33 protein-coding genes (1 of these 33 only partly in view) are annotated in these 47,825 nt (G+C 63.2%); 7 read left to right on the forward strand and 26 right to left on the reverse strand.

Features of this window, described 5'->3' with window-relative positions:
- Positions 1-1,619, forward strand: partial view of a monovalent cation:proton antiporter-2 (CPA2) family protein gene (locus tag AD670_RS30045; protein WP_053140730.1) — the 3' portion only. 190 nt of this gene lie to the left of the window's left edge; 1,619 of the gene's 1,809 nt are visible here — the last part of the coding sequence; its start codon lies off the left edge, out of view; the stop codon is at positions 1,617-1,619.
- A 72-nt stretch (positions 1,620-1,691) separates the two neighbouring features.
- Entirely contained in the window at positions 1,692-2,246 is a 555-nt protein-coding gene (locus AD670_RS30050; RefSeq protein WP_053140733.1) for a hypothetical protein, read from the forward strand.
- Positions 2,247-2,481: 235 nt separating this feature from the next.
- On the opposite strand, the gene AD670_RS30055 is transcribed toward AD670_RS30050, so the two are convergent.
- Genes AD670_RS30055 through AD670_RS30065 form a run of 3 tightly spaced genes read right to left on the reverse strand, consistent with a single transcriptional unit; the run spans position 2,482 to position 4,568 of the window.
- On the reverse strand, positions 2,482-3,201 hold the full coding sequence (locus AD670_RS30055) for an alpha/beta hydrolase (RefSeq protein WP_053140735.1): 720 nt from the start codon (positions 3,199-3,201) through the stop codon (positions 2,482-2,484).
- Positions 3,202-3,212: 11 nt separating this feature from the next.
- The gene (gene cobF, locus AD670_RS30060; protein WP_053140738.1) at positions 3,213-3,968 is read right to left on the reverse strand and encodes a precorrin-6A synthase (deacetylating); all 756 of its coding nucleotides are present in this window, start codon (positions 3,966-3,968) and stop codon (positions 3,213-3,215) included.
- 45 nt (positions 3,969-4,013) lie between these two features.
- The gene (locus AD670_RS30065; protein WP_053140741.1) at positions 4,014-4,568 is read right to left on the reverse strand and encodes a histidine phosphatase family protein; all 555 of its coding nucleotides are present in this window, start codon (positions 4,566-4,568) and stop codon (positions 4,014-4,016) included.
- A gap of 158 nt (positions 4,569-4,726) precedes the next feature.
- On the opposite strand from AD670_RS30065, the gene AD670_RS30070 reads away from it, so the two are divergent.
- Positions 4,727-9,343, forward strand: a complete 4,617-nt coding sequence (locus tag AD670_RS30070) for a dermonecrotic toxin domain-containing protein (RefSeq protein WP_053140743.1) — start codon at positions 4,727-4,729, stop codon at positions 9,341-9,343.
- A 26-nt stretch (positions 9,344-9,369) separates the two neighbouring features.
- Here AD670_RS30070 and AD670_RS30075 read toward each other — a convergent pair whose 3' ends face one another.
- The 19 genes from AD670_RS30075 to gspG form a co-directional block, all read right to left on the reverse strand.
- Complete coding sequence (locus tag AD670_RS30075; RefSeq protein ID WP_053140746.1) at positions 9,370-10,347, reverse strand: LysR family transcriptional regulator; 978 nt, start codon at positions 10,345-10,347, stop codon at positions 9,370-9,372.
- A gap of 51 nt (positions 10,348-10,398) precedes the next feature.
- A complete protein-coding gene (locus AD670_RS30080; protein WP_053140749.1) occupies positions 10,399-11,340 on the reverse strand; it encodes a peptidylprolyl isomerase in 942 nt (313 codons plus the stop codon).
- The gene (locus AD670_RS30085; protein ID WP_053140753.1) at positions 11,337-11,798 is read right to left on the reverse strand and encodes a YbjN domain-containing protein; all 462 of its coding nucleotides are present in this window, start codon (positions 11,796-11,798) and stop codon (positions 11,337-11,339) included. The genes AD670_RS30080 and AD670_RS30085 overlap by 4 nt, the downstream gene beginning before the upstream one ends.
- A 20-nt stretch (positions 11,799-11,818) precedes the next feature.
- The gene (locus tag AD670_RS30090) at positions 11,819-12,445 is read right to left on the reverse strand and encodes a hypothetical protein (protein WP_053140756.1); all 627 of its coding nucleotides are present in this window, start codon (positions 12,443-12,445) and stop codon (positions 11,819-11,821) included.
- An 18-nt stretch (positions 12,446-12,463) separates the two neighbouring features.
- Entirely contained in the window at positions 12,464-14,164 is a 1,701-nt protein-coding gene (locus AD670_RS30095; protein ID WP_053140758.1) for a putative porin, read from the reverse strand.
- 46 nt (positions 14,165-14,210) lie between these two features.
- Entirely contained in the window at positions 14,211-14,915 is a 705-nt protein-coding gene (locus AD670_RS30100) for an energy transducer TonB (protein WP_053140761.1), read from the reverse strand.
- A 3-nt stretch (positions 14,916-14,918) separates the two neighbouring features.
- Positions 14,919-15,344, reverse strand: a complete 426-nt coding sequence (locus AD670_RS30105; protein WP_010211136.1) for a biopolymer transporter ExbD — start codon at positions 15,342-15,344, stop codon at positions 14,919-14,921.
- Between the two features lie 11 nt (positions 15,345-15,355).
- The gene (locus AD670_RS30110; RefSeq protein ID WP_053140764.1) at positions 15,356-17,155 is read right to left on the reverse strand and encodes a DUF2341 domain-containing protein; all 1,800 of its coding nucleotides are present in this window, start codon (positions 17,153-17,155) and stop codon (positions 15,356-15,358) included.
- 24 nt (positions 17,156-17,179) lie between these two features.
- Positions 17,180-18,769 (reverse strand): ShlB/FhaC/HecB family hemolysin secretion/activation protein, encoded by a 1,590-nt coding sequence (locus AD670_RS30115; RefSeq protein ID WP_053140767.1) that lies wholly within the window; start codon positions 18,767-18,769, stop codon positions 17,180-17,182.
- Between the two features lie 59 nt (positions 18,770-18,828).
- Positions 18,829-19,422 carry a transposase gene (locus AD670_RS32435; RefSeq protein ID WP_053140770.1) on the reverse strand — a complete coding sequence of 198 codons (594 nt, stop codon included), beginning with the start codon at positions 19,420-19,422 and terminating at the stop codon, positions 18,829-18,831.
- Between the two features lie 866 nt (positions 19,423-20,288).
- A complete protein-coding gene (locus AD670_RS30125; RefSeq protein ID WP_053140773.1) occupies positions 20,289-32,780 on the reverse strand; it encodes a filamentous hemagglutinin family protein in 12,492 nt (4,163 codons plus the stop codon).
- 186 nt (positions 32,781-32,966) lie between these two features.
- Entirely contained in the window at positions 32,967-34,169 is a 1,203-nt protein-coding gene (locus AD670_RS30130; RefSeq protein ID WP_053140777.1) for a substrate-binding domain-containing protein, read from the reverse strand.
- Positions 34,170-34,576: 407 nt separating this feature from the next.
- Complete coding sequence (gene gspF, locus AD670_RS30140) at positions 34,577-35,788, reverse strand: type II secretion system inner membrane protein GspF (protein ID WP_027607539.1); 1,212 nt, start codon at positions 35,786-35,788, stop codon at positions 34,577-34,579.
- Positions 35,788-37,206 (reverse strand): type II secretion system ATPase GspE, encoded by a 1,419-nt coding sequence (gene gspE / locus AD670_RS30145; RefSeq protein ID WP_053140782.1) that lies wholly within the window; start codon positions 37,204-37,206, stop codon positions 35,788-35,790. The genes gspF and gspE overlap by 1 nt, the downstream gene beginning before the upstream one ends.
- A gap of 352 nt (positions 37,207-37,558) precedes the next feature.
- Entirely contained in the window at positions 37,559-39,880 is a 2,322-nt protein-coding gene (gspD, locus tag AD670_RS30150; protein ID WP_053140785.1) for a type II secretion system secretin GspD, read from the reverse strand.
- A complete protein-coding gene (gene gspM / locus AD670_RS30155; RefSeq protein WP_053140788.1) occupies positions 39,877-40,389 on the reverse strand; it encodes a type II secretion system protein GspM in 513 nt (170 codons plus the stop codon). The genes gspD and gspM overlap by 4 nt, the downstream gene beginning before the upstream one ends.
- Positions 40,382-41,452 (reverse strand): type II secretion system protein GspL, encoded by a 1,071-nt coding sequence (gspL, locus tag AD670_RS30160; RefSeq protein ID WP_053140792.1) that lies wholly within the window; start codon positions 41,450-41,452, stop codon positions 40,382-40,384. Before gspL ends, gspM begins: the two co-directional genes overlap by 8 nt.
- Positions 41,449-42,327, reverse strand: coding sequence for a type II secretion system minor pseudopilin GspK (gspK, locus tag AD670_RS30165; RefSeq protein ID WP_156338355.1), 879 nt, complete (start codon positions 42,325-42,327; stop codon positions 41,449-41,451). The genes gspL and gspK overlap by 4 nt, the downstream gene beginning before the upstream one ends.
- A gap of 8 nt (positions 42,328-42,335) precedes the next feature.
- The gene (gspG, locus tag AD670_RS30170; protein ID WP_053140795.1) at positions 42,336-42,785 is read right to left on the reverse strand and encodes a type II secretion system major pseudopilin GspG; all 450 of its coding nucleotides are present in this window, start codon (positions 42,783-42,785) and stop codon (positions 42,336-42,338) included.
- A gap of 148 nt (positions 42,786-42,933) precedes the next feature.
- On the opposite strand from gspG, the gene gspI reads away from it, so the two are divergent.
- A complete protein-coding gene (gspI, locus tag AD670_RS30175) occupies positions 42,934-43,299 on the forward strand; it encodes a type II secretion system minor pseudopilin GspI (RefSeq protein ID WP_053140798.1) in 366 nt (121 codons plus the stop codon).
- Here gspI and AD670_RS30180 read toward each other — a convergent pair.
- Positions 43,286-43,717, reverse strand: coding sequence for a type II secretion system protein N (locus AD670_RS30180; protein ID WP_053140801.1), 432 nt, complete (start codon positions 43,715-43,717; stop codon positions 43,286-43,288). The genes gspI and AD670_RS30180 overlap by 14 nt on opposite strands.
- Before the next feature lie 93 nt (positions 43,718-43,810).
- Here AD670_RS30180 and gspH point away from each other — a divergent pair, with 93 nt between their 5' ends.
- Both gspH and AD670_RS30190 read left to right on the forward strand, forming a co-directional pair.
- A complete protein-coding gene (gene gspH, locus AD670_RS30185) occupies positions 43,811-44,263 on the forward strand; it encodes a type II secretion system minor pseudopilin GspH (protein WP_053140804.1) in 453 nt (150 codons plus the stop codon).
- The gene (locus AD670_RS30190; RefSeq protein ID WP_053140807.1) at positions 44,260-44,871 is read left to right on the forward strand and encodes a type II secretion system protein GspJ; all 612 of its coding nucleotides are present in this window, start codon (positions 44,260-44,262) and stop codon (positions 44,869-44,871) included. The genes gspH and AD670_RS30190 overlap by 4 nt, the downstream gene beginning before the upstream one ends.
- A gap of 124 nt (positions 44,872-44,995) precedes the next feature.
- Here the strand turns inward: AD670_RS30190 and AD670_RS30195 are convergent, their stop codons facing one another.
- The 3 genes from AD670_RS30195 to AD670_RS30205 are packed head-to-tail and all read right to left on the reverse strand — an operon-like array spanning position 44,996 to position 47,146.
- Complete coding sequence (locus AD670_RS30195) at positions 44,996-45,922, reverse strand: FecR domain-containing protein (protein WP_053140809.1); 927 nt, start codon at positions 45,920-45,922, stop codon at positions 44,996-44,998.
- A 37-nt stretch (positions 45,923-45,959) separates the two neighbouring features.
- On the reverse strand, positions 45,960-46,505 hold the full coding sequence (locus AD670_RS30200) for an RNA polymerase sigma factor (RefSeq protein WP_027607555.1): 546 nt from the start codon (positions 46,503-46,505) through the stop codon (positions 45,960-45,962).
- Positions 46,502-47,146 carry a secretin and TonB N-terminal domain-containing protein gene (locus AD670_RS30205; RefSeq protein ID WP_053140812.1) on the reverse strand — a complete coding sequence of 215 codons (645 nt, stop codon included), beginning with the start codon at positions 47,144-47,146 and terminating at the stop codon, positions 46,502-46,504. The genes AD670_RS30200 and AD670_RS30205 overlap by 4 nt, the downstream gene beginning before the upstream one ends.
- A 216-nt stretch (positions 47,147-47,362) precedes the next feature.
- Between AD670_RS30205 and AD670_RS30210 the strand changes: the two genes are divergently transcribed.
- Positions 47,363-47,662: a hypothetical protein gene (locus AD670_RS30210; protein ID WP_053140815.1), complete on the forward strand. Its 300-nt coding sequence runs from the start codon at positions 47,363-47,365 to the stop codon at positions 47,660-47,662.
- The last annotated feature ends 163 nt before the right edge of the window (positions 47,663-47,825 follow it).

The raw sequence follows: 47,825 nt of genomic DNA on the forward strand, positions 1-47,825 counted from the left end.
GCGTGGTGTTGCTGCTGTTTATCATCGGCCTGGAACTGTCGCCCAAGCGTTTATGGGTGATGCGCAAGGCGGTATTTGGCGTCGGCCTGGCCCAGGTGCTGCTCACCGGCCTGGTCATGGGCGTGGTGGCGTTGTGGCTGTTTGGCCAATCGTGGAACAGCGCGATTGTGCTGGGCCTGGGCCTGGCGCTGTCGTCCACCGCATTCGGCCTGCAAAGCCTGGCCGAGCGCAAAGAGCTGAATCAGCCCCACGGCCGCTTGGCGTTTGCCATCCTGCTATTCCAGGACATCGCCGCGATCCCGCTGATTGCCATGGTGCCACTGCTGGCCGGTAGCGATCATCCGACCACCGAAGCCCAAGGCCTGAAACACGTCCTGCAGATCCTCGGCAGTATTGCCGTGGTGATCATCGGCGGGCGCTACCTGCTGCGGCCGGTGTTTCGCATCGTCGCCAAGACCGGCCTGCGCGAAGTGTCCACCGCCACCGCCTTGCTGGTGGTCATCGGCACCGCCTGGTTGATGGAACTGGTGGGCGTGTCCATGGCCCTTGGCGCGTTCCTCGCCGGCCTGCTGCTGGCAGACTCGGAATACCGCCACGAACTGGAATCCCAGATCGAGCCGTTCAAGGGCCTGCTGCTCGGGCTGTTTTTTATCAGCGTGGGCATGGGCGCCAACCTCAGCCTGCTGATCAGTTCGCCGCTGGTGGTGATCGGCCTGACCCTGCTGTTGATTGGTTTGAAGCTGCCGCTGCTGTACGCCGTGGGCCGCATGGTGGGTGATCTCAACCGTGAAAGCGCTCTGCGCCTGGGCGTGGTGCTGGCCGCGGGCGGTGAGTTCGCCTTTGTGGTGTTCAAGATCGGCCGCGACCAGGGCCTGTTCGAGCCACACCTCTATGACGTGCTGGTGCTGACCATCACCCTGTCCATGGCCGTCACACCGTTGTTGCTGCTGGTGTGCCCGAAGCTGTTCAAGCCCAAGGTCAAACCGGTGGAAGTACCCGAGGAATACCGCGCCATCGAAAGCGATGCGCCGCGCGTGGTGATCGCCGGCATGGGCCGGATGGGCCAGATCGTCGCGCGGATCCTGCGCGCGCAGAACATCTCCTTCATCGCCCTCGACACCTCGGTGGAAACCATCGAACTGACCCGCAGTTTCGGCGGTATGCCAGTGTTCTACGGTGACCCACAACGTCCTGAGATCCTGCACGCAGCCAAGGTCGACCAGGCGGAGTTCTTCGTGATCGCCATGGACGACCCGGAGATCAATATCAAGACCGCCGAACGGGTGCGTAACCTCTACCCGCACATGAAGATCATCGCCCGTGCGCGTAACCGCCAGCACGTGCACCGCCTGGTGGACCTGGATGCTTCGCCGGTTCGCGAGACCTTCTACTCCAGCCTGGAAATGAGCCGCCGTACCCTGGTGGGCCTTGGGTTGAGCCAGGCCCAGGCCGATGCCCGCATCACCCGCTTCAAGAACCACGACCTGCAATTGCTCGCCGCCCAGCACGCGGTGTACGACGATGCGGCCAAGGTGATGCAGACCGCTCAGGAAGCGCGGACAGAGCTGGCGCGACTGTTTGAGATGGATCGGCTTGAGGAGGAGTCCGACAAGGTGTGAGGCTAAGGATGAACGATATTGCGATTTTTCTGACAGAATACGCCGCAATTTCGTTCATCCTTGGAGCGCTTCATGGTCAATTTCACCAAGACCGCAGTCCTGTTGGCCCTAGCGCTTACCGCCGGCAGCGTATTCGCCGCCGCCAAGCCGGCCATGCAAACCATCTCCACCTTGGGCGGTAAATTCAGCTTCAACCTACCCAAGGCCTACGCCGCCGACACCCTCCCGGCCGGCAAGGCCGAGGATGGCACCGCTGATACCCAAGGCACGATGTACGCCAACCAGACCACGAAAAGTGTGGTGATCGTCGCCGAAACCGTGCGTAAAGACGGTGTAACCATCAAGGACAACGACCCGCAATTCCTCGACGGCGCCGTGGCTGGTTTCGTCAAGGACCAGAGCTCCGCACTGCCCGATTTCAAAAAGCTGAGCGAAAAGAAACTGACCTTCAAGGGCCTCGGCCTGCGTCAGGTGGACAGCACCGCCACCCAGGGCGGTGGCAAGACCTTGAACTCCACGTTCCTCGGCGGCTCCGGCAACCACTTGCTGGTAATCCAGGCGATCTCGCGGGCCGATGATGCGAAAGGGCATGCAGAGCTGGTGAAGCAGATTACCGGCGGCAAATAACAAAGAGTCCTGACAACCCCCATCAAATGTGGGAGGGGACTTGCCCTAATGCCAGTCAGTTAAGCGTACATCGCCTCCTGTAGGAGCGAGCTTGCTCGCGAAAAACGTCAACGATAACGCGTGCTTCCTGAATGAACGCGGCGCCTGTGAGTTTTTCGCGAGCAAGCTCGCTCCTACAAAAAGCCTTAACTGACTGGCATTAGCGCAAGCCCCCTCCCACCTTCATTCAGCGCGCTCACTTCAAATTCGTTTCCAGCCACGCTTTCAAGTCCTGCACTTCCGCCTCACTGACGGTGTGGTTCATCCCCGGATAGCCATGAAACTCCGGCTTCAATCCAAGTCCCACCAACACCTCATTCGCCCGCGTCGCCGACGCATACGGCAGTGCCTGGTCCAGGGTCCCGTGGCCGATAAAGATCGCCAGTTTGTTCAAGCGTTCATCCGGCTTGAGCTCAGCCTTGAGCACCGGCAGCACGCTGCCACTCAACGCTGCAATCCCGCGCACCAACTGCGGGTCACGTAAAGCCACTTCATACGACATGATCGCGCCCTGGCTGAACCCCACCAGAAACACCCGGTCAGGCTGGGTGTGATACTTGGCGGTGGCTTTGCCGACAAAGTCCTTGATCAGCTTGGCGCTGCTCTGCAAATCGGCGGTTACACCATCGTAATCGCCGTCACCCGGGGTCTTGGTAAACCAGCGAAAGCCACTCGGCTGCACCGGTGTCGGCGCGCGGGCCGACAAGTAGGTCCACGTGGACGGCAGCGCGTCCTTGATGCCGAACAGGTCTTCCTCATTACTGCCAAACCCGTGCAGGAAAATCACCAGCGGCTCGTTGCGCGCGTCGCTCTGGGTCTGCTCCAGGTAGGCCAGCGGCAAGTCCGTGTGCAAGGTGGCATCGGCCTGGGCGGTGCCGGCCGCCAGGGTCAGCGCTAGGGCAAACAGTTTGAGCATGGGAAGTGACCTCAGGGTTTGCGCAATAAATAGGTATCCATGATCCAGCCATTTTCCAGGCGCGCGGCCTTGCGCACCCGTTCGATCTGTTCAGCCACCTCAGCGACCTTGCCGCTGATCAGGATTTCATCCGGCGTGCCCAAGTAGGCCCCCCAGTAAATATCCAGGTCCTGATCAGCCACGGTGCGGTAGGAATCTTCAGCGTCCAGCATCACCACCAGGGTATCGGCATCACTCGCCTGCCCCGCCGCCAGGCGACGCCCGGTGGTGATCTCGATGGACTTGCCGATGCGGTTCAATGCCACCTTATGCTGGGCCGCCAGGGCTTGCACGCTGGTGATGCCGGGAATCACTTCAAACTCAAAAGTGCAGCGGCCACTGGCGAGGATCGCCTGCAGGATGCGGATGGTGCTGTCGTACAGCGCAGGGTCACCCCAGGCCAGGAAAGCGCCCACTTCACCGTCGGCCATTTCCTCGTTGATCATGCGCTCGAAGGTGGCCTGCTTGTCGCGGTTGAGGTCCCGCACGGCGGTGGTGTAGTCGACATCGCCGCGCACCCGCTCGGGGCAATCGGCCTCGACAAAGCGGTAGCCCGGCTCGGTGATATAGGTCTCGCAGATCTCACGCCGCAGGTCGATCAGCTTGTCCTTGCTCTGGCCCTTGTCCATCAGGAAAAACACGTCGGTGCGGTTCAGCGCCTTCACGGCCTGCATCGTGATGTAGTCAGGGTTGCCGGCGCCAATGCCGATGATCAGGATGCGTTTCATGGGTTGCTCTCAGTGCGGGGCGTGGATTTTGCCATGTTCACGCACTCAGGCGTGAGTTTCCAGGCGCAGGCGCCACACCGTATTAAAGCGCAGCTCGGTAGCGGACAACGGCTCGATGTCGATTCGATAGAACATCGACACCGGGAACTGCATCACGTAGAGCATCGCGGCGCGGATCACAAACGGGTGGGTGATGGCCACGATGTGCCCAGGTTGGGTCTCAAGGGTTTTCATCCACACGGCGACCCGTGCGCAAATCTGATCAACCGACTCGCCACCATGGGGCGCACTGGCGCTGTGGGTCATCCAGGCCATCAACGCATCGCCGTCCAACTGGCTGATGGCCTGGCCCTTCCAATCGCCAAAGTTGCCATCGCGCAGGGCGTCCTCAATCAACGCGTCACTGCCGAACAACCCCGCCGTCTGCCGGGCACGTGCCTCGGGCGCGCACACCAGACGCTGGATTTTCGTATAGCGCTCGGCCAGGGACAGCGCTGCGGCTTGCCAATCCATCGCCACGGACTCGTTATCGGGAAAGCGCGCGAACTTTTGAGCAGCCGTCGCGGCATGGCAAATGAGGGTCAAACGGGTGGCCTGCATCACTGCTCACTCTGCATCGGGAAAGCGCTCTGTATACACCTGATACACACCTGCGGAACCGTCGAGTTTAAACATACCACTCCCTACAAGCCACACGGCCCACGCATCAAAGCGCGATCACGGTGTCGCCTTTTCCCTGACTCTTACGAGAATACATTATGAAAATCTCGCCCCAGATACTTGCCGTACAACCGCAGAAGGCCGGTCAAGAAAATGAAGTGTCAGAACATCCGAGAGCCAAACGCTCACTGATTCAAACCGTCACACAGTGGCCTGTGAACCCATCCCAGCCCTCCCCTACGAATGCCCGTTTTCAACGCATCCAGGAACACAGCAAACAATTGGTGGCGAAAAGCGACACGCAGATGGCAAGCCAGTATTGCGCTGCCTTGATGGCGCTGGAAAGTCAGAAATCCTCAGTGATAAAAAACCCTGACCAGCCCCCCACGGTCACAGACATTCCAGCGTTCTCCACCTTCGGCCAGGCTTGGGCACTCTTCACACTGGCGCTCAAACAAGATCCGTTTGCACGTTATGCCAGAGACAACAACATCGATATTTCCAGCCTGAGGTGGTTCCCCCACGCGGATGCGATGGAATGCAGCATCAATGGCAAGACCCAACTCTTCTCGCGCAATACGCCGGGCTGGAAAGAAGCCAGCGCCGCTGTCGCCGCCGCCGCAAAAGAGGTGGCGGCCGGTCGAGTGGAATCGTTCCCCTACACCGGCGAACGCAGCGCTCCCATTGACGTGGTGGGTAACTTCTATAGCGAAGAGCCCGTGAACCATCAAAGCGGACTGCTCAGTTCAATCCGCGACTTACAGAAGCATGGTCAATTCGCGTCCCTGAGGCCCTTCAACGGTCCACTTACGCCGCAAGTCACCCGCGTCAGGGCGGCACAAGCCGAAGTAGAGAACGCCATCGCCACGGCCACCTATAGCCACACCCTTGGTGTAGCAGACGCCAACCGCACGCCGACCCCTTCGGAACGTGTCGAGGAAGCCGACCGGGAAGTTGCTCGCCAAGTCAGCCGCTGGGTGACCTACAAAGCCACATACCCCGGCACCAGTGCCAATGGGAGCACCACCGGTATTCCTGAAGACTCTTCCTATGCGCAGGCCGTGCAAGTCTACAACGAGGCCCTCTCCAGCGACGCGTTTAAAAGATTCATGCAGGCACACAATATAGATCCCAGCACTGTACAGATCCATGTGAATGGGACGCTGTTGGGCTTGGGGTCGGACTCAGACGGCAGCCTCAAATGGCTCACATTCCCCGCTGAACATACACAGTGGGCTGCCCTTCGACCTGACATTGTGAAAGCGGCCAGCGCGATAGCAGGTAGAGATCCGATGAGCTTGCCGAACTACAACTACGTTGAGGACAGGTACCCCATGACGGGCATCCTGGATTTTTACGGCGTGCGCGAGCATTACGGCTCTGCGCAGTGGCTCGAACAAAACACTGGACTGATTCGCGACGGTTTCCCCGCCCTGCTCAAAAACAATCCTCCCAACGACATCCCCTCCCTTGCGGTGCGCGAACGCCAACAGGCCGCCAAACAGCGCCTGGCGCACATCGAAGGGCTGCCATCCCCAAGCGTCCCGACGCCCACGCCGCCGTTCAGGCGCACCCTGATCGATAAGGCTATTAACACGCCAGCCGCATCGTCTGCGCCGTCCTCCGGCGGGCCGGTGAACATCATCGGCCAGCGCCTGTTTGAAGGGGAGCCGAACATGCAGACAGTGGTAGCCGGATTGCTCAAAGACGCCATCAGTAAGACATCCCCCTCGCTGAATGTGGATGTCCAGCAGTTGGCCTTCGCCGTCCCCGACCCGGCAAATCCCGGTCAATTCCTGGAAACACCGCTGATGGAGTTGGCCATTAACCACGTAGAGGGCGCTGATGCTCCGGTGTTCAGCAGTGACGGCAAGTTTGTCGACACCCGCGCGGACGTACAGGCACGTACCGGCGCCCCTGCGGGCACCGCGCTCGACATCGATAAAGCAGCTGTCCAACAGGCTATCAGCCAGTTGCCAGGTAAACTGAACGAAGCACTTCAGACAGCCAGGCTCGATTATTGGGGCAGGCCACCGTTCAATGACCCCATTCCTGGTTCAGGCACCGACACGTCAGTGAGTGTCACGCCCATTTTCGCCGGAGACCGCCGGTTGATGCTCAGTGACCTGGTACGTAACAACCTGCGCCTGGCCAGCATCAAGCAACCGGGGCTGGATGACGAGCAACGCGAAACCCTGGACATGCTCGTGAGGTATCCCCAGGGCTCGACACGCCCCAAACTGGCGGATGATTCTGAAGTAGCCGTGCACATGCTGGCCAGCACCGAGAATAACCATTCAGACACCCCGGAGTTTCAAACCCCCAACCTGGTTATCGAACGCAAGGTCGCAGGGCGCACGATCGTATTGGTCTGCGAACCGAGCGGCAAGGTAACCCCTTATTCCTCCCTGGCTGCCGTTAAAGATAGATGGGACCAACACCTCGAACAGGCAAGACCACACGAAACATTCAGCACCCACTTGACCAAGGTAGACGTCGATGCGTTCTATATCCAGGCGAACATCATTATCAAGGGGCATGGAGCAAAAGCAGTGGCCACCGAGCCAACACTGCTCGACACGCAGCGACCGGATCGCTCTCAGCACAAGGTGTCCGATTGGATAAAAAATACCTCCGATGCCAACCGCTTCATCTTGCACGACCTAGTCCTGGAACTGGCGGGTTATATGTACCGCCACAAAGAGCAAACCTATAACAGCGGTATCCCGGACATCCGTACTTTTATCCAGAGCCAATTAAACGCGCTCTCACCGCCTCCCGTCCCCTATGACATCAATGATGTGGAAGTGGTATTCCACACGCCGTATGCCGTGCCGGTCAGCGGGTTCGGAGCCATCCAAACCACCAGGATGTCCCTCAGCGACGCCTTCATTCAAAACCTTGCAGGACTACCGGGCGGTCGCATAGAGGTTCGTCACAAACCGACCGGGGCATTGATACCCGCCTTGGGGCAAGAGGGTGCTCTCAAAGAACTGATTCAAAAAATAGATGCCGGCAAAAACTATCCCGAGCTGCTTAAACGCGAGTTGCTCAACGACCCCGCCAAAAAGACAGAACGTCAATTACGCTTTGCGCAACAAGTGCCAATCGAGTTGAAGATGAAAGCCTTGGAGCTGACCAGTAAAGGCGCTGAGGGTTTTGATAACGCCGTGGGTTACCGGTACCTCCAGGCAATACTTGACCCCACGCCAGGGAAAAAGTATGTCAATGGCAACGAGATCACGATGCGTCCCTTGGCGTTCGAACGCGAGCCGGGCGCCACACCCGATGTCGTCGAAAACATGTTCCTGATCGAACCCAAGGACAGCTCGGTAGGCCCGCATATTCTCTATCGCCCCTTGATAGCAGAAGAGCCCTTGCTACAGTTTCCTTCGCGCCAGGCGTTAATGGAGGCACTGCGTAAAACAAAGTCGCTCCAAGATAACGTAGTTGCCTGGCTACCTGATGAAGCGACCCGCACCATTTATGATCACGGTGGTTTCAGCGAGCCCCATCTACCGAGAAACAGAGTGTTTATCGATGAATTCACGTTACCGAGCAGGCCTGCCGCCCCAACGTTGGCGACCAACGGCGATGCCATCGACAAACTTGCAGAGAAGGTGCAATCCGGGCAACTGATGGACCACCTCTACGATGCCAACGCCAACGCCCTGGCAACATTGGCCGAGCGCCAATCGGTGTCCAATTCGCAAAGCCGTTGGGCGACCTTCAAAGAAGGCGGCTTCCTGCTGCTCAACGCAATACTGCCGGCCCTTCGCGGGCCTGCGGCCGTTGTGGGCCTGGCACTGCAGACCCAGGGCATCCTCGGCGATCTTAAAACCTTGGCCAGTGAAAAGGAGGGCAACAAGGACGCGGCTATGGCGGATCTGTTGGCCAGCCTGGCATCGTTGGTGCTTCATTCCAGTGTGCGGCGACAATCCAAACCGGCAAGCGTTGCCCCACCGAGGCAGGTGCCGCCCAAACCACCCATAACGGTCGTTGAAAACAATCATTTGCCCACCACCGAAGTAACAACCTCGACTGCAACAGATGGAACACAATATCGCCCCATCATTGAAGCCTTCCAAAAAGACGGATTACTGATCAGAACCCTTCAGCTCAGGAACGCGCATCTGGAGTTTCATAACACCGGTGAGAACCTTGACAGCATTCGTGCGCAGGGCGAGGCCAATAGAGGACACGGCGGGCTGCGCAAATGGAGCCTGGCTCAAGCAGACTTGTTGCCCAACTACTACAAAATGGGTGACAACGCTGGAGCCCTGCCGCGAAACATGGCCATCCTGGCGCTGCCGGAAAAACTCCAGGACAACATCACGGCCATACATGAAAAAGACGCCTTCTCTGGGAACATCCAGGCCGACACGCGATACCTGGGGCGGGAGAAGGCCCGTGAAGGCATGCAAGGCTTATTGAATGACCTGAAGAACCAACAAGGCGAGCACCCCGGCAGCGCGCTTGAAAACAGCGAAATACAGACGGTAGGCGTGCCACCCGATGCACTGGTCGGCCTGGTTTTCTATGGTTCAAACGGTCAGACCTGGGAGGCCGCCAAGCCACAGTTCCAGAAAGCCATTAACCGAGCCGGCCCTGAGTTCGATGGGAAGTCATACCCTGTCTTTACCTACAAGGTAGAGGGGGGAAAAACCAAGCTGGAATACCTCGAAACACTGAAGGTTGATACCAAGACCGGCTAGCAACACCCTTTGCCGGCCAACGCGCGTTAATCAAACCACTCCCGCCGCCCCTCGAACGTACCCACGATCAGCTCGACGATCATCTGTACCGCTTCGGGGTGGCGCACCTGGGCATTCACCGCCAGCCACACCTGGCGCTGCATGCGCTCGGCCAGCAACCCCGGCAACGCCACCAGTCCCCGGTCGAAGCTGCTCATGTAGTGCGGCAGCAAACCGATGCAGGCGCCGCAGCGGATCATCTCCAGCATCAGCGAATAGGCATGCACCTGCACCACCGCCGCCAGGCGCTGTTGCACCACCTGGTTCCACGGCTGCAAGGCGTCGACCTGGGCGTCCGGCTGCCATTGCACCAGCATGTAGTCGGCCAGGTCTTCCACGCTGTCCGGGCGCGTGATCAGCCGTGAATAGCGCTTGGCGATATGCGGCAGGTACTGCAAGCGCGCCAGCGCCCGCGGCGGTTCGGTGACAAAGCTCGGGCCCGGCTGCGGGCCATCGGTGTCCGCCAGCCACAGCACCACATCCACGTCCACCGCTTGCAGTGACAAGTGGCTGTCGAGGGAGATGATCTCCAGGCGCACGCTGGCATTGCGGCGCAGCAAGGCGATCAGATCGCGGCCGAGGATGTCGTGCAGGATCGGTTCGGCCACCGCCAGGCGAATCAGCGGCTGCTCCAGCACTGGCAGGCGCCGTTCATGGGCCAGGGCGATGAGTTGAGCCTGCAATTGCTGGCCATCACGGCTGAGCACCAAGCCATTGCCCTGGTAAACGAACAGCGAATGGCGCAGGTGTTCTTCCAACTGCGCCAGGCGCTTGCGCAACAGGGTCGCCTTGATATTCAGGCTGCGCGCAGCCTGCATGAAACAGCCGCAGCGCGCACTCACCAGAAAGTAGCGCGCCACCTCCGGATCGATCTCGCCGGCCAGGGCCAGCCAGGCACTGCGCGGCTCGGAAGGTGCGCGGTAGGCAGTGGGCCCCTGTGGGGCAGACGGTTCTAGAAATGCCATGGGAGACTCCCTGTCTGGTTGGTCTGTGCATCCAATGCGGGTTGAGGCGTGTTACTCCAGCACTTTGTTCAACTCGGCGCCGTCGATACTCAAGGTCGCGGTGTTGAGCATGCCTTCCAGGTAGGCCTTGGCGATCTGCTCCTGGCGCTGGGCGCGCAGGGCCTGGGTCAGGCGTTCACGCAGTTCGTCCAGGGTGGCCGTGCGCGCCGGCTGCTGGCCGATGAGCTTGAGCACATGGAACCCGGCCGGACTTTGCACCACGTCCGAGACCGCACCGACCTTGAGACGCGCCACCGCGCCCCGCACTTCCGGCACGAGTTGCTGCAACGGCTGCATTCCCGAGTCACCACCGCGCGCGGCGCTGTCGGGATCCTGGGAAAACTGCGTGGCCAGGGCGGCAAAATCAGCCGGCGCGGCCTGGGCCTTGCGGCTCAGTTCCTGGGCCTGACGCCGTACGGCGTCGAGGTTTTGCGGGTCATTCACCGCGAGGAAAATCTGGCTCACCCGGTACAACGGCGGCGTCACCCACTGCGCCTTGCCACTGTCGTAGGCCTGCTGCAGTTCGGCGGCGCTGGGGTAGTCCGCCGGTACCTGGCTGACCGACAGCATGTAGTCGCGAAACACAATCTGCTCGGTGGCGGCGCGGGTCTGCTGCTCCACCTCAGGGCGCTGGCGCCAACCCTGGGCATCGGCCTGTTCGAGCACGGCCTTTTGCGCCAGGCGCGAGCGAATCCAGGTTTCCAGGGCGCCACGGTTGCCGCGCAGTTGCTCGCGGGATTCGGCCGGCAGGCTGGCCAGTACGCTTTTCAGCTCCGGCAGGTCAATCTGCTGGTTGCCCAGGCGTGCCACCGCCGGCCCACTCGCTGCCGGATTGATCACCGGCGCCGGCTGCTGCGCCGCTACCGGGTCACTGCCCGGTCGCAGGCTCAAGCCCACCGCCACCACCAGCAAGGCCAGCGCACCCGCGCCGACCATCAGGGTTGGCTTTTTCACAGGACCGGTGCCTCTTCGCCCACCGCTGCGGCCTGCAACTGCGCCGCCTGCTGGCTGTACTCACGCAGGTAGACGATAAACTCCTGCAACAGGCGGTCCCACAATTCCAGCTGGCTGCGCAGGTGCGTGGCGCCAACGCCAGCCACCACCACGTCCATTTCCATCAGCAGGAACTCACCCTGCACCGACAACCGCGCGAAGCGCCGCGAGGCGTTCCATACCGGTGCCAGGCCTTCGGGCAACGCGCCCTGCACCCGCAGCGCGCAGCTGTAGGTGAAATCCACATAGCTGCCCTGCTCCGCCGCCGGGTTACCAAAGCGCACGGCGAAGCCGATGCCCTGGCTGGCGCTGAGCAATTGCACGATACCGTTCTGTTCGCTCTGGTTAACCCGGTAGCCGGCGTCCTGCAACAGTTCGGTGAGGCTCTGGACGGTGACGCTGGTGATCAATTCGCTCATGGTGATCTCTTCCTTGTCTATCAGTGATTGGCAGCTGCCTGGGGCGCATCAAAACGGCTCTTGTACAGATCGTCGCCAAAACCCTGGGCCAGTTCCTCGAACTTGACCCGTGCGCTGCTGGCGAAGGGCTGGCGAATACTCATCACCTCGGCCACATCGATTTTTTCGTAGGCCGCGAGCAGTTGCTGGGCCACGCCGTACATCTGTTGATTCTTGACTGAACATTGCTGCACTTGTGTGTCACGTTCGCTTAAGGACGCCTGCAAACGCGCGCGCTCGGCTTCCTTACCCTTGGCCAGCACCAGCAGTTCGTCATAGGCCTTCTTGAACTTGCCGATCTGCTCGTTGCTCGCCGCCACCTGGGCTTGCGCCTGGCTGTGCAGGCTCTGTTGCTGGCCGGCCAGTTGCTCGGCGGTACCACGGGCCTTTTCCAGCTCGGCCGTCAGTTGCTTGATTTGCGCCTGGGCCTGCTTGGCCTGGCTTTCGGCGGCCAGCCGTGCCGCACTGGCCTGGGCCTGTTCGCTTTGCAGCGCCTGCAATTGCTGGGTGGTGCTGCGCAATTGCGTCCGCAGGCGTTCCTCCATGCCTTCGGCCGAAGCCCCGGTGGTGACCAGCAGCAGTAACAGCGCGCAGATTCGCGTGTTCATGTGGCATCTCCCTGCGCATCAAAAGCGCGTGTTGAGTTCCAGTTGCATCACATCGACTTCGAACGGCTGGCCATACACTTCGGACGCGCTCAACCAACGCGCACTGGCGTAGATGTTCTTGTCGATACCGTAGTTGCCGCCAATGAAATAACCCTTGGCGTTGGTGCCGCCCAGGTGGAACGACGAGTCGTTGAAGCCGTCGGGCAAGGCATCCGGCTGGATGTACTTGTAGCCGGCCAACACGTTCCAGTCGCCGCGCTTGCGCATTTCCAGGGCGCTGCCGAGGGTGAACGAGACCATCAGCGCATTGCCGCCACTTTCAAACTGGCCATTGCTGTTGAGGTTGTTGACGATCTCGCCTTCGCTGCGCTTGAGCATCTCGCCCTTGTCGTAGGCCAGGTTGTGGATGAAGTTGGCCTGGCTGCGCAGCTTGAAGTCGCTCGGCAGTTCGCTGTCCCAGACCAGGTTGAGGTCCAGCACATCGAACTTGGACGCCAGGCCTACGTATTGCGGGTCGGGCGTGCGGACAGGATCAGCCGGGTTGGTGGTGTTGTTGCGCAGGTTGAACACGGTGTTGCCTTTTTGCATGAAGGCCACACGTGTGCCGTCGGTGTCGCAACCTGCCGCGCCCTGCCAGGTGGAGCAAGGACTGGAGCGCTCGCCTTCGATGTCCTGGAACTGGTAGTAAGCGGCCGCGAGTTTGAGGCGGTTGCTGCGGTTGATCTTCCAGTCAGCGCCAATCTGCCCGCCAAACAGCCATTTGGTGTCGCTGTCTTCCTTGTCGATGCCATTGCTGCTGGCGGTGTCGGAGGTGTATTCGACCGGGAAGGCGCCGAGGGTACCGAACAGGCCCCACTCGCTGTTGAGGCTGTGGTTGAAGATCGCCGCCACGCCGTCGAAGTTGAGGTCGTTGGAATACATCATGTCGGTGGAATAGAACGGGTTGCCGATGCGCCCGGCGGTCAACGTCATGTAGTCGGTGGTTTTCCAGCTCAGGTAACCCTGGTCGAGCCAGATGTCCTTTTTGCCAAAGCCGCCGCCCAGGGTCTGGGTGGTGGACACCGGGTTATTGTCGGAGCCGGTGGCGATACGAATGCCGGCGGTCCATTCCGGCGAGATCACCGCTTTCATGCCCAGGCGTGCCCGCAGGCGGAACAGGTTTTCGCGGTCCTCGCGGGTGTTGATCAGCGGTGGGAACTTGGTGTTGGAGTTTTTGTTGACGTCGTACGGGCCCGTGTCATTGAGCTTGGCGAAGTCGGTGATGTTGTTGCTGTTGTTGCCCGAGAAATAGCGCGACTCGTCGCGCAGACGAATATCGCCATCAAAGCTGATGCGCGAGATCCAGTCGGGGAAGGTATTGGGCTGCGCCCAGTTTTCCTTCTTGGCGGTGGACATGACTTCGGCCTTGACCTGGTCACGGATCTGGTCGCGCACCGCCTGCGGCACGTACTGCACGCGCACATCACCGGGTGCGGTCGCCGGGCCGCTGGCAACCACCGGCGCGGCATTGGCCTGGCGGGCCTGCTGCGCTTCTTTTTCGGCCTGGGCGATCAGCCCATTGGCGGTGTCCTGGGTCAGCACACCTTGCTGCACCAGCAGGCGAATCAGGTTGATGGTGACGTTTTCCGAAGGCGCAACCGGGGCTGCCGCGGCTTGCCCGACCAGGGTCGCGATGACCATGCCAACCGCCAGGGTCAGTCGATTCACGGGGGAAATCATGTGTACGCAACTCCTGTAAAAACCGTAGATAAGAGGTTTCGTGCAATCAATCCGGGCGCCGGCCCTTGAGGGACAGGCGCATGGGCAGCGTCAGCGACGCCGGAGGTTTCTGTGTGGCACGCGGCGCTCGGATCAACGCGAGCATCTGCGCGTCGGTCTCGGCATCCCCGCTGGACTTGGCCACCACGGCCTTCGTCACCTGGCCATCGGCGCCCAACCACAGGTCTATCTGTATCGAGAACGCCTTCTTGCGCAGCTCAGGGTCTTCGCGCATCAGGCGCTGATACGTACCGGCCAGGTACTGCTTGTACGTGCCGGTCCCCAGCCCACCGCCGCCACTGCCGGCCATGCCGCCGCCCTTGCCGGCGCCGATGTTGAAGCCGTCATTGCCGGACTGCGCATCGCCGTCGATCTGCATCGGGTTGGCCAGGTCTTCATTCGGTGAAGGCGGTGCTTCCTCGGCCGGCTTGACCTCTTCGGGCTCGGGGCTGGGCACCGGCTCCGGGACTTTCTCTTCAACCTGGGGCTCGGGCTCCTTGGGTTTTTCCGGAGGAGGCGGCGGCGGTGGCGGCAACGGGATAATCGTCGGCACCTTCGGCGCTTCACGGCGTACGCCACTCATGTCATTGGCCCACTGCCAGAGAAACCAGGCCGCCACGGCGCCCAGCAACAGGCCGGCGCCCCACTTCAACGGGCGCAACGGCGGTTTGTTCTTCACCGGCAACGGCGTGATCGGGATCTGTGCGGTCATGACTCAGCCCTGGCTCGGTTTGCCGGTGACCAGCCCGACCTGGGACAGCTCCAGCCGGCGCAGCAGGTCGAGCACCTCGATGACCTTCTGGTACTGCACCATGGCGTCACCGCGCACGATCACCGGGAAGTCCGGGTTCAGCGCTTTCTCGATGCGCAGGCGTTCTTCCAGCTCGCCGAGGGTCACCGGGTACGCGTCGAGGAACACCTGGCCGCCGTCGTTCACAGAGATGGCCTTGGTCTTGGCCTCCGACAGCGACACCGAGGCGCTGGCCTTGGGCAGGTGAATCTGGATCCCCGAAACCTGGGCGGTGGCGGTGAGGATAAACATCACCAGCACCACCATCAGCACGTCCACCAGGGGCGTGATGTTGATGCTGTCGACGGCGGCATCATCGTCATCATCGTGGGAGGCATTTACGGAAGCCATGGCAATTCTCCTCAGGCCGGAACCGATGCGTGATGGTCGCGACGGTGCGCGGCTTCACTGTGCTGGCTCTCGCCGTGCATCTCCGCCAGGCGGGTGATGAACTCGTCGACGAACACCCGCATGTCGGCGCTGACTTCCTTGTTACGCGTGATCAGGCGGTTGTAGCCAAACAGCGCAGGGATCGCCACGAAAAGGCCCATGGCCGTGGCCAGCAAGGCCGCCGCCATGCCTGGGGCGATGGCGTTGATGTTCACGTCGCCGGCCATGGCCGTGCCGAGGAACACCACCATGATCCCCAACACCGTACCGAGCAGGCCGATGTACGGGCCGCCGGCGATGGCGTTGGACAGGGTCGACAACTTGGAACTCAGGGCCTGGTTCTCACGGGTACGTACACCGTCCATGGAGCAGCGGATCGCTTCAATGGTGGCCGCCGACACCGACGACGTATCGGCGCCCTGGGCACGCCGGGTACGGATCTCCTTGACCGCCACCAGGTACAGGCGCCACAGCGAAGAATGGGTCAGGCGCTCAGCCAGTTGTGCGTCGTCGGCATACATCTCCAGGCGCGTGCCGATCTGGGCGAAGTGCTCGCGAAACACTTCGTTGGCACTGCTGAGGCGGCTGACCTGGCGGTTCTTGCGCAGCATGATCACCCACGACTGGAACATCATCGCCACCAGCACCAGGATGATCACCCAGGCGTCCACCGGCACGGCGTTGAGCAAAAAGCCCAGGCTGCCGAAACCGAAACCGGACTGTTCTTCATCCACGCCATAGGCCACCAGTTTCGACTCGGCGCCCTGGGCACTCGCGTCGGCCAGCAACAGCGCAGCGGGACGTGCCACCTTGGACAGGCGCAGCTCATCCATGGCCCCGGCGAACGGCAGGTGCGTGCTGCCGGCTTCCGGCAGGTCGGCGCCGACCGCCAACTGCGTATTGAACGCGGGCATGGCCACGGCGAGGTTGGCGGTTTCACGGCCATTCACGTACAGCGTGACCTTGTCACCCTCGGCGCTGAACGCCAGGTGCTGCCATTGGCCAGGGTTAAGGGGTTGGGTCGACACGACGCGCTGGCCGTCGATCTCCACAAACGGCGAGCCCTGGTTCAGGCCCAGCAACAGGCTGTGGGGGCCGTCACGCCGGGCCAGCACGATTTGCTCGCCGCTGGCCTGGTCCAGGCGCAGCCAGGCGCTGAAGGTGAAGGCTGCGCCGGCGGCGTGTTGCAGCGACGGGCTGGCGGGCAACAGCAGCGGCTGGCCGGCGAACTGCAAGGCGCGGCCGATCACACCGTCGATGCTCGCGCCGGTGGCGTTCAGAGCCGTGTTGGCGTAGGCCGTGGTGTCCCGTGGTGGCGTCGCGTTGGCACCATCGAAGTGATAGAGCGCGGTGTAATTGGGGTCGAAGGTCAGTTGGCCATTGGCGGTGGCCGGGGCCTTCTGGTTGCCGTAGTACATCCAGATGTCCTGGCGCTGGCCGCCTTCGACCTTGGGCACATCGACCCAGATCAACGCCATGCCCATCAACGGGTCGAAGCTTTCGATCTGGTGATTGAACACGGTCTTGTCATCGGCACTCACAAAGCGCAGGTCGGCGCCGTCGTCCTTGACCCCGTCAAAGGTGAAGTTGCCGGTGTGCAGGCGCACCAGCAACGCGGTGCGGCCCAGGGCCTGATTGATCGCGGCGCCTTGGGCGGTGGTGTCCACCGAAATCTGTTTGCGGTAGTCCCAATCGTCCTGCCACCAGGCATGGGCGGTGGCCGGGAGCGCGAAGCCCAGGCAGATCAACAGGCTCAGGAATAGGCGTTGCATGGGTGAAGTCTCCGGAAGAAAAAGTCAGAAAGTCGCCTGCACACTGAAGTGCAGTCGCGAGTCCTGTTTCTGGGTGTTCGGTCCATCGAGCAGCGGGTAACCCCAATCCAGGCTGCCGGACAACCACTTGCTCAAACTGGCGCGGGTGCCAAGGCCGACACTGGCCAGGCTGTATTCGTCTTCCTGCTCGGGCAGCGGGTCGTGCAGGCGCATGCGCGCGCCTTCGGCGAACGCATAAAAGCGCCACTCCTGCACATAACTGCCGAGGAACTTGGCCAGGGACGGCGTGCGCAGTTCCTGGGAGAGCAAATACCCCTCATCCCCGGTGCGCTCGGCCGCCAGGTAGCCGCGCACCGAGGTGGCGCCGCCGGCGGAATACTGCTCGTTGGACACCAGCGGCCCGGAGGCCAGCTGGAAAGCGCCCTTGGAGGCCGACTGCCAATCGTTGGCGAAGGTGTAGGTGTAATTCAGGTCGCCCTTGAGCACGGCAAAACTGGCACTGGCCTTGTAGCGCTTGTAATCGAATTCTTCGGCGTCGCTGCCGTAGCCAAAGAATGCGCGGGTGCCAACCACCAGGTTCAAGCCCAGCCCCAGCTGGGATTGCTCGGTGTAGCGATAGCCGTTGTAGCCCAGGGTGATCGGCGCGTACTTGAGCGGCACCTGGTCGCTGCTGGAACCGAACTTCATCTGCTCGTCGAAGTCCTTGAAATCCACCCCGAACGAGAACGAATTGGCCCAGTTGCCCGCCGCCGGCAAGCTGTAAATGGCGGATACGCCGTAGGAGTGGCCCTTGCCCAACACGTTGCTGCCGCCGATGGTGGCGATGTTGGTGTCGGACTGGTAACCGGAGAACTGCAAGGTCCAGCGCTCATCCAGCGGCGCGCTGTAGGAGCCCGACCAGACCTTGGCGTTGTCGGTGTCCTGGGGCGCGGTGAAGTAGGTCAGGGAAATGCTGTGGCCCAGTTGCCAAAGGTTGTCGTAACCCAGGGTGGCGACCGAGCGCAGTTTCTCGGTGTCGGCGCTGTAGTCGTTGTTCAAGCCGATACTGGCGTGCCAGGGGTTCTGGTCCTCGACCTGCAGATCCACGTCCATGGTGCCGGGGCGCTGGCCTTCGCGGACCAGTGGCGTCACCTGCCGACCGGCACTGCGGTTGAGCCCGGCCAGTTGGGTTTGCACCGTGGTGAAATCCGGTACCGCACCTTCCTTGAGCCCCGGCACTTCGTCGCGGATCTCCACCGGCGAGTAGTGCTTGGCGCCGACCACACGCACGCGGCCCACCTTGGTCTCGCTGACCTGCAGATAGACGATGCCGTCATCGACCTTCTGCTCCGGCAACTCGACAAACACCGACTGATAGCCACGCGCCTGGTAGATCTTCTGCAACGCATCGCGCGCGCCTTCGATATCGTCCAGGGTCTTTTGCGGGCCAAGAAACGGGTACACCGCCTCCTCGATCGTCGCCGCATCGAGCACGGTATTGCCGCGCACGAAATACTCGTTGACGTCCACCTTGCGCGCCGGGGCTTGCTCGCCCTCTTCGGCCCACACCGGTTGCGCCAGGACGCCCAGCGTCAGGCAGCACAACGCCAGCGTTGATTTGAACAGATGCTCCACACCGCCCCCTAACTGTCTAAGATTTTGCGCCGTCGCCGATTGCACGGCGGCTGGCCTGCTCAATTACTGCTGGTCGAAAGATGGCTGTGCCGCGCCAGCCAGGTGTGCAGCAAGGCGAAGTTCAGGGAGAACTCCGGCATGTGCAGCAAGGCGCCACAGAACACTTCACCGATGATGGTCTGGATCAACTGCACCGCCTGCGGGTTGTTCAACAGGCTGGCGATGTCGCGCTGCAGGGCATGGATGCTCCACACCTTCTGGTTCAGCTCCAGACCCACGAACCAGCGGAACAGCAGGTTGTAGTTCAGTTGCTCGTGGAGTTGCTGTTCGCTGGGTACCGAATACAGCAGTTGCAGCAGCAGGATCTGCACCACGGTCTGCGGCGCGATCGACATGCCCGGTTCGGCCTGGAGCAGGTCGCGATGCTGGCCGAGCACCTCTTCGATCTGCGGGCGCAACAACACCAGCGAATGCCCGGCCGGGATGTAGCTGGACACTTCCTTCAAGGCACCCTGCCAATCGTCCTGGGAGACGATCCACACCCACGGCGCGCCGTAGCGATACACCGAAACCGGCTTCTTGCGCGCGGCCTCGACGATCTTCGACAGGCGCTGATCGAGCTCTTGCATGCCTACTTTCGAGTAACGTTCCATAGTTCCCATTGCCCCACTCCTGGCGTCCCGCTGACGGCTGGGGAAGCGGCTTGTGGCGGCCTCCAGCGCGTTACATAGGCAAGACGGAAGTGGCTGTGAGCTACCGAACTTTTGTCATGAAAGCTTCATTTTGAATTGTGAGGGAGGCAATTTTTCCGGGGGCTGCATCGGCGGCCCTAGAGCTGAGCGGAGTTGTGCCCGGTGTACTCGGTTGGAAATGTGGGAGGGGGCTTGCTCCCGATAGCGGCGGATCAGTCACAGCAACATCGACTGGTCTACCGTCATCGGGGCGTGGGTATCTACACAACTTTTCAGCCCCTGACAAAATCTCCCTGTGGCGAGCGGGCTTGTCCCGCGTTGGGCTGCGTAGCAGCCCCAGTAAAGCTGAATGCGGTGTATCAGAAACTCCATAGCGGCTGTTTTGGGGCCGCTACGCGGCCCAACGCGGGACAAGCCCGCTCGCCACAGGGGAACTCGCCAGTCTCTGAAAATTGTGTAGATACTTATGCCTCGGTGAGGGTGTATCAGTTGATGCATCTTTGACTGACCCACTGCCATCGGGGCAAGCCCCCTCCCACATTTGAGCCCGGTTGGCAGGTGGGAAGCTGCCCGGCTGCAAATCTCGTGGGCACCGCTGATCCCCTGTGGGAGATGTCGAGCTTCAGCGAGGCTTCGATGGCGGCGGCACAGTTGATAGAGGGGCTGGCTGACACACCGCTATCGGCGCAAGCCCCCTCCCACAGTTTTGACCGAATCACACCCCACAACACCGGTCGATTATCAGGTCGCCGCCCCTCTGATCCGCCAAAAAAATGGGGCGATCACTGATCGCCCCGAACGGTACATCGAGAGGTCCTTCTGAAACGCTACAAACTGATCTGCTTACGCTCCTCATCCGTCAACCGCGCCCGCGCCTGTTCACTCAGCGGCCCCGCGCCCAGCACCTGCACCGGGCTGTTGGGGTTGTAGCTGGAGTTTTTCTGCTGCGGCTCCGGCTCGCGTGGCAACGGCTCGCTGCCCAGGCTCAGCACCTCCACGGTCATGATCGACGGCCGGCCCTGCTTGGACGCCGCCTGCTGGCTGCGCGCCGCGTCTTCTGCGGCCTGGGACGCCGCCGCCCCCGCCGCGCTGGCTGAACTCATGGCACCCGTGTTGACCGTGGCCGACACCGGCACCCCGGACGACTTGCCCTGGGTCTGGATGTTCGCCGCGTTCACCACCCGCAAGGCGGCGATGTTGACGTTGCCCGACACCCGAATGCCCGCCTCCCCCGCATCGATGGTGCCCATCGGTGCGATCAGGTCGATATCCCCCGCCGGCACTTCCGGGATCGGGTTCAGCGTGGCGATCCCAGCACCGGTACTCGGCACCGACGGCGACAGGCTCACGTTGCCCCAGTTGTCATAGACGCGCTTGGGCGGGGTGTACACCACGGTAGTCTTGGAGCCACGACCGGCGTTGATGTCGCCCTCGCTGGTCCAGGCCATGATCGAGCCGCCGAAGGTGGTCATGATGCGGCTCTGGCCAAGCAGGATGCTGCCCAGGGAATACAGTTGGATATCTCCCGAGCCCTGGGTGATCAGACCCGCTGTCGACGGCGGCGCCGCGCCTTCGATGCCGAAGGTCTGGCTGCCGCCTGGGGTGAGCATCTGGATCGAGCCACCGGCATTGGTGTGTACGCCCGAGCCGTTGAACAGCGTGATGTCGCCTTGGTAGGTGATCGCGTTACCGGCAACGTCCTTGTCCGGGAACAGCGCCGCAATCGCCGCGCGACCGCGCAGGTAACTGCCCTGGCGCACGCTGCCGTCCTGGTTGTACTCGCGGCCGGCGGCCTTGAGTTCGGCGAAGTACACGTCGCGGGCAAATATCCGTTGCTGCTCGGCGGGCAGCGCCGCGTAGTAGGCGCGGGCCTGCTCGCTGTCGCCGACAAAACCGAAGCGCTCGGCGAGCCAGGTAACCAGTTCGTTTTCGTACGTCTTGGCGACCTTGGCCCCCTGCAACGACTCGCCCGCTTGTGCCTGGTTGACAGGGTTCAGGTAGCGCTCGACAAAACGCTGGTAATCCGGCCCGTTGGCGCCGACACCGGCCTGCATCACAATGCTCGCGCCGGGGCGGCTGTCACCTGGCAATACCCCGCCCAGGCTGGTCACGCTGTACTCGCCCGCAGGTCCCGTCATCAGGATATTGCGGCCTGCCGACACGTCCAGCAGGCCAGGCCCGGCCACCTCGAAGTTGCTGTAGAGAATGTCGCGACCGGCCGACACGATGGAGATGTCGTTGGCGTTTTTGTGCAGGAACAGATTATTGCTCGAAGGCGCGTCCGTCCTGTCCACACCAAAACTACGCCCACTGCTGACGATATCCCGCCCGGCCATCATCCGGACCGGGCCATTCCCTTCATACCAGGTCTCACCTTCATGCAACGCTCCAGGGTTACTGCTGAACGTGATTATCCGGCCACTGCTCACCCCGACCAGGTCCCCGTCTATCGCATAAAAACGCGCCGGCTCAGCACTGCCAGCCGATGACGCGGCTGCCGTGCCGGAACCGAACGCCAACAGCGACAGGCTGACCAGGCTACCCGTGGGCGGTAGGTTGCTGACCACTACAGCATTGCCAATACGGGCCTCGTACGCAGGGTTCCAAGGGGTTGCCATCGCGCTCGGCGCCGCCCCGGACTGGCTCACGGCCATGCCACCGGCGTAGATCGAGCCCTGGGCGAGGAACTGCAACTGGCCGGCCGGCCCGGGAGCCAACATCAAGGGGTCTGTGTAGTTGAGGTCAGAGTTCTCCTGCGCCCGGGCCGCTTTACCGTAATACAGACTGCCGCCGGCCGCCGTTGCCCTGACGATTGACGGGTAGGCCACGGCCAGGTCACCCGGCGTGCCGGGTAGGCTGACGGGGGTCAGGTTACCGCCCAAGGAAAACAGATCAATGGCCGTGTCCTTGGTCCACAGCGTAAACCAGCTGCTGCCGGTGCCGAGGGTGGTGCCTTGTGCAAAAGGCGAAGAATGGCTAACCGGCACCCGGCCCGGGTCTTCGACGGTTTTCACCACCTGGTCACCCAGGGTCTGCACGTTGAACGTGGCGTCACCCGGCACCAGGGTCAGCCCACCGCGCGCCACGCCACGGGTCGAGACCAGCGGGTCGAAGGCACGGGTCTCGCCCGGGCTCTGTTCGGTAGAGGTTGCCCCGTACAGCAAATCGACGCTGCCTACACTGGCGCTGCGCAACTGCACATCACCGCGAAGATTGACCAGCATGCCGTCACGATGGTCCGCATTGGCAACGACAACACTGGCAGGGTTCATGCTGCCACCGATGCGCACCCGCAGATCGCCCCCACCGGTCACTTGCAGGCTGCCATCGCTGGCGACCCTGCCCGTGCTGCCCACTGCCAGGACCAGGCCTTGGCTATGGGGGTTTACGGCATCGTTGCCGAAGCCATAACCGAGGGTGTTCAAGACCCCGGCGTCACCGCCGACATTGACAGCCAGATCGCCACCGCCCAGGGTGCCGAAGCCGGTGAAACCGAGCATTTTGTCCGCGCCTGCAGCCGCTGCGGTGTAACTGCCGAAATTGATCCACCAGGCGCTCGGTTGAGCCTGGCCACCCGTCGCCACATCGCTGCTGCCCTGGCGCCATAGCCAGTTGCCGATTGCCGCCGAATCGAACCCGACATCCTTGGGGTTGGGTCGCCCGATGTTGCTCTGGGCGATGCTGGTGATATCACCGGTCAAGTCACCCCCGGTATTAATCGTCAGATTGCCCCCGGCCTCTGGATACCAGGCCCGGTACAAGCTCGTGGACGAGCCGTTGACGAACTGTTCGAACAGGCTGCCAGGATCACCCAGCACGGTGGCCCCCTGCTTAGCCTTCGGCTGATTGTAGGGGTCGTCCTGGAAGGTACCGGCAGAAGATGTACCGGCGGTGTACACCCCATACAACGAGTCCATGCTCAGGTTGCCCGCGCTCAGCAACTCCAGATCGCCGGTCCCGGTGCGGATCACGCTCAAGCGCGTGCTTGCCGGTGCAGCGGCGTATTCCTGCGGGTTTTTCATCTGGCAATACGTGGGGCTCGCGCACAGTTGCTCCACGGTAATTTGACTGAAACTGAACGCCAGCGCCTCGGTGACCTCGTCCCCCGCCTTTACGATGATGCCCTTCCTCGCGAATCGAGCGACTGCCGCCGGAGTGAATATGTAAGCCCCCGTGGTCTTGCAGAATTGCGGGGATGCACCGCAGAAATCATCGATTGACCCCTCGTTGAGGCCGTCGAGCACACGCTGGTCGATCGGATCACCAGCCTTGACGGTCACCCCGGCACCCGCCAGGTACGTGACCCCAGCAGCCGTCCAGGTTTCCACGCCACGGGGCGGTAATGCCTTGGCGAACATGCCGTAGTGAGTGTCCGCCAGATGCAGGTCGCCGCTGCGCGGGTGCGCTTGCAGGATACGACTGTCGGCAGCCTCGGTATCGGCGCCTGCGACCAGGCGCAGCGACCACGACTGGGTGCCTTCGGCAAGCATCGGCGAAATTGCCCAAAGCTGCCCGGCCGCACCGGCGCGCAACGCCACCGACTGGACCCCGGCAGGCAACTTGACATCCGTGCCGGCAGGGATCAACGCACCTTTGGGCAAGGCCTTGAGCCCATCGAGCAGCACAATGTTAGTGGTCAGTCCTGCCTGGTCCACGGTTGGCAGCGGTACGCCCTTTGGCCAGGTCATGCCTTGCAGCAAGGTACCCTCGGTCAACAGCGTACCGGCACCCAGTTGCGTGCCCGCCACCAAGGTCTGCGCCTCGCCGAGCAAGGTACCGGCGGCAAACAACAGAGTGCCGCCGGCATCTCGCACATCGGCCGCGACGACGCTGCCCGCAGGCAATACCAGGTCCTGGCCCAACGTCGCGGCCACGGGCAAACGCGTATTGGCGGCGACGGTCAGGCCCTTGATCGGCAGGTCATAGTTAAGGGTAGCGCCGGCCGGGAAGGCGGTGCCGTCGGCCAGGGTCACGCCGTTGCCAGGCACCACCACCGTGCCGCCACGGTAGTCGATACCGGGCAACAGTACCCAGCCCTTGTCATCGGCAGACGCCGGCGGCGGTGCGAAGCCGTCGTTGATGCTGCCGTAGATATTCAGGTCACCCCCGGCGCGCAGGGTCAGGCTGCCGGATTCACCCGAGCCGTAGACGGCATTGTCCTGCTGGCTATGGGGGTTGAGGCTGGCGTAACGGTAGCGGGACAGGTCCACGTCGCCCTGCACGACCAGATCGCCGTCCGCCGTCTTGCTGATGATTTCCACGCCAGGGCGCAGGTGGAAAGCATCGGCGTAGGTGGCGTTGTTCAATCCGGCGAGTTTGTTTTGCAGCAGGTTGCTGTTCTGCAACGCAGCCTTGATAAAGGCGTCGCTCAAGGCGTGCTTGCCATCCAGGTAGCCCTGGGTGATTTCCTGATACGGCTTGCCGCTGGCGGTAGGGTCGGTTTTTTCGGGAGCGTCGTCGTAGGTGATCATGCCGTTGAGCGCAATCGAACGCGCGCCTTGGATAGTCAACTGCCCACGGGCGTCGATGGCGATGTCATTGCCGCCCACTCGCGGCGCGTTGAGTTCCAGCGTACCGCGGCTGCGCCCGTCATTGCCGGTCGCAGCAGTACCGTGACGCAGGTCGATACGTGCCCCCTCGGCGAGGGTCAGCTGGCCGTCGCCGGAGCCCAGCACCACCATGGCGCGGTTGGGCGAGTCGATGATCTTGCCGTAGCTGTCCACCCGCAGTTTGCTGCCATGGGCGTCGAGCACCGCCGTGCCGTCGAGGGTCAGGCCGTGCTTGCCGGCCAGGTTGATGCTGCCGACCCGCTCACCGCTGGCGTCCACCAGGCCGTTCACGCGCAGGCTGCCGTTATCCATGGACACGCTGATGGTACCGGCCTTGAGCCCGTTGCCGATGGTCAAGTCACCCTGCTTGAGCTGGAAGCTGCGGGCACCGAAGACCCCGCCCTGGTTGAGGCGCTGGTTAAGGTCGGCGAACTGCTGGTCAAGGGAACCGCTGCCGCCCAGGTGCTGGGCCTGGAGTTCCACGGTGGCGGCCTGGTAGGGCATCGAGGTGCCGCCAGCCGCGTAATAACCGCTGCTGCTGCCAAGGATCCTGCCTTGCAGGTCGACGGTCCCGGCCGCCGCATCCGTGGCCACCGCCCGTAATTTACCCGCCTGGTTGTGCTGGGCCGACAGGTCGATGGTCGAGCCCGCCGCCTGGCGGATATTGCCGCTGCGGCTGTCCAGCAACACATCGCCGCCCCAGCCGTATTGGGTCACATCGTTGAACGCAATGGCGCGGCCGGCCACGTCGATCAAGGCGTCATCGGTCAAGACCACATCGCCCCGGGCGCTGAGGCTGACCTTGCCGCTGGGCAACACCACCGCACCGGCCACACGAATGCTGTCGCCTTGCAGGGACAGCTCGGCCCCCTGGCCGTTGGCCGTGCCACGGGGGCCTGCCGACGCGCCGATATCAATCGCACCGCCGGCTTTGATCGTGTTCACCGAGCCGCCCTCACCGGTCATCAGCGGTGTACGGATCGTCAGGTTGCCGCCGCTGTACTGGAAGCCGTTGACCGGGTCATACGCGCCCTGGCGCTGGTACACCGACAGGCTGCCCTTGTGGTTGGCAGTGATGCGTTCACTGGCGTTGAGGTTGACGTTGGCGAACCCCAAGGCCAAGCGGTCGAAACTCTTCACATTGCTCGGCTGACCGAACTCGCCATAGCCGAATTCGATACGCTCGGCGTTGATGTCCAGGCGTCCGCTGCCAGTGCCCGCCCCGCCCGTCACCACCGCGCCAGGAGCGTTGGTGGCGCCCAGCCAGATCAGGTTGGCGGTGTGGATCGTCGCCACATCGTTGGCCGCCCCGGCGCCATACATCGCCGGGGTGGACAGCATCAGGTTGTTCAGCAGTGATTTGCCGGTGACGGGGTCATAGGTGTCCAGGGACGTGGTGCCGTAGAAATTGAAACTGTCACGGGCCGAGAGCTGCAGGGTTTCCAGGGCCGGCGCGCCGAATTGCGTGTCACCGCGCAGCAGGCGGTCGAGCAGCGCCTGGGTCAGGGTCAGGCCGGCCGGCACGCGGTTTCCGGCAGCGGCGAGGGCTTCGGCGCTGCCCAGGTTGATGGTGCTGACACCCAGGTTGAGGTGACGCGTGCCATAGCGCACCTGGTCGCCCAGTTGGAAGGTACTGTTGGTCAGCGCCACGATGCTGCCATCGGAGTACAGGCCGGTCTGGCCGCTGCACGTGCCGCCGTCGCAGGCGCCGATGTTAATCCCGCCGCTGACCCCGTTTGGCGACGGCGCACTGACCACATTGAGCAGCCCGTTGGACACCGCCAGCATGTTGGCAACCCGATAGATAAACCCGTCACGCGCGTCGTAACTGGCCTTGCCGCGCCCCAGGGTGTTGATCGAGGCGCCCTGCTCCACCACGATTGCGCCGGTGTCGCTCACCAGAAAGACTTCAGGGGCCGCCAATGTTGCCCCTTCGCGCAACGTCACCGTGCTGTTGGCACCATTCAAACCGGATGCAAGGTTGATAAAGTTACCGGACTGGCCGTACTCCACCACCGTCATGCCGCCCACCACCAGCCGCGATGCACCCAAGGCATTGAGGGTGTCGGCCTTGAGCGTGATGCCGGCGAAGCCTGCAGTGGCGGACTTGCCCGCGCCGACCACTTCGATCCCCTGCCAGGTTGGGTCCAGCACTGCCACCGTACCGCCGTAGCCGCCTGGCGCGGCATCGAAACGGCCGATGCCCTCGAACGAGAAGGCATCCGCACCCGCACCGGGGCGCAGCGACAGTTTCAAGGTTTTGGCGTCGGCTTCCAGCATCGGCCGGGGCACGCCGATCCGGGCTGCATCGGCCCTGGCGAACTGGGCGTAGCTGGTTTCGTTGTATTGGGAATAACGGCGCAGGGTATCGGCCGAGGTCAGGATCAATTGGCTGGCGACGCTGTTGCTGATCCCCGTGTGGGCAATCGACAGCTGCCCCGAGGTAGCCCACGAGCCATTGCGCATCAGCGTGGTCGCACCATCGCCGCCTAGCCCGGCCAGCCCATTGATCTCGACGCGAAAGGCCCCCGGCATCAGGGCGTAGGTCGACGGCATCAGGGTGTAGGTACCCGCCGGTAACCCCGGCACACCGGCGCCGATGGTGATCTGCTGGCCGATCAATGGCGCCACGGCACCGCCCTCCGCCGCCACCGGCGCCGCGCCTGGCTGTACTCCGGGCACAATCGCATAGATCGGGTTGGTGGACAGGCCCGGCAGCACAAACCCGCCGTTGGCGCCGAACTGCACCAGCGGGTTATAGCGCGCATCGGTGGAACCGCCGCGCCCGGAAATGAAGCCGGCGCCCAGCAGTTCGCCACCGCCGGAGAGGTCCAGCGTGGCATCCGGCTGCACGGCGACGGTGGTACCGCCCAGAATGACGCCGACGCTCAAGTCGCTGTTCAGGTTGGCCACCCCGCCCTGGCCGATAAACGTGACCTTTTGACCGTTGTAGCGGTACTCCTGGCCATCCAGCGTGCCGCCATAGGGCAGCACCAGCCCCTTGCCACTGACCGAGGTGATACTGCCAGGCAACAGTTGCACCAGGTTACTGCCCATGCTGCCGATATCGATCAGCCCCAGCGGCGCCCGCACCACACCGCCCTGGCGAACCGTGGCGGCGCCCAGTTGCAGGCGGCCGAACGCCGAATAGGGAATGGCGGCGTCGGCCGTGCCGGTGCGGCCAATGGTCAGGGTACGCAACGGGTCGAACTGGATATTGTTGATACCTCCCTCACCCAGGTAGCCCGCGATCACCCGTGCGCCGACCTGTGTGCCGGGGTACAACTGCGCCGCGCGCAAGGTCATGTCGCCCTGGGTCAGCAATTGGGTGCTGATACCCAGGGCGACTCCGTTCTCATTGGCCCCTGCCAGAAACCGCAGGTCACCCTCGCTGGTCAGGTTGACCTGGTCAAACCCACGCCGTTCGACATCCAGCAGGCTGCCATCCGCCTGCCTCAGGCTACCCTTGACGCCAAACAACACACTGTCGCGCACATCGATCAGGTTAGCGCGGGCGTTGAACTGAGCGGCGGTTTCACGCTGGGACGGGACAGGCAGCACAATCGCCGGACGCACATAGCCGTCCCGGCCTGGCGTGTTGACGCCAGCCAGCAATAGATACGGTGCGGCCAGGTTGACCTGGGTGTTGTCAGCGGCATTTTCACTGAGACCGAAGGCCGTACCGAACAGCCGCAGACTTTGGCCCAGCGTCAGCGAAACATCGCCATCGGCACTGATGAGCCCGTTGCTCATCAAGGCCAGGTTGTCAAAACCGCCCGCGCTGACTTGGTCCACTCCCAGACGCCCATGGCCGTACTCCAGGCTGCCGGCAGCCTCCTGCGGCGTACCCGCCAGGTCGTGGCGCTGGTGCGTCTGGCTGATCAGCAATTCACGGCCTTTGAGCACCGGATCAACCACGGTATTAAGCGTGTAGAGCGGACTGTCCAATGCGACCGCGAGACTGCCGCCCGCAGCGCCGGCGCCACCCGCCCTGGCGACAAAGCTGCCATCCAGGTACAGGCCGTTATTGGACGCCAGGCTGATACTGCCGCCATTGCTGGCCTGGCGCACCATGCCCTGCCCTGGAATATTCAGCAGGGCCTGGGTGCCGGAGGCGTCCAGGCGCGCACCTTCACGCACCACCACAAACAAGTCACTGGCCGTGGCCACCCCGGTCTGCAGATCGAGCGTGCCGCCGATAGTGATGGTGCCGCCGTCGCGTACCAGGCCATACGCGCGGCCAAGGTTGTCAACCGCCGTGGCAGCACGCGCTGCGACATCGATCAGCGCATGTTCTCCAACCCAGATGGAGCGACCATGGCCAGCCGCATTCACATCCTCGGCAGACCCAGCCTTGATGCCCCCCAGGGTCACACTGCCACCCCAGGCGTTCAGCGTGCCGTCCATGTTCAATTGGCCAACGCTGCGCAGGCTGATGGCCTGGCCTGGGTCGACATTGATGACCGCGCCCTGGCCCACCGTCAGGGCAGTGGTTGCCAGTTGTTCGGCGGTGGAGTCGACGTAGCCCGCGTTCAGGCTCAAGCCGGCGCCACGGCGCTGGGTCAACAGGCTCTTGGTCGGATCTTCCTGATAGAGCATGGGCGTCCAGCGCTCCAACGCACTGGCCGGGTCGCTGCCGGTGGCGATCGACGACGCCTGCGCGCCCAACCGATACACCGGGACCGTGACATCGACTTGCGTACCGTCGGTGACGATCAACCCCTCGTTGCCGGTGATGTCGTAAGCCGAAAAACCTTTATTGAAGAAGTCAGCGGCCAGTTTCAGGGTGTCGGCATCCGCCGCAAGGGGGCTGTCGCCGATCTGCACCTTGCGCGCCTGCAACGCCAGGGTGCCGCCACCGTTGACGCCATAACCGCGCACCTCGCCGTCCAGTCCCAGGGCGCCGAGTGCGCCCAGGGTCACGTTGCCGCCCTTGCCGCCTGCGAGCCGGCCATCCACGCCGAGGGTGCCGCCGGAAGAGGCGTCCACCACGCTGCCGGCCATCAGGTTCACATTACCCGTGCTGCGCAGCGACACATTGCCACCGTTCACATAGGCCACGCCGCTGCCGTTGGCCGCGTCCAGCAGCAGATTATTCCAGCGCCCGCTGGCATCCAGCTTGACCCCGGCGGCGACCGTCACACTGCCGTCGCCCGGCAGGATCGTGTCCGCGACAGCGCCGTCCTTGGTCGGATCGACCTGGCTGAGGATGTTACCGGCCTGGAGGCTGCCACCGTGGGCCGTCAGGTTGGCGTTGATGGTGACGCCTGGCCCGAGCAGGGTGATAGCGCCACCGTCAGCCACGTTGAGTGCACCGTTGACGCTGACCTGCTGGTTGGCAGCGACCTTGATTGCACCTAACTGGAAACCGTTGAGCTGGTCACTGTCGAGCACGATCTGGCCTTGGCGATCGGCTGGCAGCACCGTCGTGAGGTCCAGGCCATCGGCGATTTTCTGCGTATTGCTGTCGATCAGCACCTGCTCGGTGCTGCCGGTCAGCGCATAGCGCAGGGTGCCGGTGGTTTTGTTGTAGATCGGCGTGTAGCCGCCAATGATCAACTGCGCGCGCTGGGCCATGGCCTTCTGCGACTGCTGGTAACCGTCAAGGTTGATGTTCGGTGCCTGGGTCTGGCGATCGCCCTGGAACACATCGCTGACCACCTGACCTTCCAGCACCGCGCTGGTGGTGCCGACCACCAGCTTGCCGGCATCGCGGCCCACGGTGTACCCGTTCTCGAAACGGCGTTGCTTGGCGATCATCGGGTTGTAGTAGAAATCGGTCTGGCCCCAGCGCTTGCTGGCGTCTTCATAGCCTTTGTAGAACCCGGAGTAGAGAATGTCGCCGGGCGCGTTGGACAGTTCATACAGGCGCCCGTCCGGGCCCTTGAGCCAGGTCTGCTGGATATAACCGGCCTGCACATCCACAGTGCCGCCCGACAGGTTGATCTGCGCGCCCTTTTGGGTCACCACATCCTGGCCGGTAAACGTCACGGTACCGCCCTGGGCCATCCACTCACCCACCGAGTGGCCCTGGGTGCCGAGGTAACCGCCAACCTCCAGCAAGCCGCCAGCGGTGTACCAGCGGTCCGTGGCATAGCCGTTGGTACCGGCCGGCACAAACACCAGCTCGCGCAGGTCGACCCACACATCGTTGTTGATCAATTGCCCATCGTCGCGGTTGACCGGCGCATCCCGCTGTTCGTTGCCCTGCACGTTGATCTTGATGTTGTTGGCTTCCATCGACACCTTGACGCCCACTGCGCCGGACACGTCAATCATGGCCCCGTCGCGCACCAGGCTGCGCCCGCCCGCACTGACCGCGACCTGGCCACCGGTGGCCAGGGTGATCGAGCCTTTCTGGAAGTCCACGGTGCCGCCGCTGACGATCTCGATACGCGACTGGTCGGTACGGTCGGCCACGGCGCTCAAGTGGTTGAATTGCTCGGTGATCAGGTTGGCGGGCTTGCCATCGAACGAGGTCAGGCCATTGTTTTTCTGGGAATTGAGGGCGCTGCTGCCGCTGGCGTCCAGCAGGATCGCGGTGGTGCTGCCCTCGCCCAGGGTAACGCTGCCAGTGGTGTCACTGGCAGCGTTGAGCAAATGGATGGTGCCGCGTGTGTCCACCGAGGTGCTGGTCAGGGCCGCACCGTTTTGCTGGACCTGATGGCCGGTCAGGGTGATGTCGCCGGTGGAGGCCATGATCAGGCCGCTGTTGGTGACCTTGCCCGCAGTGCTGTCGGCGTTGAGGGCCGTCGCGACTTCATTGCCACGGGTGGTGGAGCGTTCGTTGCCGGCGGTGCCGACGCCTTTGCGGATATAGAAGCTGTCGCCGGCCGCCAGGGTCGTCTGGCCTTTGGCAGTGATGACAGTACCGGCGTTTTCAACCTCGGTGCCGAGCAGCAAGGCATAGCCGCCGGCATCGGTGGAAGTGGCGGCGTTGTGGGTCTGGATCAGGGCGCCGCGTTGCACCTCGACCTTGCCTGCCGCGTCGGTGAAGGTCGGTTGCGTACCGGTGGTATCGACGTAGAGGCCACGCTGGGTGAACTGCTCATCGGTAATGTTCGCCGCCGCTGCCACCAGGTTGCGCACATTGACCTGGCTGGTGCCGCTGAACACCACGCCGTTACGGTTCATGATCATCACCGTGCCGGCGCCGTTGATCTGGCCCTGGATCTCGCTGGGCCGAGCATCGGGGTCGTTGACGCGGTTGAGCACGGCCCAGTTGGATTGCTGTTGGAAGTCCACCGTGGTGTTGCGCCCGACGTTGAAGGTCTCCCAGTTGAGGATCGCCTTGTCGGCGGTCTGCTCGATGCTCACCGTGGTCTTGCCGCCGGCCTGGGTCTGGGTCGGCGCCTTGGCGTTGGTCCAGCCCTGGGTCAGGCTGTTGTCCACCTGCAAGCCGCCCTTGCCCAAGCCATCGGGAATCGTCGACACCTGGCCGAACGCAGCCTGGCGCCCCGCCGCTTGCGCGGCCTGTTGCGCGGCAATCGCCGCGACACTGGTGTTCAGCGTGCTGATGGAACGTGCCAACTGTTGGTTGACCCGTGCCTGCTGGTTCAGCGTCGGAACCCCCGGCACCTGCCCGGCACTGATCCGCGCGGCCGTTGCCGCCTGGGTCGCGCCCTTGTCGGCAAACCAACTGGAACTGAACGCCGTAGCCGCATGGGCATTGCCCGCCACCATCAACAGGGCGATGGCCTGGGCCAGCGGCTTGAGGCGCAGGATCGTGTCTTGGGCTTTCAGGTTAACCGGTGATTTGCAGCGGACCATCGGGGATCTTCCTTCTTTGTTATCACGCAGGGAGCAAGACACGCTCACGTATGAGGGTTAGGCGGTTGGCGAGGGGCGCGACTGAACTTCTGTCATGCAAAGTTCACATACGACTGCTAATGCAAAAAAATCAGCAACGGCACAGGCCGTTGCTGATCAGGTGTTGCGGGTCGTTGAACGCTTGGGTTACAGCGGACGACCGATGCCGTTGCAGACGCTGGTGTTGCCGATGCCTTGCGCGCTGGAAACGGTAGCGAAGGTGTCGGTGATCGCTTGTTTCCAGTTGGTTGGCAGTGGTACGAAGCGGTTGGCGCTGATGGCAGCGTCGTTGTTATTGAACTCACCGAAGTGTTGCAGGAAGAAATCCTGTACTTGGGTGGTCTGCGCTGCGTTGGCGTAGCACTGGCTGAAGATCAGGTTAGTGAAGCCCAGGATCGGGTAGCCGGTGGATGGGTAAGCGAAAGTCGCTGGGCCGCTCGCCGTGGCAGCGAATACCGGCACCCAGTTGTCCTGGTTGGTGGCGTCGATGAACGAGCCGTCAGCACGGGCTTCAGTCGGTGCAGGGATCTGACCGATAGCGGCCGACACGTTGGCAGGCGCAGGCGAAACACCGGCAACCTTGGCGACTTTGGTGGCGTCATCCAGACCGGCCAAAGTAGTCGCGGCGTAATCCGGGCTCATGTAGGTGATACGACCTTGGGCAGCGTTCAGTGCAGTCATCACACCTTGGCTGGTGGTAGCAGGTACAGCGCCGGCAGGCAGGGTACCGGCGCTGACGCCGGCCACGAAACCGTAGCTGTCTTTGAAGGTAGTGGTCACAGCGAATGTCTTGGCTTCAGTGCACTTGGCATTGAGGAAGCGCGTGAACAACTCGGTGGTGCCGCTCGACTCGTCACGGTAAACCACGGTGATCGGGCCAGTACGGCCAGCACCGGTGATCTGGCTCCAGTTGGTCAAACGACCGGAGAACACGCCACACAGTTGAGGAATTGTCAGGTTAACCGCGGCGGTGCCGGTCTTGTTGAACGGAATGGCAACCGACGTAGCCACCGAAGGTACCTGGATCAATTTGCCCCAGGTAGGTTGCTTGTTGGTTTTGTAAGCCAGCAGCTCGGCTGCCGACAGTTTGGAATCGCTACCTGCCCAGTGCACGTTCTTGTTAGTCACACCGGCCACGAACTTGGTGTAATCGTTGTTCAGGAAAGCTGCCTTGCCGTTGCCGCTGCCCACACCGATGTAAGGGGCGAAACCAGCAGTCAGGACGCCGGCAGTCTGGTACAGCGGCTGCGGCAGAGTAGCGCCGCCGCCGTTTACGTCAGCGAATGCAGCCTGTGCCGAGCACAGTGCAGCGAGGGTCATGGATACCGCGAGAACGTTGCGCTTAAACATGAAGAATCTCCTTTCGTCGTGTTTGTACGTTGGGGTAGATGGCTCTTGCATGACGCCATGGCTTCGGTCCCAAGCCATGTTGCGGGGGTGGCCGGGGGTGAAAACCATGGAGAGAAAGTCGCAGTTTCCGATGACGGTTATAGGAAAAAACCTCGGGAGGAAGGGCTTGATTTTAAAAAGATTCTCGGGTGTTTTGGTCATGGTTTTGAGCGGTTTGGCGGCAGGTGACAGCGAGGTTTCAGCGTGGGTTTCGTCAAGGCGGCGCGGGCTGTGGCGCGGGGCCTGGATGTGACGGAATGAGGAACCCGAGGTTGGGGTCTGGCGATACCGGCCCGCCCCAAAATGAACTGAACAGACAGGGTCCAATGTGGGAGAAAGCCCCCTCCCACATTGTTTTTTTGGTGTGTTCAGGTCACCAGTTGGTTGATCTCGATGATCGGCAACAGCACGGCCATCACGATCACCAGCACCACCGCGCCCATTACCACAATCATCAGCGGCTCCAGCAACGCCGTCATGCCCATGGCCCGCCGTTCAATATCCCGTGACAAGGTCTGCGCCGCCCGCTCCAGCATCGGTGGCAGCGAGCCGGTTTTTTCGCCGCTGGCGATCAGGTGGATCAGCACCGGCGGGAAGACTTTTTCCACCGCCAGTGCCGGGGCCAGGTTGACCCCTTCGCGCACTTTGGCCGTGGCATCGTTGACGCACTGGCTCAGGCGCTCGTTGGACAGGGTTTGCCGCGCCGCTTCCAGCGCCCGCAGCAGCGGCACGCCGGCACCGCCGAGAATCGCCAGGGTCGAGGCGAAGCGCGCGGTGTTCAGGCCCAGCACGAAGCGCCCGATCAGCGGCAGGCGCAGCACGCGGCTGTGCCAGTTCAGGCGCGCCACCGGGTTGCGCAGGTACAGGCGCCAGCCCCAAAAGCCACCGACGATGCCGCCGAAACACAGCCAGCCCCAGGCGCGGATAAAGTCGCTGGCGTTGAGCATCGCCAGGGTCAGCCCCGGCAGGTCCTGGCGCGCCTGGGAAAACGCGCTGACCACCTGGGGCACCACGTAGCTGAGCAGGAAAATCACGATGCCGATCGACACCAGCCCCACCACACCGGGGTAGATAAACGCGGTGAGGATCTTGCCGCGCAGGTTGTTGCGTTCCTCGATGTAGTCGGCCAGGCGTTCCATCACCTGGGCCAGGTCACCGGACTCCTCCCCCGCCGCGATCAGTGCGCGGTAGATCGACGGAAAATCCCGTGGCCGTGCCGCTAACGCATCCGCCAAACGCATGCCGCCGCGTACATCGGCGCGCACGGCAGCCAGGGTCTGGGCGATGTGTTTTTTCTCTGCCTGTTCCACCGTGGCACTCAGCGCCGCCTCCAAGGGCAGGCTGGCGCCGAGCAGACTCGCCAGTTGCCGCGTGGCCCAGGCCAGGTCGTTGTCCGACAGTTTGGCGCTGAACAGGCTGCTGCCAGCGGCGCTTTGCTGACCGCCCTCGACCTGCACCAGCAGCGCGGTCAAACCACGGCTGCGCAGCACCGCAAACGCTCCGCTCTGGCTGTCGGCCTCCAGGTGCCCGGCCTCGACTTTGCCGCTGGCATCGGCGGCTTCATAGCGATAGCGATTCATCAGGCGTCCCGTGTCACGCGCAGGATCTCTTCGGGTGCGGTGGCGCCGCTGCGTACCCAGCGCTCGCCGTCTTCACGCATGCTGAACATCCCCGCACGGCGCGCCGCCACGCGCAGATCCTGCTCGCCCGCGCCCTGGTGGATCAGGCTGCGCACCTCGTCGTCGACGCAAAACAATTCATGGATCCCGGTCCGCCCGCTGTAGCCGATCTGGTTGCACTGCGCGCAGCCCACCGGACGCCAGGTGCCGGGCGCGGCCGGGTCTTCCTGTTTGCAATGCGGGCACAGACGGCGCACGAGGCGTTGCGCCAGGACCCCCAATAATGACGAGGCCAACAGGAACGGTTCGACGCCCATATCGATCAGGCGGTTGACCGCCGACACCGCATCGTTGGTGTGCAATGTAGCGAGTACCAAATGTCCGGTGAGAGAAGCCTGCACCGCGATTTGCGCGGTCTCCAGGTCGCGGATTTCACCGATCATGATGATGTCCGGGTCCTGGCGCAGGATCGCCCGCAGCGCCAGGCCGAAGGTCATGTCGATCTTGGCGTTGACCTGGATCTGGCTGATGCCCGGCAGGTCGTATTCCACCGGGTCTTCCACGGTGAGGATATTGCTGGTGCTCGCATCCAGCCGTGCCAACGCCGCGTACAGGCTGGTGGTCTTGCCGCTGCCCGTGGGCCCGGTGACCAGCACAATGCCGTGGGGCTGGCGGATCAAGGTGTCGAGGCGCGCGAGCAACTGCGGCTCCATACCCAGGGTCTCCAGCTGCAAACGCCCGGCTTGCTTGTCGAGCAAGCGCATCACCACGCGCTCGCCATGCCCGGTGGGCACCGTCGACACACGAATGTCGATGGGTCGCCCGGCCACGCGCAGGGCGATACGCCCGTCCTGGGGCAAGCGTTTTTCGGCGATGTCGAGCTGGGCCATGATCTTGATCCGCGACACCAACGCACCATGCAGCGCCTTGCGCGGCGACACCACATCCCGCAGGGTGCCGTCGACGCGGTAACGCACCACGGAGTGGGTTTCATACGGCTCAATGTGAATATCACTGGCCTCGTCCCGCGCTGCCTGGGTGAGCAAGGCGTTGATCATGCGGATTACCGGCGCACCGTCCTGGGTGTCGAGCAGGTCGGTGATCTCGGGCATGTCCTGCATCAGGCGGTCGAGGTCGACTTCGTTTTCCGCCGCACCCACCACAGCGGCGGCGCTGCCGGTGTCGGCGTAGGCACTGGCCAGCAGGCCGTCGAGTTCGTCATCGCGTATCTGCTCAACCCGCGACTGGCCGAACTGGCGCTGCACTTCGCTGATCGACCAGCCGGGGGTCGAGGGGCAGACGGTGAGCAGCATGCCGTCCTCGCCGGGGCGCAGGAGGATGCGTTGGGATTTGGCCCAGGCGTAAGGGAGAAGGCTCACAAGACATCTTCCTGACCGAGCGCGGTCACAAAACAACGTACCCACGATGCGAAGCGAGCCGCTTTTGATCTTGATCTTCGGCGCCCCGTAAAACCACGCTGGCCGGACGCAGGCTTGAATCCGTGGGTAACCCGGCAGGACGCCGGGTTAGCCGTCCTGGGCCAGGGACGGCCCATGACGGCGGCCCACGGATTCAAGCCTGCGTTCGGGCACACCGAGCCTAGGCGAGGTGCCGAGTGGTGGGGCGAGGACCTTTTGGTTACTTTTGGGTCCTTCCAAAAGTGACCCGCTGTAAGAGCGGAACCATAGGTGGCCGTTACCGCAGGAATGGATATGTACACGGTCAAAATGTTCACGGTCGCCCCCCAGAAACCGGCACCGCCCGAATCACCGCCCTCGGCCCCTGCTGCTGCCCGCCCGGAATCGCCTTCTCCACCGCCGGCAGTTGCGGCGCCTGTACATCCGGCATCGCCCAGCTGTGTTCCGGCTGCAACCCACTCTGCGCCCGGCGCATAAACTCATAGCGGTTCAAGGTAATACTGCGCCCCGCGCCACTGTCGCGAATGATGTAAGGCCGCAAAAACACCATCAGGTTGGTCTTGCTCACACTGCGCTTCTCATTGCGAAACAACGCCCCCAACCCCGGAATATCCGACAGCCACGGCACCGCGTCATTGCTCTGGCTATAGCCATCCTGCAACAGCCCGCCCAGCACCATGATCTGCCCGTCATCCAGCAGGATGCTGGTGTCGATCGCGCGCTTGTTGGTCACCGTGCCCGCTGCCACCGAGGCCCGGGAATCCACGCTGCTGACTTCCTGGTAGATATCCAGTTTCACCGTGCCGCCTTCGGAGATCTGCGGGCGCACGTTCAGCTTGAGCCCCACTTCTTCACGCTGCACGGTCTGGAACGGGTTATTGCTGGTGCCACCGCCACCGGTCACATAGCTGCCGGTGACAAACGGAATGGTCTGCCCGACAAAAATGCTCGCGGCTTCGTTGTCCAGGGTCAGCAGGTTCGGCGTCGACAGCACATTGGTGCCGCCCTTGCTCTTCAAGGCACGGGCCAGCACCTTGAGGTCGAGCACCTTGCCGATCCCCGGAATATCCACAGTGCCATTGACCACGCCGATATTCAGGCCCTTGGGCAGCACATCAATACTGGTGGGACTGGTCGGCGTGCCCACGACACCGCTGCCGCCCAGGTTCACCCCGCCGAAGCCACCTCGGCCCGCCAGGTTGCCGGCCTGCCATTGCACGCCGAACTCGGTGGCATCGTCCTCGCCCACTTCCACGATCAGGCTTTCGATCACCACCTGGGCGCGGCGTTGATCGAGCATGTCGATCACTTCGCGCAGGTTGCGGTACAGCGGGTCCGGCGCGGAGATCAGCAAGGTGTTGGTGGTGGCGTCGGCCTGGATGGTCACCCCGCCGGCGCTGAACGCGGTGTCCTGCTCGTTGGCGGTGTTGCCGCTGCTGGTGCTGTCGCTGGAGCCGGTGGTTTGCCCATAGCCCGACTGCACGCCACTGCCGGTGGGTGTGCCGCTGCTGTTTTGGGCGTTGCTCGTGCCCTGGCTGTTCTTGCTATTGCCGCCCATGGCACTGAGCTTGCCACGTGCCTCGTCGCTCACGCCCGAATCGCTCTCACCGGTGAGCAGCCCGCGCAGCGACTGGGCCAGCTTGGCGGCCTGGGCGTTGCGCAGGTACACCACGTGCATATTGCTGGGGTTGCTCTGGGCATTGTCGAGCTTGTAGATGAGGTTGCGCGCCAGCTCCGTACGCTCGGGGCTGCCGGAACGGATGATGATCGAATTGGAGCGCGGGTCGCCGACCACATTGATCTTCTGGGTCTGGTCGGCGCCCTGGGTTTCCAGCAGTTCGGCGACCATGGCCGCGATGTCCACGGCGATCCCGTTTTGAATCTGCACCACGTCGGTGTCGATTGCGCTGGGGGTGTCGATACCACTGATGATCTGCGCGACCCGCGCGAGGTTTTCCGCATAGTCAGTGATGACGATGCTGTTGTTGCCGGGGTAGGCGTTGATCGGGTTGTTCGGCGACACGATGGGGCGCAGCACCGGGATCAGGTTCACCGCGTTTTCATATTGCAGGCGGAAGGTGCGGGTCTGCATGCCGCTGCTGCCGGCGCTGTAGATCGGCCCGCCGAGCAACTTGGCATCGGCCTCCGGCACCACCTGGGCCACGCCGCCCACATCCACCACGCTGAAGCCCTGCATGCGCAGCGCCGCCAGCAGCATGTCGTAGGCCTGATGCGCCGGTACCTGGCCTTCGCTGACCAGGGTGAGGTTGCCTTTTACCCGCGGGTCCACCAGGAATTGCTGGCCGGTGGCACGGGACAGCGCGCGCACCACCGCCTGGATATCGGCATCGACGAAGTTGAGCTGCACCGGCTGGTCGCCCAGCGGGTTACGCGCCTTGACGGGCGCAGGAGCCTGGCCTCGGGCACTGTTGGTGACCCGGTGTTGTACGGCAGGCTTGGGGGCCGGCTCGCGTTGGCGATCCAGCACGGTGTCGCCGCTGCGACGGGTGTCGGCCAGGGGTTGGCCAAGTTCACTGTCCACCAGTAACGGCGTGGTTGACGGGCTGCTGCACGCACTCAGGGCCAGCAACAGCAACGGCGCGGCCTTGCGAAAAGGGAGGACTGACCACTTCATGAAGCTTCCTTAGCGCCAAGCGCCTGATCCATGCGAACGGTCCCGGACACAGTGCCGGCCGAGTTATCGACGGCATCCGCAGCACGTTGCAAACGCGCCTCGGACACCTCCAGGGAAAATGAACGGGGATTGCCCAGCAGCCAGCCCACCACGGCGTCGGCCGGGGCGTTGTCGAAGGTCAGGCGCCAACCGCCGGCCTCCAGCACCTGCAACTGGTAATGCCCTTGCAGGCCGGCACCGTCCAGGGCCTGGCGCAAAGCCGCTTCGTCGGCCTGGCGCGGTGCGGCGACATCCTGCAACAGCACCTGCAAGGCTTCGGCCTGGGCGCGCAGCTTGGGGGTTTCGGCCTGCCAGTAATCGATCTTTTTCAATGCTGGCTGCACCAGCACCAGCCAGGTCAGCAGGCTCGCCAACACCAGCCCGGCGCCGATCAGCAAGCGTTTCTCACGCAGGGCCAGGCCGCTCCAGAACACCTGGGCCTGAGTGCGCAGTCGCAGCCACCTATTCATCGCCGGCCTCCGGTTTTTCCGTGGCCTGCGCCGGGCCGATGCTCCAGCCATGCTCATCGCGCGTGGCCGCAAAACCGGCCTGGGCCAACGCCGCCTGCCACTCGCCCTCGGCCGCCGGGTTACGACTGTCGGCGAGCAGTCCCAGGTGCAGGATGCCCTGCTCAAAGTTCAGGTTGTCGACGCTGCCCACCATAAAAGGCAGGTTGCTGCCCGCCAGTTGCAGCAGGCTGCTGAAGCGTTGACCCGAATCGGCAGCCGCGCCGCTCTGGCGCGCGGCCAACTGTTGACGGGCCTGCTGCAAGGGGTTGAGCACCACCGGTAATTGCGGAAACGCCTGGCGCACCTGTTGGCTCATCAACGCCTTGAGCCGTTGGCCTTCGTCCACCTGGCGGGCGGCGTAGAGGTTGAGGCCGACGGTCCAGATGGCAGCGGCCAGCACCACACAAGCCAGCGCCCTGCCCCATCCAGCGCCGGAGGCTTGACCGAGGCGAGCATGCAAGCCCCAGCCAGGCACCGCGCCGCTCCAACGCTGCGCCTCTGCCACCAGCGGCACGTCGAGCGCCTGCAACCCCAGTGGGTGCACAGCGCCCTGTTGCAGGCTGTCGCGGGTCAACAGATAGCCGTCGTCCAACGCCGCCGCCCCCACCGGCAAGGCATAGGGCGCCGGGTACAGGCCGCGCAGTTTGAGCTGCACCTGGGCCAATACCTGGCCCAACCGCTCCAACCCAGTCTTGGGCACCCAGCCCACCTGCACACGCCCATCGCTTTCGCGCGGGCCGTGGGCCACCTGCATCTGTTCCACTGGACCGAGGATCAGTGCCTGGGCCGCACAGGCCACCGCCGCCTGGGTTTTTGCTGCGGCCAATGGCGGCAGTTCAAGGCTGGTGAGCAGGCTGTCGCGCGGGTGCAGAAAGCAGTCCACCACCTGCCGGCTCTTGCCCAATTGCGCCAGGCTTTCCTGCCCTTCGGACACCACCACGCCACGGTCGAGCCAGGCAAATTTCACCTGGCTTTGCGCGCTGATCTGATCCAGCGGCGGCAAGGCAATGCGCAAGCGTTTCATACGCCCACCCGCGACCAGATCACCTTGGGTTCACGGTCTTCGGGGCGGTGCAGCAACGCATCAATCGTCACCCGACGGCGCTCGCGCCGCGCCTGGCCCTGCAAACGAAACCACTCGCTGGTGATGCCCACCTGCACCGATTCCAACTCGACCTGGGGCAAGTGCAGACGGTTGACGAAATCCCCACGGTTGATAAACCAATGCCCGTTGTCGCGCTCGGCCACCAGCCCATGGGCCTGGGACAGGCTGAGCTGCGGCACCACCGCGCTGAGCACTTCGGCACTCGCGGTGTTGCCGTTGACCCAGGTATTGCCGGGCAGCACGCTGACGTACGCCTGCAGGCGCTGCAACACCTCAGGGGTCAGGCCTTCGAGGCCACTCAGGTCGTCGAGGCTGCGCAGCATCGGGTATTTGGCGGGCAACCCCTTCTGTTCATAGGACGCGATCACCCGTTGGCTGATGCGCCGGCTCACGGCCGGGGCCACGCCCAGGGTGCGGCACAGGCGCTCGAAACTCTGCAATTGCTCGGCATCGGGCTGCTGGCGGTTAACCAGGTTGCGCAGGTTGAACTTGCCCTGTTCATCGTCAATCCGCCCCTCGAATACGCCGGCCTGGGCCCGCGCCCAGGGCTGGTCAAGGCGGGTCAGCACGTCCTTCTGGCGCGCTTCCCAGAGCATCTGCCGGCTGCGTTCAAGGCCACCGAGCAACAGCCATTGGCCCTGCACGCGCGACTGTTCGGCTTCCAGGCTGCGGGTGAATACGGTCTGGCGCGTGAGCATGCCGCCGGCGATCACCGCCACCACCGCCGCGATCAGCAAGGCACTGATAATCGCCATGCCGCGCTGCTTCGCCGCTGGGGGCGAATACCCTTTCATGGCGCGCCTTACAACTGCCAGGAGCCGATATCGGCATTGACGCCATCGCCATCCGGTTGGCCATCGGCCCCCAGGGAGAACACATCGACCTCACCGTTGGCCCCCGGATTGAGGTAGTGATAAGGATGGCCCCAGGGGTCGTTGGGCAAGCGCTCGAGGTAGGCGCGCCAGTTGCTGTTCTTGGCATCTGCCGGGCGTTCCACCAGCACTTTCAGGCCCTGGTTCATGCTCGGGTAAGTGCCGTGGTCGAGGCGATACAGCTTCAACGCCTGCATCAACCCACCGATGTCCTGTTTCGCGGCGGTGGCCCGTGCCTGGTCCGGGCGATCGAGGACCTTGGGGACCACCATCGCCGCGAGGATCCCGAGGATGACCACCACCACCATGATCTCGATCAAGGTGAAGCCACGCTGGCCGCGAGGGCCTGGCAATGGGGATGTTAGGCGCGCGATATCCATCTCGACATTCCTTGGCTTGGGTACATTTCGTGGCGCAGTGTTGCAAGAACACATGTCAGTCGTATTGAAAATCCTCGGGAGTTTCGGTCGCCAATCGGTCAACTGCCGGCGCTAGTCTGCGGGCCTGTTTCCCGGCTTTGAGAACCCCATGTACGGCCGTCGCAAGGAGCAAGGTTTTACCCTGATCGAGGTGCTCGTGGCGCTGGCGATCATCGCCGTGGCGATGGCCGCTGCCATCCGCGTGGCGGGGTTGATGACCCAGAGCAACGGCTTGCTGCGGGATAAATCCATGGCGTTGCTGGCGGCGCAGAGTCGCCTGGCGGAGTTACGCCTGGAGGGGCATTTGCGCGACGGCACAAAGACCTTCAGCTGTGACCAGGGGCGCTTGAAACTGCGGTGCGAGCAGACCATCAGTCGCGATGGCCGCCTGTTTCAAGTCAACGTGCAGGTGCGGGACGCCAGCCGCGAGGCGCCGCCGCTGGCCCGCGTGGAGACACAGGTCAGGGCCGAGTGAGTCGCGGCAAGGCCGGCCCATCGGGCAATTTGTCGAGGTTGACGCGCAGCTTCTCGCCGCCGCGTTCGATCTCGACCCCGTCGCCTTCGATGGCCGTGAGCCGCACGCCGGGGCTGAGGCGCTCGCCCAACAGGAAACTGCGCGGCGGGCCGTCGTTGAGACTGAGGATCGCCACCGCACCGCGCGCCCCGGCCAGCACGCCAGAGACCTTGACCTGCAACGCCGTCGGCGCGTTGGAAAACCATTGCAGCGCCGGGTTATCGCTGCGCGCTGCCAGCACCTGGGGCGCGGCCTGGGGCGTATGGGACTCGGCGGACGTCAGCAGCAGCGGCGTCCAGACCGCCACACCGGCCAACGCCGCCAGCAACGCCACGATTTGCACGCCGTGCACCGGTGAGAAACGCAGAGTAAATGCCATGGGAAGGACCTCCTGTTTGTCCATGGCATCAGCCTACAGGCCAATTCGCACGTTTTTATTTCACAAGCTCACCAGCTTTTGAGGCGCCTACCGATGAAACAGCAAGGCTTTACCCTGATCGAGTTGATGGTGGTGCTGGTGATCATCGGCATCGCCAGCGCCGCCATCAGCCTGACCATCAAGCCCGACCCACTGCACTTGCTGCGCAAGGACGCCGAGCGCCTGAGCCAACTGCTGCAAGTGGCCCAGGCGGAAGCGCGTGCCGATGGCCGACCGATCACCTGGCGCGCCGACGCCAAGGGCTTTCGCTTCAACCGCCGCAACGACGCTGGCAACGGCGTCGAGGCCTTCCAGGACGACAGCCAACTGCGTCCACGCCTATGGGAAAGCACGCCGATGCACATCAACATCGAACCCCGGCAAACCCTGGTGCTCGACGCCGAATGGATCAAGCCGCCGTTGCGAGTGGTGTTGTCCGATGGCCAACACAGCCTCAGCCTGCAACGCGACGCCGCCGGCCTGATGCGCGTGGTGAGCCAGCCATGAACCGATCCGAGCAAGGCTTCACCCTGATCGAAGTGATGGTGGCGATCATGCTCATGGCCGTGGTCAGCGTAATCGCCTGGCGCGGTCTGGACAGCGTCACCCGCGCCGACCAGCACCTGCAGGCGAGCAGCGAACAGACCGAAGTGCTGCTGCGCGCCCTGAACCAGATGCAGCGCGACATCAGCCTGCGCGCCAGCGTCGAACTGAACGTCCCGGATCCTTCAAAGAACAGTGCGGAAAAAGTCGATGGGCTGGCGGCGGTGACGGTGCGCAGTTCCGACAGCAAAGGGTTTCGGCTGGACATCATTCGCAGCGCACCCCTCGACGGCGATGGCCTGCAACGGGTGCGCTGGTGGCTCAAGGGCGACAGTTTGTATCGCGCTGCGGCACCCGCGCGCGACCGCTATCCGCTGCCGGCGGCAAAGGATGGTGTGGTCGTGTTGAGCGGGGTCAGTGATCTGCAGGTGCGGGTGTGGGAGAAGGATAAGGGCTGGCGGCAGTTGAGCGGGAATCGGCGTGAGGATCCGTTGGGGCTGGAGATCAGTTTGGTGCGGGAGACGCCGCAGGGGGTGGAGAAGTATCGGCAGGTGGTGGGGCCTTTGCGCTAGTCTTTGGCGTTGAATGTGGGAGGTCCCACTACCTCTTCAACGTAGCGATGTCGCGCAGCAAACTGGAACCTCTGTGGCGAGCGGTCGACTGAAATTGCTTATGCAAGACTCGGCACAACAACACCTAACTCAACAACACCACCCCACCCGGCAACTCCGTGCACTTGGCCCCATACGCATCCCGAATCAACAACGCCACCCCCGCCAACTGCTGCAGGCTGAACCGTGCCTGTACGCGCCGTTGGCCGAGTTCCTTGTTGAGCAGCACCAGCATCCCCGGCCGGTAGCGGTTGATCTCGTCTACCACCGTGGCCAGGGTGGCGTTGTTGAAGACCAGGACCTGTTCGCGCCAGGCCACGACCGCCTGGGTGTCCACCACCACCGGTTCGCCCATGCCGGCCGCGTCGTAGCTCAGTTGCCGGCCGCTCTCCAGGCGCACGCTGCGCCCGGCAACGTCCACCGACAACCATCCCTCGATACAGGTCACGCACACCGTGCGGTCGGTGTTGCGCAGATTGAAACGTGCCTGCGCCGCACTCACCCAGCCTTCCCCCGCCAGCACCTTGAGCGGCTGTGCGGAATGGGAGATCACTTCGACTTCGCCTTCAAGCAATTCAAGGCCCTGCCCCACTTGGCTCACGCGCGTTTGGGTATTGAGTTCCAGGCTGACCCCGTTACTCAACAACACTTGGCGTTGTTCGCCGACTTCGGTGCGATAGTCCGCCGTGAGGCCGGCAAAACCACCGGGGGAGCCGACCTGCACCATCACCACAGCGGCCGATGCGGCAATCGCGCCGCCCAGGAATGCACGGCGGCCGAAACTGCGCGGTTGCGATACCTGCTCAAGCGCCGGTGCCAACTGCTGCCACATCGCCTTGGCCTGCTCGAACGCCTGGGCGTGCTCGGGGCTTTGCGCACACCAGGCTTTGAGCGCCTTGGCATCGGCCACGGTGGCGCGGCCCGAGGTCAGCACGAGCAGCCAGTCGCGGGCTTCATCGTGCAGGGGGCTGGCGGCGGAGTGCCGGGCGGCGGAGAGGCTAAAAATGTTCAAGCGGGCAAATACTCACGGTTTTATCAGGGACTCGACTCTAAGACGGTTTTCCGGCCCCGGGACCGAACCGCTGGATCACTTTTCTTTCCAAACGCTTGGCGCAGTGGCCCAGGGCGGCCTTGATTTCCTTCTCGACCATGCGCGTGGAAATGCCGAAACGCTGGGAGATTTCCAGGTGCGGCGCCTCTTCCAGGCGGGCGGCGATGAGGATCTTGCGGCGGCGTGCCGGCAGTTCGTAGAGCGCCTTGACCAGGGACTGGATTTCTTTCTGGCCGCCCACCACCCGTGACGGGTCCTGGGCTTCGTCGGCGCTTTGCAGCAGTTCTTCGACCTCGCTGCCGGTGAGCAGGCGCGCGTCGGCCTGGCGGCGGTCGGCGGCGATGTTCAGGGCCATGCGGTACAGGTAGGCATTGGGTTGCGCCAGGTTGGGCGGCACTTCCATGCGGTCGACCCGTAGGTAGGTTTCGTGCAGCACATCGTTGGCCAGGTCCTCCGAACCCAGGCGCTTGCGCAAACGCACCTTGAAGTCGTCGTAGGAGGCCAGGAACAAACCGACCATCGTGCTGTGCCCGGTATTTTTCATCCGCCCCAGGCTCCGTTTGCTGCTGTGCATTCCATGCGCATTCCTGTTGTGTCGGGCATCAAAAGTAAAGTCACCGGTTGGCGCAGCGAGCTCGGCGCCGGGCGTTCGACCCGCGTGGCTCCCAGATTGCGTACCAGTGCTTCATCGCGTTGTTCATCGCCGGTGGAGCTGACCAACCGACTGTGTTCGATCAGCCCTTGCGGGTTGACCCACACCTGCACCAGCGCGCGGAAACTGCCGGGCCGGGTCAGCGGCGAGCGGCACAGGCTGGTCTCGATGGCCTGCTGCAAGGCCGTGGCGTAGCTGTTGTTAATCCGCGCGGCGTTGCGTGCCGCCGCACCACGGGTCGCAGGCGGCTGGCTGACCGCGGGCAACTGCAAGGTGAACGCATCACTGCGCGCATAACGCGCCATCAGGCCACTCCCCGTCAGCAACATCGCCAGAGCCTCCTGCGCCGTAAAACGCCCGCGCACACTGATGGAACGCCGGCCCCGCGTCAGTTCGCGGTCGACCAGCACCGCCATTCCGGTGGCGCGGCTGTACGCTTGCAGGGCGTGTTCCAGGTCTTGCGCCGGCAGGTTCAACAGCAGCTGCGGTGACTCAGCCTGCGCGACGCGACCACCGGCCAGCAGCAACAGCAAGACCAGGGCGCATACGGCGCGCCTCCAGGCCCCCTGTTCACCCCCTGCTCTGCATCGCTGCACGGCCGACGCGCCCTAGAAAACCGTCATCCTGAGGCCAGTTTATGAACCTGATGTTACGGTGATAGCAAAAAAAACATCACGGTGACGAGAGGCCCGCTGCACTAGACTTGCTCACCTACCGGCCCATTCCTTCGGGCCCGCCAGGAGGCCTCGATGAAGCGCTTACCGATCCTCGCCAGCCTGTTGCTGTGCGCGGCCCTACCCTTGCACGCCCACGCCGAAAACTGCGCCGACGTCTCGGTGGATGGCTACAAGGCGCCCGACTATGGCTGCCTGAGCCAGCAGATGGGCAACGACACCAATGCCGCCAAAGCCGCGCAGAAAAACCGCGAGGCGCAAGGCATTGCCGTGGACAAGCGCCAGCCCAACAAGCTCGGCCTGGCCACCCCGGCGGCGACCAGCGTGCGCATGGGCAACACGTTCGGCACCTCGGTGAAGCCGCAGCGGCCTTGAACTGTTTGAGCAACACAGAACCAATGTGGGAGGGGATTGCCCCCGATGGCGGTGGGTCAGTCAATGATGCTGTGACTGTGCTGCTAGGGGGGCAGAGGTATCTACATAACGTTGGCTCAACGCTGAACGCGCGGCAGATAGGGCTGTTGTGGCGAGCGGGCTT

It is taken from the genome of Pseudomonas sp. MIACH (genome assembly GCF_001269925.1).
Classification (GTDB): Bacteria; Pseudomonadota; Gammaproteobacteria; order Pseudomonadales; family Pseudomonadaceae; genus Aquipseudomonas.

What these genes read in the sequence shown, in the direction of transcription:
- AD670_RS30050 (WP_053140733.1), top strand. Translation starts at nt 1,692, where the DNA reads ATGGTCAATTTCACCAAGACCGCAGTCCTGTTGGCCCTAGCGCTTACC.
- AD670_RS30055 (WP_053140735.1), bottom strand. Translation starts at nt 3,201, where the DNA reads ATGCTCAAACTGTTTGCCCTAGCGCTGACCCTGGCGGCCGGCACCGCC.
- cobF (WP_053140738.1), bottom strand. Translation starts at nt 3,968, where the DNA reads ATGAAACGCATCCTGATCATCGGCATTGGCGCCGGCAACCCTGACTAC.
- AD670_RS30065 (WP_053140741.1), bottom strand. Translation starts at nt 4,568, where the DNA reads ATGCAGGCCACCCGTTTGACCCTCATTTGCCATGCCGCGACGGCTGCT.
- AD670_RS30070 (WP_053140743.1), top strand. Translation starts at nt 4,727, where the DNA reads ATGAAAATCTCGCCCCAGATACTTGCCGTACAACCGCAGAAGGCCGGT.
- AD670_RS30075 (WP_053140746.1), bottom strand. Translation starts at nt 10,347, where the DNA reads ATGGCATTTCTAGAACCGTCTGCCCCACAGGGGCCCACTGCCTACCGC.
- AD670_RS30085 (WP_053140753.1), bottom strand. Translation starts at nt 11,798, where the DNA reads ATGAGCGAATTGATCACCAGCGTCACCGTCCAGAGCCTCACCGAACTG.
- AD670_RS30090 (WP_053140756.1), bottom strand. Translation starts at nt 12,445, where the DNA reads ATGAACACGCGAATCTGCGCGCTGTTACTGCTGCTGGTCACCACCGGG.
- AD670_RS30095 (WP_053140758.1), bottom strand. Translation starts at nt 14,164, where the DNA reads ATGATTTCCCCCGTGAATCGACTGACCCTGGCGGTTGGCATGGTCATC.
- AD670_RS30100 (WP_053140761.1), bottom strand. Translation starts at nt 14,915, where the DNA reads ATGACCGCACAGATCCCGATCACGCCGTTGCCGGTGAAGAACAAACCG.
- AD670_RS30105 (WP_010211136.1), bottom strand. Translation starts at nt 15,344, where the DNA reads ATGGCTTCCGTAAATGCCTCCCACGATGATGACGATGATGCCGCCGTC.
- AD670_RS30110 (WP_053140764.1), bottom strand. Translation starts at nt 17,155, where the DNA reads ATGCAACGCCTATTCCTGAGCCTGTTGATCTGCCTGGGCTTCGCGCTC.
- AD670_RS32435 (WP_053140770.1), bottom strand. Translation starts at nt 19,422, where the DNA reads ATGGAACGTTACTCGAAAGTAGGCATGCAAGAGCTCGATCAGCGCCTG.
- AD670_RS30125 (WP_053140773.1), bottom strand. Translation starts at nt 32,780, where the DNA reads ATGGTCCGCTGCAAATCACCGGTTAACCTGAAAGCCCAAGACACGATC.
- AD670_RS30130 (WP_053140777.1), bottom strand. Translation starts at nt 34,169, where the DNA reads ATGTTTAAGCGCAACGTTCTCGCGGTATCCATGACCCTCGCTGCACTG.
- gspF (WP_027607539.1), bottom strand. Translation starts at nt 35,788, where the DNA reads ATGAATCGCTATCGCTATGAAGCCGCCGATGCCAGCGGCAAAGTCGAG.
- gspD (WP_053140785.1), bottom strand. Translation starts at nt 39,880, where the DNA reads ATGAAGTGGTCAGTCCTCCCTTTTCGCAAGGCCGCGCCGTTGCTGTTG.
- gspM (WP_053140788.1), bottom strand. Translation starts at nt 40,389, where the DNA reads ATGAATAGGTGGCTGCGACTGCGCACTCAGGCCCAGGTGTTCTGGAGC.
- gspL (WP_053140792.1), bottom strand. Translation starts at nt 41,452, where the DNA reads ATGAAACGCTTGCGCATTGCCTTGCCGCCGCTGGATCAGATCAGCGCG.
- gspK (WP_156338355.1), bottom strand. Translation starts at nt 42,327, where the DNA reads ATGAAAGGGTATTCGCCCCCAGCGGCGAAGCAGCGCGGCATGGCGATT.
- gspG (WP_053140795.1), bottom strand. Translation starts at nt 42,785, where the DNA reads ATGGATATCGCGCGCCTAACATCCCCATTGCCAGGCCCTCGCGGCCAG.
- gspI (WP_053140798.1), top strand. Translation starts at nt 42,934, where the DNA reads ATGTACGGCCGTCGCAAGGAGCAAGGTTTTACCCTGATCGAGGTGCTC.
- AD670_RS30180 (WP_053140801.1), bottom strand. Translation starts at nt 43,717, where the DNA reads ATGGCATTTACTCTGCGTTTCTCACCGGTGCACGGCGTGCAAATCGTG.
- gspH (WP_053140804.1), top strand. Translation starts at nt 43,811, where the DNA reads ATGAAACAGCAAGGCTTTACCCTGATCGAGTTGATGGTGGTGCTGGTG.
- AD670_RS30190 (WP_053140807.1), top strand. Translation starts at nt 44,260, where the DNA reads ATGAACCGATCCGAGCAAGGCTTCACCCTGATCGAAGTGATGGTGGCG.
- AD670_RS30200 (WP_027607555.1), bottom strand. Translation starts at nt 46,505, where the DNA reads ATGAAAAATACCGGGCACAGCACGATGGTCGGTTTGTTCCTGGCCTCC.
- AD670_RS30210 (WP_053140815.1), top strand. Translation starts at nt 47,363, where the DNA reads ATGAAGCGCTTACCGATCCTCGCCAGCCTGTTGCTGTGCGCGGCCCTA.